Annotated in this window: 53 protein-coding genes (2 of these 53 running past the window's edge); 29 read left to right on the plus strand and 24 right to left on the minus strand. The window is 62.8% G+C overall.

Going from position 1 to position 56,308, the window contains the following annotated elements; all coding sequences use genetic code 11:
• Together FEM01_RS17365 and FEM01_RS17370 are read right to left on the minus strand one after the other, a co-directional pair.
• On the minus strand, window positions 1-546 hold the 5' portion of the coding sequence (locus tag FEM01_RS17365) for a phosphate ABC transporter substrate-binding protein PstS (RefSeq protein WP_138220714.1). 453 nt of this gene lie to the left of the window's left edge; the window shows 546 of its 999 coding nt (coding positions 1-546); the start codon lies at window positions 544-546; its stop codon lies beyond the left edge, outside the window.
• Between the two features lie 278 nt (window positions 547-824).
• The gene (locus FEM01_RS17370; protein ID WP_138220715.1) at window positions 825-2,114 is read right to left on the minus strand and encodes an MFS transporter; all 1,290 of its coding nucleotides are present in this window, start codon (window positions 2,112-2,114) and stop codon (window positions 825-827) included.
• Between the two features lie 348 nt (window positions 2,115-2,462).
• On the opposite strand from FEM01_RS17370, the gene FEM01_RS17375 reads away from it, so the two are divergent.
• A complete protein-coding gene (locus tag FEM01_RS17375) occupies window positions 2,463-2,861 on the plus strand; it encodes an acyl-CoA thioesterase (protein WP_003253317.1) in 399 nt (132 codons plus the stop codon).
• Window positions 2,862-2,933: 72 nt separating this feature from the next.
• Window positions 2,934-3,830 (plus strand): D-hexose-6-phosphate mutarotase, encoded by an 897-nt coding sequence (locus tag FEM01_RS17380; RefSeq protein WP_138220716.1) that lies wholly within the window; start codon window positions 2,934-2,936, stop codon window positions 3,828-3,830.
• A 61-nt stretch (window positions 3,831-3,891) separates the two neighbouring features.
• On the opposite strand, the gene FEM01_RS17385 is transcribed toward FEM01_RS17380, so the two are convergent.
• The 4 genes from FEM01_RS17385 to purE all read right to left on the minus strand — a co-directional run bounded on the left by FEM01_RS17385 (window position 3,892) and on the right by purE (window position 6,402).
• On the minus strand, window positions 3,892-4,425 hold the full coding sequence (locus tag FEM01_RS17385; protein WP_171030986.1) for a DUF3299 domain-containing protein: 534 nt from the start codon (window positions 4,423-4,425) through the stop codon (window positions 3,892-3,894).
• Window positions 4,426-4,475: 50 nt separating this feature from the next.
• Window positions 4,476-4,721, minus strand: coding sequence for a GlsB/YeaQ/YmgE family stress response membrane protein (locus FEM01_RS17390; protein ID WP_138220718.1), 246 nt, complete (start codon window positions 4,719-4,721; stop codon window positions 4,476-4,478).
• Between the two features lie 96 nt (window positions 4,722-4,817).
• Window positions 4,818-5,900, minus strand: a complete 1,083-nt coding sequence (locus FEM01_RS17395) for a 5-(carboxyamino)imidazole ribonucleotide synthase (RefSeq protein WP_138220719.1) — start codon at window positions 5,898-5,900, stop codon at window positions 4,818-4,820.
• A 10-nt stretch (window positions 5,901-5,910) separates the two neighbouring features.
• Complete coding sequence (gene purE, locus FEM01_RS17400) at window positions 5,911-6,402, minus strand: 5-(carboxyamino)imidazole ribonucleotide mutase (protein WP_038411454.1); 492 nt, start codon at window positions 6,400-6,402, stop codon at window positions 5,911-5,913.
• A 267-nt stretch (window positions 6,403-6,669) separates the two neighbouring features.
• On the opposite strand from purE, the gene FEM01_RS17405 reads away from it, so the two are divergent.
• Window positions 6,670-7,296, plus strand: a complete 627-nt coding sequence (locus tag FEM01_RS17405) for a hypothetical protein (protein WP_138220720.1) — start codon at window positions 6,670-6,672, stop codon at window positions 7,294-7,296.
• On the opposite strand, the gene FEM01_RS17410 is transcribed toward FEM01_RS17405, so the two are convergent.
• Window positions 7,288-8,205 (minus strand): LysR substrate-binding domain-containing protein, encoded by a 918-nt coding sequence (locus FEM01_RS17410; protein ID WP_138220721.1) that lies wholly within the window; start codon window positions 8,203-8,205, stop codon window positions 7,288-7,290. The two genes, FEM01_RS17405 and FEM01_RS17410, sit on opposite strands and share 9 nt — an antisense overlap.
• Before the next feature lie 182 nt (window positions 8,206-8,387).
• On the opposite strand from FEM01_RS17410, the gene aspA reads away from it, so the two are divergent.
• From aspA to FEM01_RS17430, 4 genes are all read left to right on the plus strand, one after another.
• Window positions 8,388-9,812, plus strand: coding sequence for an aspartate ammonia-lyase (aspA, locus tag FEM01_RS17415; RefSeq protein ID WP_138220722.1), 1,425 nt, complete (start codon window positions 8,388-8,390; stop codon window positions 9,810-9,812).
• A gap of 164 nt (window positions 9,813-9,976) precedes the next feature.
• Window positions 9,977-10,969, plus strand: coding sequence for an AraC family transcriptional regulator (locus tag FEM01_RS17420; RefSeq protein ID WP_138220723.1), 993 nt, complete (start codon window positions 9,977-9,979; stop codon window positions 10,967-10,969).
• Window positions 10,970-11,104: 135 nt separating this feature from the next.
• Complete coding sequence (locus FEM01_RS17425) at window positions 11,105-12,145, plus strand: histone deacetylase family protein (RefSeq protein ID WP_138220724.1); 1,041 nt, start codon at window positions 11,105-11,107, stop codon at window positions 12,143-12,145.
• A gap of 2 nt (window positions 12,146-12,147) precedes the next feature.
• Window positions 12,148-13,251: an extracellular solute-binding protein gene (locus tag FEM01_RS17430; protein WP_138220725.1), complete on the plus strand. Its 1,104-nt coding sequence runs from the start codon at window positions 12,148-12,150 to the stop codon at window positions 13,249-13,251.
• 54 nt (window positions 13,252-13,305) lie between these two features.
• Here the strand turns inward: FEM01_RS17430 and FEM01_RS17435 are convergent, their stop codons facing one another.
• On the minus strand, window positions 13,306-14,838 hold the full coding sequence (locus tag FEM01_RS17435; RefSeq protein WP_138220726.1) for a PLP-dependent aminotransferase family protein: 1,533 nt from the start codon (window positions 14,836-14,838) through the stop codon (window positions 13,306-13,308).
• Window positions 14,839-14,928: 90 nt separating this feature from the next.
• Here FEM01_RS17435 and FEM01_RS17440 point away from each other — a divergent pair, with 90 nt between their 5' ends.
• Genes FEM01_RS17440 through FEM01_RS17450 form a run of 3 tightly spaced genes read left to right on the plus strand, consistent with a single transcriptional unit; the run spans window position 14,929 to window position 16,699 of the window.
• Window positions 14,929-15,558: an FMN-binding negative transcriptional regulator gene (locus tag FEM01_RS17440; RefSeq protein ID WP_138220727.1), complete on the plus strand. Its 630-nt coding sequence runs from the start codon at window positions 14,929-14,931 to the stop codon at window positions 15,556-15,558.
• Window positions 15,559-15,570: 12 nt separating this feature from the next.
• The gene (locus tag FEM01_RS17445) at window positions 15,571-16,017 is read left to right on the plus strand and encodes a GNAT family N-acetyltransferase (RefSeq protein WP_138220728.1); all 447 of its coding nucleotides are present in this window, start codon (window positions 15,571-15,573) and stop codon (window positions 16,015-16,017) included.
• Between the two features lie 7 nt (window positions 16,018-16,024).
• Window positions 16,025-16,699, plus strand: a complete 675-nt coding sequence (locus FEM01_RS17450; RefSeq protein ID WP_138220729.1) for a GNAT family N-acetyltransferase — start codon at window positions 16,025-16,027, stop codon at window positions 16,697-16,699.
• 92 nt (window positions 16,700-16,791) lie between these two features.
• Here FEM01_RS17450 and oadA read toward each other — a convergent pair whose 3' ends face one another.
• Both oadA and FEM01_RS17460 read right to left on the minus strand, forming a co-directional pair.
• Window positions 16,792-18,600 carry a sodium-extruding oxaloacetate decarboxylase subunit alpha gene (gene oadA / locus FEM01_RS17455; RefSeq protein ID WP_138220730.1) on the minus strand — a complete coding sequence of 603 codons (1,809 nt, stop codon included), beginning with the start codon at window positions 18,598-18,600 and terminating at the stop codon, window positions 16,792-16,794.
• 98 nt (window positions 18,601-18,698) lie between these two features.
• Entirely contained in the window at window positions 18,699-20,114 is a 1,416-nt protein-coding gene (locus FEM01_RS17460) for an acetyl-CoA carboxylase biotin carboxylase subunit (protein ID WP_138220731.1), read from the minus strand.
• Window positions 20,115-20,303: 189 nt separating this feature from the next.
• Here FEM01_RS17460 and FEM01_RS17465 point away from each other — a divergent pair, with 189 nt between their 5' ends.
• Window positions 20,304-21,266, plus strand: coding sequence for a LysR family transcriptional regulator (locus FEM01_RS17465; protein WP_138220732.1), 963 nt, complete (start codon window positions 20,304-20,306; stop codon window positions 21,264-21,266).
• On the opposite strand, the gene FEM01_RS17470 is transcribed toward FEM01_RS17465, so the two are convergent.
• On the minus strand, window positions 21,208-21,429 hold the full coding sequence (locus FEM01_RS17470; RefSeq protein ID WP_138220733.1) for a PA3496 family putative envelope integrity protein: 222 nt from the start codon (window positions 21,427-21,429) through the stop codon (window positions 21,208-21,210). The two genes, FEM01_RS17465 and FEM01_RS17470, sit on opposite strands and share 59 nt — an antisense overlap.
• Before the next feature lie 179 nt (window positions 21,430-21,608).
• Window positions 21,609-22,475: a transcriptional regulator HexR gene (hexR, locus tag FEM01_RS17475; protein WP_138220734.1), complete on the minus strand. Its 867-nt coding sequence runs from the start codon at window positions 22,473-22,475 to the stop codon at window positions 21,609-21,611.
• Window positions 22,476-22,578: 103 nt separating this feature from the next.
• Here hexR and zwf point away from each other — a divergent pair, with 103 nt between their 5' ends.
• Window positions 22,579-24,021, plus strand: coding sequence for a glucose-6-phosphate dehydrogenase (gene zwf, locus FEM01_RS17480; protein ID WP_138220735.1), 1,443 nt, complete (start codon window positions 22,579-22,581; stop codon window positions 24,019-24,021).
• Between the two features lie 5 nt (window positions 24,022-24,026).
• Here the strand turns inward: zwf and FEM01_RS17485 are convergent, their stop codons facing one another.
• Complete coding sequence (locus FEM01_RS17485; RefSeq protein WP_240791768.1) at window positions 24,027-26,900, minus strand: putative bifunctional diguanylate cyclase/phosphodiesterase; 2,874 nt, start codon at window positions 26,898-26,900, stop codon at window positions 24,027-24,029.
• Window positions 26,901-27,140: 240 nt separating this feature from the next.
• Here FEM01_RS17485 and uvrD point away from each other — a divergent pair, with 240 nt between their 5' ends.
• The 3 genes from uvrD (at window position 27,141) to FEM01_RS17500 (ending at window position 30,871) form a co-directional block, all read left to right on the plus strand.
• Window positions 27,141-29,324 carry a DNA helicase II gene (uvrD, locus tag FEM01_RS17490; protein ID WP_138220737.1) on the plus strand — a complete coding sequence of 728 codons (2,184 nt, stop codon included), beginning with the start codon at window positions 27,141-27,143 and terminating at the stop codon, window positions 29,322-29,324.
• Window positions 29,325-29,497: 173 nt separating this feature from the next.
• Entirely contained in the window at window positions 29,498-30,349 is an 852-nt protein-coding gene (locus tag FEM01_RS17495) for a Tim44 domain-containing protein (protein WP_138220738.1), read from the plus strand.
• A 114-nt stretch (window positions 30,350-30,463) separates the two neighbouring features.
• Entirely contained in the window at window positions 30,464-30,871 is a 408-nt protein-coding gene (locus FEM01_RS17500; RefSeq protein WP_138220739.1) for an SMI1/KNR4 family protein, read from the plus strand.
• Window positions 30,872-31,010: 139 nt separating this feature from the next.
• On the opposite strand, the gene FEM01_RS17505 is transcribed toward FEM01_RS17500, so the two are convergent.
• Entirely contained in the window at window positions 31,011-32,771 is a 1,761-nt protein-coding gene (locus FEM01_RS17505; RefSeq protein WP_138220740.1) for a cation:proton antiporter, read from the minus strand.
• A gap of 324 nt (window positions 32,772-33,095) precedes the next feature.
• Between FEM01_RS17505 and FEM01_RS17510 the strand changes: the two genes are divergently transcribed.
• Complete coding sequence (locus FEM01_RS17510; protein ID WP_138220741.1) at window positions 33,096-33,581, plus strand: acyl-CoA thioesterase; 486 nt, start codon at window positions 33,096-33,098, stop codon at window positions 33,579-33,581.
• A 299-nt stretch (window positions 33,582-33,880) separates the two neighbouring features.
• On the opposite strand, the gene pdxY is transcribed toward FEM01_RS17510, so the two are convergent.
• Window positions 33,881-34,753, minus strand: coding sequence for a pyridoxal kinase PdxY (pdxY, locus tag FEM01_RS17520; protein WP_138220742.1), 873 nt, complete (start codon window positions 34,751-34,753; stop codon window positions 33,881-33,883).
• Between the two features lie 119 nt (window positions 34,754-34,872).
• Between pdxY and FEM01_RS17525 the strand changes: the two genes are divergently transcribed.
• Window positions 34,873-35,265: a DUF3301 domain-containing protein gene (locus FEM01_RS17525; RefSeq protein WP_138220743.1), complete on the plus strand. Its 393-nt coding sequence runs from the start codon at window positions 34,873-34,875 to the stop codon at window positions 35,263-35,265.
• Here the strand turns inward: FEM01_RS17525 and FEM01_RS17530 are convergent, their stop codons facing one another.
• From FEM01_RS17530 to zigA, 3 genes are all read right to left on the minus strand, one after another.
• A complete protein-coding gene (locus tag FEM01_RS17530) occupies window positions 35,266-36,240 on the minus strand; it encodes a CobW family GTP-binding protein (protein ID WP_138220744.1) in 975 nt (324 codons plus the stop codon). It lies immediately after the preceding gene.
• A gap of 83 nt (window positions 36,241-36,323) precedes the next feature.
• A complete protein-coding gene (locus tag FEM01_RS17535) occupies window positions 36,324-36,917 on the minus strand; it encodes a DUF1826 domain-containing protein (RefSeq protein ID WP_416780980.1) in 594 nt (197 codons plus the stop codon).
• A 35-nt stretch (window positions 36,918-36,952) separates the two neighbouring features.
• Window positions 36,953-38,161 carry a zinc metallochaperone GTPase ZigA gene (zigA, locus tag FEM01_RS17540; protein WP_138220746.1) on the minus strand — a complete coding sequence of 403 codons (1,209 nt, stop codon included), beginning with the start codon at window positions 38,159-38,161 and terminating at the stop codon, window positions 36,953-36,955.
• A 114-nt stretch (window positions 38,162-38,275) separates the two neighbouring features.
• On the opposite strand from zigA, the gene FEM01_RS17545 reads away from it, so the two are divergent.
• The gene (locus FEM01_RS17545; protein WP_138220747.1) at window positions 38,276-38,650 is read left to right on the plus strand and encodes a glutamine synthetase; all 375 of its coding nucleotides are present in this window, start codon (window positions 38,276-38,278) and stop codon (window positions 38,648-38,650) included.
• 23 nt (window positions 38,651-38,673) lie between these two features.
• Entirely contained in the window at window positions 38,674-39,555 is an 882-nt protein-coding gene (gene folE2, locus FEM01_RS17550) for a GTP cyclohydrolase FolE2 (protein WP_138220748.1), read from the plus strand.
• Here the strand turns inward: folE2 and FEM01_RS17555 are convergent, their stop codons facing one another.
• Window positions 39,556-40,083 (minus strand): DUF3617 domain-containing protein, encoded by a 528-nt coding sequence (locus FEM01_RS17555; RefSeq protein ID WP_138220749.1) that lies wholly within the window; start codon window positions 40,081-40,083, stop codon window positions 39,556-39,558.
• A 130-nt stretch (window positions 40,084-40,213) separates the two neighbouring features.
• On the opposite strand from FEM01_RS17555, the gene cls reads away from it, so the two are divergent.
• Entirely contained in the window at window positions 40,214-41,653 is a 1,440-nt protein-coding gene (cls, locus tag FEM01_RS17560) for a cardiolipin synthase (protein WP_138220750.1), read from the plus strand.
• Between the two features lie 43 nt (window positions 41,654-41,696).
• Here cls and cfaB read toward each other — a convergent pair whose 3' ends face one another.
• The 4 genes from cfaB to hcnA form a co-directional block, all read right to left on the minus strand.
• The gene (gene cfaB, locus FEM01_RS17565) at window positions 41,697-42,881 is read right to left on the minus strand and encodes a C17 cyclopropane fatty acid synthase CfaB (RefSeq protein WP_138220751.1); all 1,185 of its coding nucleotides are present in this window, start codon (window positions 42,879-42,881) and stop codon (window positions 41,697-41,699) included.
• A 334-nt stretch (window positions 42,882-43,215) separates the two neighbouring features.
• A complete protein-coding gene (gene hcnC / locus FEM01_RS17570; RefSeq protein ID WP_138220752.1) occupies window positions 43,216-44,448 on the minus strand; it encodes a cyanide-forming glycine dehydrogenase subunit HcnC in 1,233 nt (410 codons plus the stop codon).
• Window positions 44,449-44,450: 2 nt separating this feature from the next.
• Complete coding sequence (gene hcnB, locus FEM01_RS17575) at window positions 44,451-45,845, minus strand: cyanide-forming glycine dehydrogenase subunit HcnB (RefSeq protein ID WP_138220753.1); 1,395 nt, start codon at window positions 45,843-45,845, stop codon at window positions 44,451-44,453.
• On the minus strand, window positions 45,842-46,156 hold the full coding sequence (hcnA, locus tag FEM01_RS17580) for a cyanide-forming glycine dehydrogenase subunit HcnA (protein WP_138220754.1): 315 nt from the start codon (window positions 46,154-46,156) through the stop codon (window positions 45,842-45,844). Before hcnA ends, hcnB begins: the two co-directional genes overlap by 4 nt.
• 418 nt (window positions 46,157-46,574) lie before the next feature.
• Here hcnA and FEM01_RS17585 point away from each other — a divergent pair, with 418 nt between their 5' ends.
• From FEM01_RS17585 to FEM01_RS17620, 8 genes are all read left to right on the plus strand, one after another.
• The gene (locus tag FEM01_RS17585; RefSeq protein ID WP_138220755.1) at window positions 46,575-47,819 is read left to right on the plus strand and encodes an OprD family porin; all 1,245 of its coding nucleotides are present in this window, start codon (window positions 46,575-46,577) and stop codon (window positions 47,817-47,819) included.
• Window positions 47,820-47,974: 155 nt separating this feature from the next.
• Entirely contained in the window at window positions 47,975-48,781 is an 807-nt protein-coding gene (locus FEM01_RS17590) for an NAD-dependent epimerase/dehydratase family protein (RefSeq protein WP_138220756.1), read from the plus strand.
• Between the two features lie 21 nt (window positions 48,782-48,802).
• Window positions 48,803-49,684 carry a glucurono-1,5-lactonase gene (locus FEM01_RS17595; protein WP_138220757.1) on the plus strand — a complete coding sequence of 294 codons (882 nt, stop codon included), beginning with the start codon at window positions 48,803-48,805 and terminating at the stop codon, window positions 49,682-49,684.
• A gap of 61 nt (window positions 49,685-49,745) precedes the next feature.
• Window positions 49,746-50,717, plus strand: coding sequence for a TRAP transporter substrate-binding protein (locus tag FEM01_RS17600; protein WP_138220758.1), 972 nt, complete (start codon window positions 49,746-49,748; stop codon window positions 50,715-50,717).
• Window positions 50,718-50,782: 65 nt separating this feature from the next.
• Window positions 50,783-51,310: a TRAP transporter small permease gene (locus FEM01_RS17605; RefSeq protein ID WP_138220759.1), complete on the plus strand. Its 528-nt coding sequence runs from the start codon at window positions 50,783-50,785 to the stop codon at window positions 51,308-51,310.
• Window positions 51,311-52,591: a TRAP transporter large permease gene (locus FEM01_RS17610; RefSeq protein WP_138220760.1), complete on the plus strand. Its 1,281-nt coding sequence runs from the start codon at window positions 51,311-51,313 to the stop codon at window positions 52,589-52,591.
• 85 nt (window positions 52,592-52,676) lie between these two features.
• Entirely contained in the window at window positions 52,677-53,600 is a 924-nt protein-coding gene (locus FEM01_RS17615; protein ID WP_138220761.1) for an EamA family transporter, read from the plus strand.
• A gap of 24 nt (window positions 53,601-53,624) precedes the next feature.
• Window positions 53,625-54,488 carry an aldose 1-epimerase gene (locus FEM01_RS17620; RefSeq protein ID WP_138220762.1) on the plus strand — a complete coding sequence of 288 codons (864 nt, stop codon included), beginning with the start codon at window positions 53,625-53,627 and terminating at the stop codon, window positions 54,486-54,488.
• 52 nt (window positions 54,489-54,540) lie between these two features.
• On the opposite strand, the gene FEM01_RS17625 is transcribed toward FEM01_RS17620, so the two are convergent.
• A complete protein-coding gene (locus FEM01_RS17625) occupies window positions 54,541-55,836 on the minus strand; it encodes an MFS transporter (RefSeq protein ID WP_138220763.1) in 1,296 nt (431 codons plus the stop codon).
• Window positions 55,837-56,209: 373 nt separating this feature from the next.
• Here FEM01_RS17625 and FEM01_RS17630 point away from each other — a divergent pair, with 373 nt between their 5' ends.
• On the plus strand, window positions 56,210-56,308 hold the 5' end (the start) of the coding sequence (locus FEM01_RS17630) for a methyl-accepting chemotaxis protein (RefSeq protein WP_138220764.1). It continues 1,521 nt past the right edge of the window; only the first 99 of its 1,620 coding nucleotides appear in the window; its start codon is at window positions 56,210-56,212; the stop codon falls past the right edge of the window.

Below are 56,308 nucleotides of genomic sequence, written 5' to 3' on the forward strand. Positions count from 1 at the left end.
GTTACGGCCAAACAGCTGGATTGGCTTGTTTGCCAGGTCGCCCTTCACGCCGACATCACCCCAGGTCTTGACGTCAGCCTTGCCACCGCACAGGCGGGTGGAGGAGAAGATGGCGTCAACCTGAGCCATGGTCAGGCCTTTGATCGGGTTGTCCTTGTGCACGAAGACTGCCAGGGCATCGACGGCCACCGGGATGGCGGTCGGCTTGTAGCCGTACTTCTGCTCGAAGGCCTGCAGCTCGACGTCCTTCATCTTGCGGCTCATCGGGCCCAGGTTGGCGGTGCCTTCGGTCAGGGCGGGTGGCGCGGTGGACGAGCCAGCAGCCTGAATCTGGATGTTTACGTTCGGATATTCCTTCTTGTAGGCCTCAGCCCACAGAGTCATCAGGTTCGCGAGGGTGTCGGAACCGACGCTGGAGAGGTTGCCCGATACGCCAGTGGTCTTGGTGTAGGTCGGGATGGCAGGGTCGACAGCGGCGACCGCATTGGCGGCAGCGACGCCAGCGGCGGCAAAGGTCAGGGCCGCCATCAAACGCTTCAGTTTCATGCCTTGCTCCTAGCAGGAATATCGTAGGGGTTGTGATGGATCGGGCCCAAGTATCTGCAGGCCGCATGAACACCATATGACTTCAATGTGACAATTGGATGAAAGGCCATCACCGATGATCGGGGATGGCCTTTGCGGCATGTTTCAGGCGGGTGTGGCGTGCTGAACATCAGGGAAATCAGAGCGGGCCGAGTCGGTCAGAAAATGAAAAGCCGCCGCAGGCAGAACCGGCGGCGGCTGGAAGATGAAGGTCGCGGGGCAAGCCCGCGTCTATGTCGCTAGCGCTTCTTGGCGAGCAGGTAGCAGCCGATCAACAGCCCCACCGCACACAAGCACGCCACGTAATACGCCGGAGCCATCGGGCTGACCTTGAGCAGGCCGGTGACCACCATCGGGGTCAGGCCGCCGAAGATCGCGTAGGCCAGGTTGTAGGAGAACGACAGGCCGCTGAAACGCACCACCGGCGGGAAGGCCTTGACCATCACATACGGCACTGCGCCGATCACCCCAACGCACAAGCCGGTGATGGCGTACAGCGGGAACAGCAGGTCCGGGCGAGTCGGCAGGCTGTGGTAGAAGGCCCAGGAGCTGGCCAGCAGCATCAGGCTGCCGATCACGAATACCCGGCCTGCGCCGAAGCGGTCGGCCAGGCTGCCGGCGCCGATGCAGCCCACGCTCAGCAGCACGATCGCCAGGCTGTTGGCCTTGAGCGAGTCGGTGGGGCTGATGTGGTAGAGGCTCTGCAGCAGCGCCGGGGTCATCAGGATGACCACCACGATGCCGGCCGACAGCAGCCAGGTCAGCAGCATCGACAGGATCACCGCACCACGGTGATCACGCAGCACCGCGCGCAGCGGCAGCTCTTCGGCCAACGCCTTGCGCTCCTGCATTTCGGCGAACACCGGGGTTTCGTGCAGCCAGCGGCGCAGGTACACCGAAAACAGGCCGAAGATACCGCCCATCAGGAACGGAATACGCCAGGCGTAATCGGCGACTTGTTCGGGGGTGTACAGCGTATTGATCAGCGTGGCCACCAGCGAGCCGAGCAGGATGCCCGAGGTCAGGCCAGCAGTCAGGGTGCCGCAGGCATAGCCGGTGTTGCGCGCCGGCACGTGCTCGGAGACGAACACCCAGGCGCCTGGCACCTCACCGCCAATCGCCGCGCCCTGGATCACACGCATCAGCAGCAGCAGGACCGGCGCCCACAGGCCGATTTGCGCATACGTCGGCAGCAAGCCCATCACCAGGGTCGGCAGGGCCATCATGAAAATGCTCAGGGTGAACATTTTCTTGCGTCCGAGCAGGTCGCCGAAGTGGGCCATGACGATACCGCCCAAGGGGCGCGCCAGGTAGCCAGCGGCGAAGATGCCGAAGGTCTGCATCAGGCGCAGCCATTCGGGCATATCGGCGGGGAAGAACAGCTTGCCCACCACGGTGGCGAAGAACACGAAGATGATGAAGTCGTAGAACTCCAGCGCACCACCCAGGGCGGACAGTGAAAGGGTCTTGTAGTCACGGCGGGTCAGCGGCCGGGGCGGCTGCTCGATACTGCTCGGCACGGAGGTCATCGACGTTCTCTTGTTGGTCTACAGGCCGCTTGGCGCGCGGCTTCTGGAATATAGGAGGCGCTGAAGATAACAAATTGCCCAGCACTGCCGATAGCCATACCAAATCCGTACGGATATTCATGAATGCGCGGTCGTCGCTGGCTGTGAGGGTCTATATACTGACCGCTCGTAGGAAACGGTTGCTTTTATTGCGGGAGGTTGTGCGAAAACGTAAGACAGTTACTGTCAGACTGTTTCGCAGAGTCTCCCTTTGGCCGCCCAAACCGTTGTCAGTGTCCGGCTGACGGGTTTTCACGGCGTCCACCATTGCGCCACCAACGAAGCGTCACGGGTCAGAGGCCCCTCGGCATGATTGAGCTCGAACAAGAAGATCCTATCCCGCAGGGCGACCTGGCCTTGCAGATCACCGCGCTGCCGCGCGAAACCAACGGCTTTGGCGACATCTTCGGCGGTTGGCTGGTCGCCCAGATGGACCTGGCAGGTACCGCCATGGCCAGCCGTGTCGCTGGCGGACGCGTGGCCACCGTGGCCATCGACCGCATGGCCTTCCTGGTGCCGGTGGCCGTGGGCGCACAGCTGTCGTTCTACACCCAGACCCTGGAGATTGGCCGCAGCTCGATCCAGATGATGGTAGAAGTGTGGAGCGACGATCCGCTGTCCAGCGAATGGCGCAAGGTGACCGAAGCGGTATTCGTATTCGTTGCCATCGACGGCAGCGGCCGCACCCGCTCGGTGCCTCGTCGCTGAGCCAGGCGAGCGGTAAACTCATTGCACGTCATCGGGTCCAACGGCCCACAGGCATTCAATGAGACGAGCGCAATGGCTAACTTCAAGGTCGAATCCGAGCAACATGGCGAACTCAACTGCTGGCGCATCAGCAGCGCGCACGCCGAACTCCTGATCGCCCAGCAGGGCGCGCAGATCCTCAGCTATCAGCGGGTGGGCGAGCCACCGCTGTTATGGCTGAGCGACCAGGCCATCTTCCGCCAGGGCACCTCGGTACGTGCCGGTGTACCGGTGTGCTGGCCCTGGTTTGGCAATCTGCAGCGCAACCCGCAAAGCGTACAGGCCATGTACCACGCCGAGCAGGCGCCAGCCCATGGCCTTGCGCGTAACCGTGACTGGCAGTTGCTGAGGGCCGAGGAACAGGACGCGAAGCTGCACATCGAATTCGCCTTGCCCAGCGCGCAGGGAGATCTGCCGGGCTGGCCGCACAACGTCGAGCTGAAGCTCACGATCGTGCTGGGTGACGAACTTGCGCTGAGCCTAACCAGCCACAACCTCGGCCAGCAGCCAGTCACCATCAGCCAGGCTCTGCACAGCTACTTTGCGGTGAGCGACGTACGCCAGGCGCAGGTCGAGGGGGTCGAAGGCCTCGGGTACATCGAAACCCTGGCCGACTGGGAACAGCGCCAGCAATCAGGCGCACTGACGTTCAGCGGCGAAACCGACCGCATCTACCGGGCCACCCCGCAGCGCCTGAGCATCATCGACCCACACTGGAACCGGCGCATCACCCTGACCAGCAGCGGCTCACGCTCGGCGGTGATCTGGAACCCTTGGACCGAACGCGCCAAGGCGTTGCCGGACATGGCCGACGATGGCTGGCAGCGCATGCTGTGCATCGAGACCGCGAATGTGTGGGACGACGTGGTGGAACTCAAACCTGGGGCAAGCCATACCCTGGGGCTCAGCATCGGTTGTGAAACCCTCTGAATCTTGCCTCGTGGTAGCGGCCTGTGCGTGGGCTTGCCCGCGAACAGGCCGGTACGGGCGGTCAAAGATCGGCGTCTTCAACAACCCTCACCTGCCCCGCATCCAGCGCATAGGCCGCATCGGCCAGGTCATTGCTGACTTTCTCGATCTTCAGCGTGCCGGTGACCCACAGCGGCGTGTAGATATCGTCAAGCTTCAGTCCCTTCGGATAGCGCACCAGCACCAATTGGTTCGGCGGCGGCGGCGGCACGTGGATACAGGCCCCCGGATACGGTACGAGGAAGAACAGCGTGCTGTTGCCCTTGGCATCGTTTTCCAGCGGCACAGGGTAGCCACCCAGGCGAATCTGCTTGCCATTCATGGCCGCCACGGTCTTGGTCGAATACATCACCGCAGGCAAGCCCTTGGCCTGCTTCATCCCGCCTTTTGCGGTGAAGGTACCCATGGCTTCCGGGGAGTTGTGGTCGATTTCGGGCATTTGCTCGAGGGCTTTCTGGTCCGACTTGGGCATCAGTTCCAGCCAGTCGGTTTCAGGCAGTTCGGCGTGGGCCAGGGTGCTGGCGAACAACAGTGGGATCAGAAATAACGCGCGCATGGCAGTGCTCGGCAACTCGCAATTGAATTGCCGGGCATTCTAGCCTGTGTTCAGTTCTTCTTGATGAAGCCGTAGATCACCAGCAACACGATGGCGCCTACCAAGGCCCCGAAAAAGCCTGCTGCCTGTCCGGCCTGGTAGATACCCAGCGCTTGCCCGCCATAGGTGGCGACCAGGGAGCCAGCGATGCCGAGGAGGATGGTCATGATCCAGCCCATGCTGTCGTCGCCTGGTTTGAGGAAGCGCGCCAGCAGGCCGACGATCAAGCCGATGAAGATGGTTCCAATGATGCCCATGGCTATCCCTCTGAAGTGAAGATGGAACACGCCAAAGCCTAGACAGCGCTCTGGCGTGTTGCCATTTCAGAGGGGCAAAGCCCGCCGGAAGTTCGATCAGCCGGCGATCAACGCCTCTACGTCAACGATCTTGGCCTTCAGCGTGGCCATGTCCTGACAGCGCAGGGTGGCATGCCCGACCTTGCGCCCGGCCTTGAAGGCCTTGCCGTAGTGGTGCAGGTGGCAGCCCTCGATGGCCACGACCTTGTCCACTGCCGGCACTTCGCCGATGAAGTTGAGCATGGCGCTCTCGCCGACCTTGGCCGTCGAGCCCAGCGGCAGGCCGGCGACGGCACGCAGATGGTTCTCGAACTGGCTGCACTCGGCACCTTCGATGGTCCAGTGCCCGGAATTGTGCACACGCGGTGCAATCTCGTTGGCCTTCAGGCCACCGTCCACCTCGAAAAACTCGAACGCCATCACGCCGACATAGTCCAGCTTCTGCAGCACGCGACCGACGTAGTCTTCGGCCAGGCCTTGCAGCGGGTGCGCGTCACTGGCCACCGACAGGCGCAGGATGCCGCTGTCGTGGGTGTTATGGACCAGCGGGTAGAAGCGGGTTTCGCCATCGCGGGCGCGCACGGCCACCAGCGAGACCTCGCCGGTGAACGGCACGAAGCCTTCCAGCAAGCACGGCACGCTACCCAGTTCGGCGAAGGTGCCGACCACGTCTTCAGGCGTGCGCAGTACTTTCTGGCCCTTGCCGTCGTAGCCCAGGGTACGGGTCTTGAGGACGGCCGGCAGACCGATGCTGGCTACTGCGGCGTCTAGGTCGGCCTGGGAAAGGATGTCGGCGAACGCCGGCGTCGGAATGCCCAGGTCACGGAACATGCTCTTTTCGAACAGGCGGTCGCGGGCAATGCGCAGGGCTTCGGCGCTCGGGTAGACCGGCACGAACTGCGAGAGGAAGGCGACCGTTTCTGCCGGCACGCTCTCGAACTCGAAGGTGACCAGGTCGACTTCGTCGGCCAACTGACGCAGGTGATCCTGGTCGCCGTAGTCGGCGCGCAGGTGCTCGCCCAGCGGTGCGGCGCAGGCATCCGGGGCCGGGTCGAGGAAGGCGAAGTTCATGCCCAGCGGGGTGCCCGCCAAGGCCAGCATGCGGCCCAGCTGGCCACCACCGATTACACCGATCTTCATGTCGTGAGCCTCAAGCCTGGCGCGGATCTGGGTTGTCCAGCACGGTGTCGGTCTGCTCCGTGCGGAACTGCTTGAGCGCCGCGTGGAACTGTGGATGCTTGGCTCCCAGGATGCTGGCCGACAGCAGCGCGGCATTGACCGCACCCGCACGGCCAATGGCCAGGGTAGCCACCGGCACGCCAGCGGGCATCTGCACGATAGACAGCAGCGAATCGACACCCGACAGCATGGACGATTGCACCGGTACGCCCAGCACCGGCAGGTGGGTCTTGGCGGCGCACATGCCTGGCAGGTGGGCAGCGCCACCGGCACCGGCGATGATCACCTCGATGCCACGGCCTTCGGCCTCCTCGGCGTACTGGAACAGCAGGTCCGGGGTGCGGTGAGCGGAAACCACCTTCACTTCGTAAGGGATGCCGAGTTTTTCCAGCATATCGGCGGTGTGGCTAAGGGTGGACCAATCGGACTTGGAGCCCATGATCACGCCAACCAGTGCACTCATCGTCGAGCCTCTCTTGCAAGCGCCTTCTGGCGCGCTAAAAGCAACAAGCCACGCAGGTGGGCCAGCGTGGCTTGTCATACGGATTCTGAATCGGCCAGGTCGACCGAAGGCGGGGGATTGTAGCGTATTTGCAACGACGTCGCCCACCCCTGCAAGCACAGGTCAGATCAAAGGGCAAGCTGTCTCGCGGGACAAGTTTTCCGACTGCCGGGCACCAGGCCTGCGCATGAATATCGAGCCTCCCTGTTCCTGCCCTGTGGAGGCACCATGAAAAAAAACTACCTGCTCTCGATCCTGTTCGGTTTGTCGCTGTGCCTGCAACTGCCTAGCGCCAGTGCCGCCCGTTCGCTGGTGGTGACCGTCTACCTGCACGATGACCTCAGTGACATAGCCGATGCTCAACTGCACCACGATTATTTCCAGCATTGGCTGGATGAAATGCATACGTTTACCAAACATCCAGTCGAGCTGATCTTTCGGCGCAACGTACCCGGAATCACCGATATTGCCTACCACGGCCTTCCATCGACCGAGATTCTTCAAGCATTCACCCGCGAGATCGGCGACTTGATCTCGAATCGGATCTTCTCGTTCATGGACAAGCACTTGCTGATGACGCGCGACAGTTACGATCACAGCGGCCTGAACTACAAGGCAGGTCTGGCCTACATGAAAGGAACCACTGCAATAGCCTCGATAGCCACCTACTCGGCCCCTGCTCACGAAATAGGCCATATGCTCTCAGCCACTCATGAGGACGCGGAGCTGAAGTTCAACGGGTGGATCTGCGAAACCTACACCCATCCGCGTATCCCGGCGCGTTCCCACTGTTATCGGTATAGCGATCAGAATCGCGCCAACATCAGCGAATACCTCAAATACAACTCACACTGAAGGCTCCCCAAACGAACCGGCCGATTCGAGCTTGCGCCACAACGCGCGGACGTTGGCTTTGCGCACCAGCGCGCAGCGATACAAGCGAATTTCCAGTGGCACATGCCACTGGCTGGGACCGCAGATCACCAATTCGCCGCGCTCCAGCTCGCCGCGCATCGACAGCCTTGGCACCCAGGCGATACCCATGCCTTCCAGCGCCATGCTCTTGAGACTGTCGGCCATGGCCGTTTCATACACCGTGGTATAGCGCAGGTTGCGCTGGCGCAGCAGCAGATTGACCGAACGGCCAAGGAAGGCCCCTGCACTGTACGCTAGCAGCGGCACACTGCCCTCGCCTTCGAGGTCGAACAGCGGCTTGCCGTCGGCGTCCACCGCGCATACCGGCAACATCTCGGTGTTTCCCATGTGCAGCGACGGGAAGATCTCGGCGTCCATCTGCAAGGCCGCATCAGGGTCGTAGAAGGCCAGCATCAAGTCGCAGCCCCCTTCGCGCAACGCGTGCACGGCATCCCCGACGTTAGTCGCCACCAGGCGCGTGGCAATGTTCAAACCCTCGTTGCGCAACTGCGCCACCCAACGGGGGAAAAAGCCCGACGCCAGCGAATGCGCGGCAGCCACCTGGATGACCTCGCCTTGACCACCTTCAAGATGATGCAAATGGCGGAGAATTTCGCTCAACTGGTCGACAACGGTACGCGCAGTGACCAAAAAAAGCTGCCCAGCCTCGGTCAGCTCGATGGGCGTGCGGGACCGATTCACCAGGGTCAGCCCCAAGGCTGCCTCCAGGCTGCGGATACGTCTGCTGAAAGCCGGCTGGGTGACGAAACGGCGCTCGGCGGCCTGGGAAAAACTGCGGGTGGAGGCCAGGGCACTGAAGTCCTCCAGCCATTTGCTTTCGAGGTTCATCGATTACTCCGCAACGCGTGCACCAAAATGGAACACGCTCGTTTATCAATTGACGTCACATCAAACCGTATGCCGTTTGTGCATAGGTTAGCGTGCAACAGCATTGGCCGCAAAATCGGCTTCAGGCCTAGGATTGGCGCCATTCCGGCATGTGCCGGGCCAAAATCGAGATGATATCTATCATGTCCTCCGCTGCATCGTTCCGCGTCGAAAAAGACCTGCTTGGCACCCTCGAAGTCCCTGCCGATGCCTACTACGGCATCCAGACCCTGCGCGCTGCCAACAACTTCCACCTCTCCGGTGTGCCGCTGTCGCACTACCCCAAGCTGGTCGTGGCCCTGGCCATGGTCAAGCAGGCTGCTGCCGACGCCAACCGTGAGCTGGGCCACCTGAGCGATGCCAAGCACGCTGCCATCAGCGCCGCCTGTGCCCGACTGATCAAGGGCGACTTCCATGACCAGTTCGTGGTGGACATGATCCAAGGGGGTGCCGGCACCTCCACCAACATGAACGCGAACGAAGTCATCGCCAACGTCGCGCTTGAGGTCATGGGTCACCAGAAGGGTGAATACCAGCACCTGCACCCGAACAACGACGTGAACATGGCGCAGTCGACCAACGACGCCTACCCGACCGCGATCCGTCTGGGTCTGCTGCTGGGCCACGACGCCCTGCTGGCCAGCCTCGACAGCCTGATCCAGGCCTTCGCCGCCAAAGGTAAGGAGTTCGACCACGTCCTGAAGATGGGCCGCACCCAGCTGCAGGACGCCGTACCGATGACCCTGGGCCAGGAATTCCGTGCCTTCGCCACGACCATGACCGAAGACCTGCAGCGCCTGCGCTCGCTGGCCCCGGAACTGCTGACCGAAATCAACCTGGGCGGCACCGCAATCGGCACCGGCATCAACGCCGACCCTGGCTACCAGACCCTTGCCGTGCAACGCCTGGCTGCCATCAGCGGCCAGCCGCTGGTGCCTGCCGCCGACCTGATCGAAGCCACCTCCGACATGGGCGCCTTCGTGCTGTTCTCCGGCATGCTCAAGCGCACTGCGGTCAAGCTGTCGAAGATCTGCAACGACTTGCGCCTGCTGTCCAGCGGCCCACGTACCGGCATCAACGAGATCAACCTGCCAGCACGCCAGCCAGGCAGCTCGATCATGCCAGGCAAGGTCAACCCGGTGATCCCGGAGGCCGTCAACCAAGTGGCCTTCGCCATCATGGGCAACGACCTGGCCCTGACCGTCGCCGCCGAAGGTGGCCAACTGCAGCTGAACGTGATGGAGCCGCTGATCGCCTACAAGATCTTCGACTCGATCCGCCTGCTCCAGCGCGCCATGGACATGCTGCGCGAGCACTGCATCGTCGGCATCACTGCCAACGAACAGCGCTGCCGTGAACTGGTCGAGCACTCGATCGGCCTGGTCACCGCCCTGAACCCGTACATCGGCTACGAAAACGCCACCCGTATCGCCCGCGTCGCCCTGGAAACCGGTCGCGGCGTGCTGGAACTGGTGCGCGAGGAACAGCTGCTGGACGAAGCGATGCTCAACGACATCCTGCGCCCGGAAAACATGATCGCTCCACGTCTGGTTCCGCTGAAGGCGTAACCCGATAGCTGCACACCGTCTCACCAGGTCGAGGGACTAGACACCTCTCAACCTTTCAAGGGCCCGAGCGCACGCTGCGGGCCCTTTTTTTATGGTCGCGCGCGCCTCACGTCCCGGCACACAACTTGCTCCATAATGTCCCTCAGCCCAACGGGATACCGAGCATGCTGCACAGCCACCTGACCACACTCAATGCCGTTTCGCTGATCCTCAAGGTGTTCGAGGAGGACGGCGTGACGCCGCAACAGATGCTCGCCGGCAGCGGCATTGGTGCGGCGGACCTCGGCCACGCCGACGCCCGTATCACCACCCAGCAAGAGTTGCAGGTGTGCGCCAATGCCGTGGCACGCCGCGAGGACATCGGCCTGGAGTTAGGCCGACGCATGCACGTGTCGTGCTACGGGATGCTCGGTTACGCACTGCTCTCCAGTGCCACTTTGGGTGACGCCCTGCGCCTGGCGCTGCAATTTCCGGCACTGTTGGGAACCGTCTTCCAACTGCGTCTGGTCGATGATGGCCAGCGTATCTGGCTCAGCGCCAGCGAACACTACGATGCACCAGGACTGGCGGCATTCAACGCCGAGTTTTGCCTGACCTCGCTCAAGGTGATCTGCGACGACCTGCTCGGCCGCCCACTGCCCCTGCTGGCGGCCCGCTTCGAACATGCACGCCCCAGTTACCACACGCTCTATGCCAGTGCATTCCAGTGCCCGCTGGGGTTCGAGGCACGTGACAACGCCTTCGCCTTCGAACGCCGCTGGCTGGACACGCCGTTACCGCTGGCCGACCCGATCACCCACAAGGCAATGGGCGAACGCTGCCGTCGCCTGAACCTTGAGTTCACCGGGCGCCAGGCTTGGCTGGGGCGTATTCGCCAACGCTTGCAACAGCAGTTGGACGCAGCGCCGGGGCTGGAGGGGCTGGCGCGGCAGATGAACTGTTCCTCGCGTACCTTACGCCGACACTTGCAGGCACTGGGCAGCAGTTATCAACAGTTGCTGGACGAATTGCGCTTCGAGCGGGCCAAGCAATTGCTGGCCGAAGACCAAATGCCGATCTACCAGATTGCCGAGACCCTGGGGTTCAGCGAAACCGCCAGTTTCAGGCATGCGTTTCAGCGCTGGAGCGGTGTCGCTCCTAGTCATTTCCGGGGTTGATCGGCACTTGCCGGCAACTAGGCCGGCGAGGATGACTTGGCCACATCGATCCCCTTTTGGCCGTTTGGACCGTCCCCCGGTTTGCCGCCCGCCCAGCAGAATTGGCTTCACGCCAGCCCTACTGGAGAACAACAAATGCTGACGATCTATTCCGATGACCATCGCCTGCACCACGGCCGCTGCGAGCTGATCGACGGCCAGTTGATGCCATGCTTCGAAATGCCCTCGCGCGCCGACCATGTACTTGAGCAAGTGAAGCGACGCAACCTCGGTGCGGTCCAGGGACCGACCGATTTCGGCCGTGCGCCGATCCAGCGCATCCACAGCGCCGACTACCTGAATTTCTTCGAAGGCGCCTGGGCCCGCTGGGCCTCCCTGGGCCACGATGGCGACCTGCTGCCGTTCACCTGGCCGGCCCGCACCCTGCGCCACATCAAGCCCACCGGCCTGCACGGCGAGCTGGGCTACTACAGCTTCGATGCCGGCGCCCCGATCACTGCCGGTACCTGGCAAGCGGCCTACAGCGCAGCGCAAGTGGCCCTCACCGCCCAGGCCGCGATCCAGCAAGGCGCCCATGCGGCGTTCGCCCTGTGCCGCCCCCCAGGGCACCACGCGGGCGCCGAAGTGATGGGAGGCTATTGCTACCTGAACAACGCCGCCATCGCGGCCCAGGCATTCCTCGACCAAGGCCGGCGCAAGGTGGCCATTCTGGATGTCGACTACCACCACGGCAACGGCACCCAGGACATCTTCTACACGCGCAACGATGTGTTCTTCGCCTCGATCCACGGCGACCCGCAGGACGAATTCCCGTTCTTCCTGGGTTACGCCGACGAAACCGGCGAAGGCCAGGGCGAAGGCTGCAACATCAACTACCCGCTGCCCGCTGGCAGCGACTGGGCGGCCTGGAGCGCGGCCCTGGAGGACGCCTGCCAACGCATCGCCGACTACGACGCCGAGGTACTGGTGGTGTCGCTGGGGGTCGACACGTTCAAGGACGATCCAATCTCGCAGTTCAAGCTGGACAGCCCAGACTATCTACAAATGGGCCAGCGCATCGCCCAACTCGGCAAGCCAACCTTGTTCGTGATGGAGGGCGGCTACGCTGTGGAAGAAATCGGCATCAACGCCGTCAATGTGCTGGAAGGCTTCCAGCGCGCCCTGCCAGGAGCCTGATCATGGTCCGCTTCAAGCGTCTGCTCGCCCCGCTCGTCACCGCCAGCCTACTGGCCGGCGCCCTGCACGCCCATGCCGACCAGCGCACCCTGAGGGTGTACAACTGGTTCGACTACATCACCCCGCAGACCCTCACCGACTTCCAGAAGGACAGTGGGGTGAAGCTGGTGTACGACATCTTTGACACCAACGAGGCACTGGAGGCCAAGCTGCTGACCGGTAACTCCGGCTACGATGTGGTGGTGCCGTCCAACGTGTTCCTGGCCAAGCAGATCGAAGCCGGGGTGTTCCAGCCGCTTGACCGCAGCAAGCTGCCCAACTGGCAGCACCTGGATCCAGCGCTGATGAAGCTGATCGAAGCCAACGACCCAGGCAACAAGTTCGCCGTGCCCTACATGTATGGCACCGTGCTGATCGGTTTCAACCCAGCCAAGGTCAAGGCCGCGCTGGGCGAGGATGCCCCCGTGGACAGCTGGGACCTGATCTTCAAGGAAGAGAACATCGCCAAGCTCAAGCAATGCGGGGTGGCACTGCTCGACTCACCGTCGGAGATCCTGCCGCTGGCGCTGGCATACCTGGGCCTGGACCCTAACAGCGGCAAGCCGGCCGATTACCAGAAGGCCCAGGACCTGTTGCTGAAGATTCGCCCCAACGTCACCTACTTCCACTCCTCCAAGTACATGGCCGACATTGCCAATGGCGATATCTGCGTGGCAGTCGGCTATTCGGGCAGCTTCTCCCAAGCGGCCAACCGCGCACGCGAGGCCAACAATGGCGTGGTGGTGGACATGCGCCTGCCCAAGGAGGGCGCGCCGATCTGGTTCGACATGCTGGCGATTCCGAAGAACGCCACCAACCCCGAGGATGCGCACGCCTTCATCAACTACCTGCTGCGGCCTGAAGTGATCGCCCCGATCAGCGACTTCGTCGGCTACCCGAACCCGAACAAGGACGCCACCGACAAGGTCAGCCCGGCGATCCGTAACAACCCCAACCTGTACCCGACGCCCGAGGCTATGGCCAAGCTGTATACCCTCAAGCCCTTGCCGCGTGATGCCGAGCGTGCGCGAACCCGCGCCTGGACCAAGATCAAGTCCGGGACCTGAGGCGCTTGCTGCGCGGTGGTTCGGGATGCCGGCCACCGCGCGCGGCCAGTTGCATCATCCGTTACGCCAGGCCTTGCGCAATTTCATCAAGGCCTCGGCGATCTCCCCCTCCGGCACTGCCGCAAATCCCAGCACCAGCCCTGCCCGCTCATCCACAGGCACTTCGCTGTCCTCCAGCCAGTAGCTGCTCAGCGGATTGACCTCCACGCCAACCGCTTCGGCGCGCGCCACCAGGTCCTGCTCCCGCGCCAAGTTATCCACAGGCACTTTCACATGCAGCCCTGCCGCCACCTGCGGCATGCTGCCAAGCCCCTCCACCTCCTGCGGCCAGCCAGCCTGCAAGACGTTGCGCCGAGCCAGTGCCGCACGACGCATCCGCCGAATATGCCGCTGAAAGTGGCCCTGAGCCATGAACTGCGCCATCACGCACTGCGTACTCACCTCCGAATGCCTTACCGCCAGCGCCTTGCCACGGGCAAACGCCTGTGCAAGGTGCTGCGGCAGCACCAGGTAACCCAGGCGCAGCGCGGGAAAGGCGATCTTGCCGAATGTGCCGACGTACAGCACACGGCCCTGGCGATCGAGGGCGGCCAGTGGCGCCAATGGCGCGCCGCTGTAGCGGTACTCGCCGTCGTAGTCATCTTCGATGATCCAGCCATCCTGGCGCTCGGCCCAGGCCAGCAGCGCCAAGCGCCGGGCCAGGCTCATGGTCACCCCAGTCGGATATTGATGCGCAGGGGTCACGTAGGCCAGTCGGCAGTCCCTCAAGCCGACAAGCTGCGCGCAATCCATGCCCTCGCCATCCACCGCCACGCCCCTTACTTGCGCCCCCGCCAAGGCAAAGGCGTTGCCAGCGGCGCGATACCCCGGGTTTTCCACAGCCACGCCGTCACCTGGCTGCAACAGCAGCTGTGCACAAAGGCTGATGGCCTGTTGCGCGCCACTGGTGATCACAATTTGTTCAGCCGTGCAGGAAAGGCCACGCGAGCGCCGTAGGTACGTCGCGATCAGTTCGCGCAGTTGCGGCTCTCCGGCGGGGTCGCCATAACCGAGCAGCGAAGGCGCGGGATTTCGCCAGAAACCCGCTTGTAGCTTGGCCCAGGCCTCGAATGGGAACAGGTCGAACGCCGGCACGCCCACCCGAAAAGCCCGTGGCGCACCCGTTCGTGGCAACGGTAGATGGTGTTTATTGAGGCGTTGCAAGGGCTCGCTGGAGGGTGTCGAACTGGATGAATCCTCAGTATCACAAGCCTGAAATGTGGATAACTCTGTTGATAAGCCTAGGGATAACCCTGTGGATACTTGTGTGGATAGTTTCGGCAGCTGGCTCACGTAGGTGCCGTCGCCCACCCGACTTTCGATGTAGCCCTCGGCGTACAACTGGTCATAGGCACGTACCACGCTGTTGCGCGACAACGCCAGGATCGCGGCCAGGTCCCGCGTCGCGGGTAACCGCGTACCGCTGCCCAGGCGCCCGTCCAGTACCCGCGCACGCAACGCCTGGTACAGCTGCTGGCTGAGGCCGCGGCGGCGGTCGAGCACCAGGCCGGTCGGGTCGAAAGGCAGTGCATGGGATCGCTCGGTCATGGCATTGGACCTGTCAAAACAGTCATTAATGGCTCTTACACAGAGCCAATAGCCTGCCTAGGATACCGCTACAGCACAAGGAACAGCGGCATGTACAACAGCAAACCTCATCAGGAACACGATCTGAATCGCCTGCATCAGCACATGCTCGACACCCGCCTGGCAATGCTGGTCAGCCACGGCGAACAGGGTTTGCTGGCAAGCCATCTGCCGGTGCTGGTGGTCACCGACGAAGGCGCATTCGGCACCGTCTACGCACACCTCGCCCGGGCCAATCGTCAGTGGCAGGACCTGGAGCGCGGGGCGCAGGCGCTGTTGGTGTTCCCCGGCGCCGACGCCTACGTCAGCCCCAGCTACTACCCAAGCAAGGCCGACAACCCCAAGGTCGTACCGACCTGGAACTACACCGCCGTGCACGCCTATGGGCCCATCGAGGTGATCCACGCGGCCTCGCCGCTGCTGGACATCGTCAGCCGCCTGACAGAGCGCCATGAGCAGGGCCGCGATCCCCCCTGGCGCGTCGCTGATGCACCCACTGACTACCTCGACGGCATGCTACGCGCCATCGTCGGCATCCGCCTGCCCATCGCGCGCCTGCAAGGCGCGCGCAAGCTCAGCCAGAACCGCTCAGCGCAGGACATCGCTGGCGTGCGTGAAGGCCTGGGCGCAAGCTCCGACTACCTGGACAACCAACTCGCCGCGCAGATGCGCGACCTCTGAAGGAAACCGCCCATGACCCGCGTCACCTTGCGCCCGGTTAGCATCGACGACCACGCCGCCTGGCTGCCCCTTTGGCAGGCCTATCTGCGTTTCTACCAGACCGAACTGGCTGAAGAGGTCAGCGCCACGACCTGGAAACGCCTGCTCGACCCCAGCGAGCCGACCCACTCGACCCTGGCCTGGGTCGATGGCAAGGCGGTGGGCATGGTCAACTTCATCTACCATCGCTCCAACTGGAGCATTGAGCATTCCTGCTACTTGCAGGACCTGTACGTGGACACCGCAGTACGCGGGCTGGGCATCGGTCGCCAATTGATTGAGCAGGTGTACGCCACGGCCAAGGCCGATGGCTGCATCAAGGTGCACTGGCTGACCCACGAAACCAACGCCACCGCCATCGGCCTGTACGAGCAGGTCGCCGAACGGCCGGGCTTCATTCAATTCCGCAAAGGGTTGTAAGCCGATCATGACCGACGTATTGAACTGGAAACCAGCCGCCACGCCCAACGCCGAGCCCCTCGAAGGTCGCTTCATCCGCCTGGAAAAACTCGACCCCGCTCGGCATGCCGACGATCTCTGGCACGTGTTGCAGGGGCCAGGCTCGGACCCAGTGCTGTGGGACTACCTGCCCTATGGCCCATTCCACGAGCGTGCCAGCTTCGACCGTTGGCTACAGGGCAATGCCGCCAGCCGTGACCCGCTGTTCTACAGCGTCATCGACCGCACCAGCGGCCAGGTGCAGGGCATCCTCAGCTACATGTCCATCGTGCCCGAGCAAGGCCGTTTCGAAATTGGCCATATCGCCTTCGGCGCGGCCATGCAGCGCACCGCCAAAGGCACCGAGGCCGTGTACTTGCTGGGCAAGCTCGGTTTCGAACTGGGCAACCGCCGCCTGGAATGGAAATGCAATGACGCCAACGCCCGCTCCAAGCGCGCCGCCGAGCGCTTCGGCTTCGTCTTCGAAGGGGTGTTTCGCCAGCACATGGTCGTCAAGGACCGCAACCGGGATACCGCCTGGTATTCGATCACCGACGCTGAATGGCCAGCGCTGGCGGCAGGCTTCGAGCGCTGGCTGAGCGCGGACAACCAGCGCCCCGAGGGCCAGGCGCAAACATTGGAGGCTTGTCGTAAGTCCAGGTAGGTGCGGCCTTGCCGCTCAAGATGCAGCTTCCTTAAAAAAAGGGGAGCATTCGCTCCCCAGAGGTTAACCGCTTGCAGATGAGGGCTTGCTGTTTAGCCCTCGATCTCGATCAGGATCTCGCCCGGGGTGACCCGGTCGCCCTTGGCCACGTGGATGGCCACGACCTTGCCAGCGATAGCCGCCTGGACTTCGGTCTCCATCTTCATGGCTTCGGTGATCAACACCGCCTGGCCGGCCTTGACCACGTCGCCTTCCTTGACCAGCACATCGACGATGTTGCCCGGCATGCTGGTGCTGACGTGGCCCGGCGCACTGGCCTGCTTGCGCTTGCTGCCGCCGCCGCCAACGAAGTCGTTGAGCGGCTCGAACACCACTTCTTCCGGCATGCCGTCGATCGACAGGTAGAAGTGACGCTTGCCCTCGGCCTTGACGCCTACACCAGTGATGTCGACGCGGTAGGTTTCACCATGTACGTCGATGACGAACTCGGTCGGCACGCCTTCACCGCCGACCGTGGCCGCAGCGCCCGCTTCCGGGATCGGCAGCAGCGCTTCTGGGGTCAGGGTGCCGGCTTCGCGCTCCTCCAGGAACTTACGCCCGATGTCCGGGAACATGGCGAACGTCAGCACATCTTCTTCACTGCGGGCCAGGGCACCGATGTCGGCGCGCAGCTTGGCCATTTCCGGCTTGAGCAGGTCGGCCGGGCGTACGTCGATCACCTCTTCGCTGCCGATGGCCTGGCGGCGCAGCTGCTCGTTGACCACGCCTGGGGCCTTGCCGTAACCACCTTGCAGATACAGCTTCACCTCGTTGGTGATGGTCTTGTAGCGCTCGCCAGCCAGCACGTTGAAGAACGCCTGGGTGCCGACGATCTGCGAGGTCGGCGTCACCAACGGCGGGAAGCCGAGGTCTTCACGCACCCGTGGGATCTCCGCCAGCACTTCGTTCATGCGGTTGAGCGCGCCCTGCTCCTTGAGCTGGTTGGCCAGGTTGGAAATCATCCCGCCCGGCACCTGGTTGACCTGCACGCGGGTATCCACGGCGGTGAACTCGCTCTCGAACTGGTGGTACTTCTTGCGCACGGCATAGAAGTACAGGCCGATCTCTTGCAGCAGTTCAAGGTCCAGGCCGGTATCGAACTCGCTGCCCTTGAGCGCGGCAACCATCGATTCGGTGCCTGGGTGGCTGGTGCCCCAGGCGAAGCTGGAGATGGCGGTGTCGATGTGGTCGGCGCCGTTTTCCACGGCCTTGAGCTGGCACATGGCAGCCAGGCCGGCGGTGTCGTGGGAATGGATGAACACCGGCAGCGATTGCTCGGCCTTCAGCGCCTTGACCAGTTCGCCAGCGGCGAACGGGGTGAGCAGACCGGCCATGTCCTTGATCGCCACCGAATCGCAACCCATGGCTTCCATCTGCTGGGCCTGTTTCACGAAGGCATCGATGGTGTGCACGGGGCTGACGGTGTAGGCGATGGTGCCCTGGGCATGCTTGCCCGCAGCCTTGACTGCTTCGATGGCCACGCGCAGGTTACGCACGTCGTTCATGGCGTCGAAGATGCGGAACACGTCGATGCCGTTGACCGCAGCCTTGGCCACGAAGGCCTTGACCACGTCGTCGCTGTAGTGACGGTAGCCCAGCAGGTTCTGGCCACGCAGGAGCATCTGCAGACGGGTATTAGGCAGCGCCGCACGCAGCTTGCGCAGGCGCTCCCACGGATCTTCCTTGAGGAAGCGCACGCAGGCGTCGAACGTCGCGCCACCCCAGACTTCCAGCGACCAGTAGCCGACTTTGTCGAGCTTGTCGCAAATCGGCAGCATGTCTTCGGTGCGCATACGGGTGGCCAGCAGGGACTGGTGGGCGTCACGCAGGATCGTGTCGGTAACAAAGATTTTCTTGGACATTCTTATCTCCTCGTAGCGGCAAGCTTGAAGCTACAAGCCGCAAGAAAAAGCCGATCCGCTTTTGCTTGCAGCTTGGCGCTTATCGCTTGCAGCTGCATTCAAAGGCCTGCGTGGGCGGCGATGGCGGCGGCGATGGCCAGGGCCAGCTCTTCGGGTTTGCGCTTGATCGAATAGTTGGTCAGTTCAGGGTGGCTTTCGACGAAGCTGGTGTTGAACTGGCCGCTACGGAATTCCGGGTTGCGCAGGATTTCCTGGTAGTACGCGGCGGTGGTCTTCACGCCTTGCACGCGCATGTCGTCCAGGGCCCGCAGGCCACGGTCCATGGCTTCTTCCCAGGACAGCGCCCAGACCACGAGTTTCAGGCACATGGAGTCGTAGAACGGTGGAATGGTGTAGCCGGTATAGATGGCCGTGTCGGTGCGCACGCCCGGACCGCCGGGGGCGTAGTAACGGGTGATCTTGCCGAAGCTGGGCAGGAAGTTGTTCTTCGGGTCCTCGGCGTTGATACGAAACTGCAACGCGAAACCACGGTGCTGAATGTCTTCCTGCTTGACCGACAGCGGCAGGCCCGAGGCGATGCGGATCTGCTCACGGACGATGTCGATACCGGTGATTTCCTCGGTGATGGTGTGCTCCACCTGCACCCGGGTGTTCATTTCCATGAAGTACACCTCGCCATCGGCGAGCAGGAACTCCACGGTACCGGCATTCTCGTAGTCCACCGCCTTGGCCGCACGCACGGCCAGGTCGCCGATGTAGGCACGCTGCTCGGGCGTGAGCTGCGGGCTCGGGGCGATTTCGATGAGTTTCTGGTTGCGGCGCTGGATCGAACAATCGCGCTCGAACAGGTGCACCACGTTGCCAAAGCTGTCACCGAGGATCTGCGCCTCGATGTGCTTGGGATTGACGATACATTTTTCCAGGAACACTTCGGCCGAGCCGAAGGCCTTGGTGGCTTCGGAGATGACGCGAGGGAAATTCTGTTCTAGCTCCTCACGGCTGTTGCAACGGCGGATACCGCGCCCGCCACCGCCAGAGGTGGCCTTGAGCATGACCGGGTAACCAATGCGGTCGCCTTCGCGCAGGGCTTCATGGATATCGGCCACGTTGCCTTCGGTACCGGGTGTCACCGGGACCCCCGCCGCGATCATGGTGCGGCGCGCTTCGGTCTTGTCGCCCATGCGGCGAATCACCTCGGCGGCCGGGCCGATGAACTTGATGCCGCGCTCGGCGCAGATTTCCGCCAGTTCGGCGTTTTCCGACAGGAAACCGTAGCCCGGGTGCAGGGCGTCACAGCCAGTTTCCACAGCGAGGTTCACCAGCTTGCGCGGGTTCAGGTAGCCGGCCAGTGGCTCGGCACCGATGCTGTAGGCCTCGTCGGCGCGCTTGACGTGCAAGGCATGACGGTCGGCGTCGGAATAGATCGCGACAGAGCGAATGCCCATCTCGGCGCAGGCCCGCACGATGCGAACTGCGATTTCACCCCGGTTGGCGATCAGGATTTTTTTTATCACTGGAGTCTTCCCAAAGCCGTAGGAACAGTCGACCCGGTTCTACCGGTCGGCGCGTGACCAGACGCTGCTGGCCAGTCGCACATTCACCCTAGCGCTGACGGAAGATAAACAAAAATCAATATTTGTTAGAGGCTGTATTAGCAAAAGCTTATAGTTAGGTAACAAGGTTTTGCCAATGGCGGGAAAAATATGCGTAAGTCTTTGATGCGTATGACTTTACGTCAGCTTCAGATTTTCAACGAAGTGTGTGATTTGCGCTCCTACAGCCGTGCCGCCGAGGAGATGGCGCTGACGCAACCCGCCGTTAGTCTACAGATCCGCCAGCTCGAAGAACTGGTGGGCCAGCCCCTGTTCGAGTACGTCGGCAAGAAGCTCTACCTGACCGAAGCCGCCGAAGCCTTGCAACGCGCCAGCCGCGACATCTTCGGGCGCCTGGAGAATCTCGACATGCAGCTGTCGGACATGCAGGGCTCACTGCAAGGACAGCTCAAACTGGCGATCGAATCCAGCGCCAAGTACTTCGTGCCACACCTGTTCGCCGCCTTCAAGCAACGCCACCCGGAGGTCAACCTGACCCTCACCGTGGTTAACCGCGCCCAAGCGATACGGCGCCTTTCGGACAACCGTGACGACCTGATCATCATGTCGATGGTGCCTCAAGACATGGGCCTGGAGTTTCTCCCATTTCTGAATAACCCAATCGTTGCGGTGGCACCGCCGAACCATCCGTTGTGCACGCTCGAGCACCTGCGCCTGCAGGACCTGGAGCCTCATACACTGTTGGTTCGCGAACAGGGTTCAGGCACGCGCAAGGCCTGCGAGGAGTTCTTCAAGGACAAGCGCGTGCACTTCACCCAGACCCTCGAAGTCGCCTCCAACGACGCCCAACGCGAATGCGTGGTGGCGGGCCTGGGCATCGCCTTGCTGACGCGCCATGCGGTCAACATGGAACTGGCCACAGGCGTGCTGCGCGAGCTGCCGGTCGAAGAGCTGCCGCTTTACCGCAGCTGGTGCCTGGTGCAGTCCAAGAGCAAGCGGCAATCGCCGGTGGCGTTGGCGTTCCAGGCGTTCATCCGCGGCGAACGTGCGCAGATCAGCGGGCTTGTTGAACGTTTCTCGGGGAAGTTGCCGCCGATACCTGCCACACCGTAATGTCTTGCAGGTCGGGGTAGTCGGCGATCTCGCGCAGCAGCTGGCGCTGGTCGCAGTAGCTTTCGATGGCGCGGCGGAACTCCATACGGCGCTGGTCCTTTTCCTGCTGCTTGCGAGCCTTGGCGTTGGGTTGGTACGAACCGTCTTGTTGATCGCGTGCCATTGCCTGTCTCCCAGATAGGATGTGGGAGTTCAGGATGGCAATGGGGGTTTACGGTTTGACGGTGCAATGGTGACAGAACGGTGAAATTTCGTTCGCCTGGGCCGGCCTCTTAGCGGCACTCCGGCAAGCCCGCGCCCGCGACGATTGCAGGGCCGTTAGGGCAGCGGTTCAGGCCGAAATCAGTCGTCTGTAGCCTTGATCGACTTAGGCGACAAACGCAGGCTGCGCAAGCTGCGCTTGACGCTCTTGAGGTGATTCACCAGGCTCGGACCGCGCGCCATGGCAACGCCCATGGCCAGCACGTCGATCACCACCAGATGGGCAATACGCGAGGTCAGCGGGGTGTAGATTTCGGTGTCTTCATGCACGTCGATGGCCAAGTTGACCGTCGACAGCTCGGCCAGCGGGGTCTGGCTCGGGCACAGGGTAATCAGCGTAGCGCCGCTCTCGCGTACCAGGTTGGCCGAGATCAGCAGGTCCTTCGAACGCCCCGATTGCGAGATGCACACGGCCACGTCACCCGGCTTGAGGGTCACCGCCGACATGGCCTGCATGTGCGGGTCGGAATACGCGGCCGCACTGAGCAGCAGGCGGAAGAACTTGTGCTGGGCATCGGCAGCCACGGCACCGGAAGCGCCAAAGCCGTAGAACTCAACACGCTGCGCCTGGGACATGGCGGTCACCGCCTGCTGCAACGCGAGCGGATCGAGGTGCTCACGCACCTCCATCAGGGTATGCAGGGTCGTATCGAAGATCTTCAGGCTGTAGTCGGCGACCGAGTCGTCTTCATGGATCGCGAACTGACCAAAACTGGCGCCCGCCGCCAGGCTTTGCGCCAGCTTGAGCTTGAGGTCCTGGAAGCCCGAGCACCCAATTGCCCGGCAGAAGCGCACGATGGTCGGCTCGCTAATGCCTACGCTATGCGCCAGATCGGCCATCGAGCTGTGCATGACGGCAGCCGGATCGAGCAGCACGTGGTCGGCCACTTTGAGTTCCGATTTGCGCAGCAGGTGGCGCGATTGGGCGATATGTTGCAACAGATTCACGGGCGGGACTCGGTTATGATCGGCTGGCCGGGATGTAGCTTTCTTGTAGTTATACTACATGCTTGCCAACCCGCCCAGTTAAACGAACGTGGAGAGTGGCGGTTTGACTATTCCTTGCGACATCCTGGTCTTTGGCGGCACGGGCGATCTTGCCCTACACAAACTGCTGCCAGCGCTCTATCACCTGTATCGTGAGGCTCGTCTGCACAACGCCGTGCGGATCATCGCCCTGGCTCGGCGGCCCTTGCCGCGCAACGACTACGTCAAACTCGCCGAACGCCACTGCCGGGCTCAGATCGCGCGCCAGGATTTCGACGAGGACGTCTGGCGGCGCTTTTGCGCGCGGCTCGACTACTTCCCGATGGACGCGATGCAAAGCGCCGACTTCGGTCGCCTGGCACGCTACCTGGGCGAACCTGGAGGGCTGACCCGGATCTACTACCTGGCCACCGCGCCGCAGTTGTTCGTGCCAATCGCCAACCACCTGCGCATCGCCGGCCTGGCCGACGCCGAAGCGCGCATCGTGCTGGAGAAACCCATCGGCCACTCACTGGAATCGGCCACCGCCATCAACCAGGCGATCGGCGCGGTGTTCGAGGAGTCCCAGGTGTTTCGCATCGACCACTACCTGGGCAAGGAAACCGTGCAGAACCTCATGGCCCTGCGCTTTGCCAACGCCCTGCTGGAGCCGGTCTGGCGCAACGGCCAGGTAGACCATGTGCAGATCAGCGTGTGCGAGACGCTCGGCGTGGAAAACCGTGGCGCCTACTACGACCGTGCGGGCGCCACGCGCGACATGTTGCAGAACCACCTGCTGCAACTGCTGTGCTTGGTGGCGATGGAGCCTCCGGCGCAGTTCGAGGCCGAGGCGGTGCGCGACGAAAAAGTGAAGATTCTGCGGGCGCTCAAACCCATCACCGGCCAGGACGTGCAGGACACGACCGTGCGCGGCCAGTACCACGCGGGCAAGATCGGCGGCCAGGAAGTGCCGGCGTACTACTTCGAAAAAGACGTGGACAACGACAGCGACACCGAGACGTTCGTGGCCATGCAGGTGCACATCGACAACTGGCGCTGGGCCGGCGTGCCGTTCTACCTGCGTACCGGCAAGCGCATGGCTCGGCGTTCATCACAGATCGTCATCCAGTTCAAACCAGTGCCCCACGAACTGTTCAATGGCGGCCAGGCCAACCAGTTGATCATCCAGTTACAACCGGACGAACGCATCAGCCTGCGCATGATGACCAAGAGCCCTGGCAAAGGCATGCGCCTGGCTCCGGTGGAGCTGGACCTGAACCTTGCCCAGGCGTTCGCCCAGACCCGTCGTTGGGAGGCCTATGAGCGCCTGCTGCTGGATGTACTGGCGGGCGACTCGACGCTGTTCATGCGCCGCGACGAGGTCGAGGCGGCCTGGGCCTGGATCGACCCGATCCTGCAGGGCTGGGAAGCACATTTCCAGGCCCCGCGCCCCTACCCGGCCGGCAGCAACGGCCCCGAGCAGGCCAACAGCCTACTGGCACGTCATGGCCTGACCTGGCACCCCTAGGCTTTTCAGAGCCAATCGGTGCGCGGGCGGTTGAGCAGCGCCTCGAAGGCACCAGGGTCGACAGGCCGGCTGATGAGGTAGCCTTGCACCTCGTCGCAGCCGTGCTCGCGCAAGAACGCCAGTTGTTCCGGGGTTTCCACACCCTCGGCCACCACTTTGAGTTCCAGGCTCTTGGCCATGGCGATGATCGCCCGGGTGATGGCGGCATCCTGGCTGCCTTCGAGCAAGCCGCGAATGAATGCCTGATCGATCTTCACGTAGTCCACCGGGAAGCGCTTGAGATAGCTCAGTGACGAGTACCCCGTACCGAAATCATCGATGGCGAGCTTCACGCCAAGGGCATGCAACTGCTCGAACGCCGCGATGATGTGCTCAACGCTGTCCAGCAACTGGCTCTCGGTCAGTTCCAATTCCAGCAGGTGCGGCGCCAGCCCTGACTCTTGCAGGACCTGCCGGACCAGACTGACCAATTTACCCTGGCGCAACTGATACACCGACAGGTTGACCGACACCCGAATTTCCATGCCCTGGCGGCGCCATTCACAGGCCTGCGAGCACGCCTGGCGCAGGACGAACTCACCCATCGGTGCGATCAATCCGGTCTCCTCGGCCAGACCGATGAACTCGCCGGGCGGCACCATACCCCACGTCGGATGCTGCCAACGCACCAGAGCCTCGGCGGCGTGCAATTGGCCCGTACGCAGGCACAGCTTGGGTTGGTAGTAGACCAGCAACTGGCGCTCGTCGATGGCCTTGCGCAACTGGTTTTCCAGTTGCAGGCGCTCCAGCGTGCTGGCGCGCAGGCTCTCAGTGTAGAACTGGAAGTTATCCCCCCCCAGATGCTTGGCGTGCTGCTTGGCCATGTCGGCCTGGCCGACCAGTGCGTTGAGATCGAAATTGCCGTCAGCCAACAGACTGATGCCCACCGACGCACTGACCACCAGCTCATGCCCCCCTAGCCGTTGCGGCACACGTAGCTTGTCGAGCAGGCGCGTGGTGACGCGCACCAGGCTGGACAGGTTGGTGTAGCCATCGAACAGGATCGCGAACTCATCGCCCGACAGACGTGCCACCGTGTCAGCCTCGGGCACGGCATTGGCGATGCGCTGGGCCATTTTCTTCAGCAGTTGGTCGGCCAACTCATGGCCGAGGCTTTCATTGAGCAACTTGAAGCGATCCAGGTCGACGTGCAGCAAGGCCAGGCTACGGCCATTCGAACGCATGCGCTGCGCGCCCTCGTGCAGACGCAGGCGGAACAGCGCACGGTTGGCGAGGCCGGTGAGGTCGTCGTAATGGGCCAGGTAGCGCAGCCGCTCCTCCGACTCGCGGCGGGCCGACAGGTCGGTGTAGAAGCCGACAATGCTGGCGATTGCGCCGCGCGCATCGCGCACGCTGTTGAGCTGCAACCATTGCGGGTAAAGCTCGCCGTTCTTGCGCGCTTCCACCAACTCGCCCTGCCAACGCCCCTGCTGCTCCAACGCCTGGTCGATGGCATGGCTGTGGCGCCGCGCGTCGCGGCTGCACGACAGCTCCAGCGCGTTGCGCCCGATCAACTCGGCGCGTACGTACCCGGTCACGTCGCAGAAGGTCTGGTTGACCGCCAACAGCTTGTACTGCGGATCGAGAATCGCGATGCCTTCGCTGGCCGCCTCGAACACCGTCGCCGCCAAGCGTTGCTGCTCCTCCTGCGCCTTGCGCACGGAGATGTCGCAACGGGTGCCAAGCATGCGCAGCACCTTGCCGTCGGCATCACGCTCCACCGCCCGGCCGCGGTCCTCAATCCAGCACCAGTGGCCCTGGGCATGGCGTACCCGGTACTCCACCCGATAATCGTCGGTACGCCCCTTGAGGTGCTCGACCAGGGTCCGGCGTAACACCGGCAGGTCGTCTGGGTGCAAGCGCGGCTTGAGGTCGGCACGTACCGAGCGAACCTGCTCGGCATCCAGGCCGAACAGCGCATGCAGCTGAGTGTGGTGCACCTCGTCGGTGGCCAGGTTCCAGTCCCACAAGCCCAGCTCGCTGGCATCGAGCGCGAGCGCCAGGCGTTGCTCGCTCTTGCTCAGGGCCTGATTGGCCAAGTCCAGTTCATGACTGCGCTGGGCCACGCGCTGTTCAAGGCCTGCCTGGGCCTTGCGCAGTTCCTCTTCCGCCAGGCGACGCTGGCGCACCTCGGCGCTGAGCTGATGGTTGAGGTCCTCGGCGTGACGCTGGGCGGACTGCAGGTGCTCGATCAGCGACTGATTCTGGAAACGCCGCAGCAAGCTGCGCTCGAACAGCCGATTGACCTGCCACGCGACCACCACCAGCGCACCCAGCAGGAACAGGCCCAACCAGCCCCACCCACGCTGCTGGCCAGCATCATAGAAGAACAGGTACGCCACCGGCGGCAGCAGGCAGGGTATGGCAAAGCTGAGAAACGCCGGCAGGCTGACCGCATAGGCGACGCTGGCCGAAAGCGCCGCAGCGCCCAGCAAACCGAACACCCAGGCCTGCTGCACGAAGTTATCCACAGGCACCAGCGCGATCGCCGCACAGGCCAGGGTCAGGCCGCTGAACGCAGAGCCGGCCAGGAACATCCGCCACCAAGTAGGCTGGGCCTGGCGCGCCGGGGCAGCGGCCTCGAACGCCGCCACCTGGATCACCCGCAGCGCCACCAGCGCAAGCAACCAGACCACCCAGACGCTGACCAGCAGGTAGCGCTCAGGGGCCCATAACAGCCAGGCACAGAGCAGGCCGTTGAGCAGCATGAACAGCGTGGGCAGGAGCGATCCTTGGTACAACAGGCGGGTGCGCTCGATCGACAGCTCGGTGGCGAATCGCCGGCGAACGCTCCGTGTCGTCTGCGGCGGTACTCCCACCGCCATGCAATCCTGGGTCATATGGCTGGTTTCTTGTTGTGTTCTTGATATGGCTGACCGCAAATGTGCAGGGAGCATACACAAGCGTCGCGCCGGACCAAACTGCTGTACGTCATGATCTCGAAAATGTCTCGCCCGTCTAAGTGCGACCGCTCAACCACGCGGCCCGCGCTGGCACACCGATGAACGGTCGAGCCGACGCCGGATGATTTACGCAGGGGGCGTTTGCCCCTGCCCCCCGCACGGCCCTAGAATGGCTGGATGCACACAGATGACCTCTCCCTCCTGCTGAACTCCCTCAACGACGCTCAACGCCAGGCCGTAGCGGCCCCGGTGGGGCGCCAACTCGTGCTGGCCGGCGCTGGCTCGGGCAAGACCCGCGTGCTGGTGCACCGTATCGCCTGGCTGATCCAGGTCGAACAGGCCTCGCCGCACTCGATCTTGTCGGTGACCTTCACCAACAAGGCCGCCGCCGAGATGCGCCAGCGTATCGAGCAACTGCTGGGCATCAACCCGGCCGGCATGTGGGTAGGCACGTTCCACGGCCTGGCGCACCGCCTGTTGCGCGCGCACTGGCAGGAAGCGGGGCTGGCGCAGAATTTCCAGATTCTCGACAGCGACGACCAACAGCGCTTGATCAAGCGCGTGATGCGTGAGCTCGGTCTGGATGAGCAGAAATGGCCGGCCCGTCAGGCCCAGTGGTTCATCAACGGGCAGAAGGACGAGGGCCTGCGCCCGCGCCATATCCAAGCCAGTGGCGACCTGTTCCTGAGCACCATGCGCGATGTCTACGCCGCCTACGAGCAGGCCTGCGAGCGCGCCGGGGTGATCGACTTCTCCGAGCTGCTGCTGCGTGCACTCGACCTGTGGCGTGACCAGCCTGGCCTGCTGCAGCACTACCAGCGCCGCTTCCGCCATATTCTGGTGGACGAGTTCCAGGATACCAACGCCGTGCAGTACGCCTGGCTGCGCCTGCTCGGCGCCGGGGGCGACAGCCTCATGGCGGTGGGTGACGACGACCAGTCGATTTACGGCTGGCGCGGGGCGAAGATCGAGAACATCCATCAGTACACCGCCGACTTCCCCGACGCAGAGATGATCCGCCTGGAGCAGAACTACCGCTCCACCGGCGGCATCCTAAAGGCCGCCAACGCCCTGATCGCCAACAACAGTGGCCGCCTGGGCAAGGAGCTGTGGACCGACATGGGCGAAGGCGAGCCGCTGACGCTCTACGCCGCCTACAACGAGCACGACGAAGCGCGCTACGTGGTCGAGACCATCGAAAGCCTGATCAAGCAAGGCAACGCGCGTAACGAAGTAGCCATCCTGTACCGCTCCAACGCCCAGTCGCGGGTGCTCGAAGAGGCCCTGCTGCGCGAGCGCATTCCATACCGCATCTATGGCGGCCAGCGCTTCTTCGAACGTGCCGAAATCAAGAACGCCATGGCCTACCTGCGCCTGCTCGAAGGCCGCGGCAACGACGCAGCGCTCGAACGGGTCATCAACGTGCCGCCTCGTGGCATTGGCGAGAAGACCGTCGAGGCGATCCGCGACCACGCCCGCCACAGCCAGCTATCGATGTGGGAAGCCATGTGCCAGTTGCTCGCTGCCAAGGCCCTCAAGGGCCGTGCCGCCAGCGCGTTGGGCGCGTTCATCGAACTGATCGAGAGCCTCGCGGCGAAAGTCGCGGACATGCCGCTGCACCTGATGACCCAGACGGTCATCGAGCAGTCCGGGCTGATCATCTATCACCAGGAAGAAAAGGGCGAGAAAGGCCAGGCACGCGTAGAAAACCTTGAGGAACTGGTCAGCGCAGCGCGCAACTTCGAGACCACCGACGAGGACGAAGACTTGTCGCCGTTGTCGGCCTTCCTGGGTCATGCCTCGCTCGAAGCCGGCGACACCCAGGCCGACGAACATGAAGACAGCATCCAGCTCATGACCCTGCACAGTGCCAAGGGTCTCGAGTTCCACTATGTATTCCTGGTCGGCATGGAAGAGGGCCTGTTCCCGCACAAGATGAGCCTCGAAGAACCGGGCCGCCTTGAAGAAGAGCGTCGCCTGGCCTACGTCGGCATCACCCGGGCCATGCGCCAGCTGATCATGACCTATGCCGAAACCCGCCGTCTGTATGGCAGCGAGACCTATAACAAGGTGTCGCGCTTCGTGCGCGAGATTCCGCCGGGGCTGGTGCAGGAAGTGCGCCTGTCCAATAGCGTCAGCCGTCCGTTCGGCGGTGCCAAGGCGCCGGCCAGCAATCTGTTCGCCAATGCCAATATTCCGCAGACGGCCTTCAACCTCGGCCAGCGCGTGCAGCATGCTGTGTTCGGCGAAGGCGTGATCCTCAACTTCGAGGGTTCTGGCGCCCAGGCCCGCGTGCAGGTGAACTTCGCCGAAGGCAGCAAGTGGCTGATGCTGGGTTACGCCAAGCTCGAAGCCCTCTGAGGTGCGCCCGCTCCGTTGGAGCGGGCCCGCCGCCTTTGTTGAACCTTCATACAGCCGCTGTCCAACTTTCCGACTGTTAGGCAAAAGCTCGAAACATCTTGTCGCTGGTCATGTCTGCCCCTTCATGTGCACCATGGCGCGCGTGCAATCCACAAAATGGGAACCCCCAACTTATGCAACGTTTTCTTAGCATCGCTCTGGCGCTCTGCGTCAGCCTGACGCTGAGCCTCGACGCCAACGCCGCCAAGCGCTTCGGTGGCGGCAAGAGCTCGGGCTCCGCGCCGATCCACCAAACCCGCCAGGCCGCACCGGCCACGCCAGCTGCCGCCCCGACCGCTCCGGGCCGTGCCCCAGCCGCCGCCAGCGGCGCTTCGCGCTGGTTGGGCCCTCTGGCCGGTATCGCCGCCGGTGGCCTGCTGGCCTCCATGTTCATGGGTGACGGCTTCGAGGGTATGCAGATCCTCGACTTCCTGCTGATGGGCCTGGTTGCCTTCCTGGTGTTCCGCTTCATTGCCGCGCGTCGTCGTCAGCAGCAGCCGCAAGTCGCTGCCGCCGGCCACGCGCCGTATCAGCGTGAAGTGCAGCCTCAGGCCGCACCGCAGTCGATCTTCGGTGGTTCCGCAGCCCCTGCTGCCGCCCCAGTGATCAATGCGCCAGCCTGGTTCAACGAAGCCAGCTTCCTGGCCGCCGCCCGTTCGCACTTCCAGTCGCTGCAGCAGCACTGGGACGCCAACGAGATGGACAAGATCGCCGAATTCGTCACTCCGCAGATGCTTGAGTTCCTCAAGCGCGAGCGTGCCGAGCAAGGCGATGGCTTCCAGTCCACCTACATCGACGACCTTGATGTGCAACTGGAAGGCGTCGAAGATCGCGCCGACAAGACCATCGCCACCCTCACCTTCCGTGGCGTGTCGAAGTCCTCGCGTTTCGACCAAGGCGAAGCGTTCAACGAAAGCTGGCACATGGAACGCGCCCAGGGCGAAAACCAGCCCTGGATGCTGGCCGGTATCCGCCAGAACGGTTAACCGCCGCACGTTGCACACAAAACCCCGGGCCTGTCCCGGGGTTTTTGCTTTTGCCAGAGCGGGCTACTAGGGTATAACGCGCAGCGTTGTCATCAAGGCTAGAGGACGTGAACCGTGGAAGAAGTGATCGAACAACTCCGAGAAGCAAGCGAGCCGGTACCGGTACCGCTCGAACTTCCCGATGAAGATCAACTGGTCGAAATCGAAGAACAGCTGTTCATCAACATTCCTTTCGTATTCAAGGAATACCTGCTCACTGTCAGCGATGTCGTCTATGGCAGCTTGGAGCCGGTGACCGTTACAGACCCACAATCGCATACCTACCTGCCAGACGTGGCCGCCAACGCCTGGGATGCCGGCGTACCGCGCGACCTCATCCCGCTCTGCCAGGACGGCGACGACTACTATTGCGTGGAAGAAGACGGCACCGTGGTGCTGTGGTCCGGCGATGAAGAAATCGTCACCGAGGAGAGCTGGGAATCGGTTTGGCACTGGGCCCGGGACGTCTGGCTGGAAAGCTGAATGAGCATTATCCGCATAAAATAGTAGCCCATGGCCACCAACTGCGTAAAATCGCCAGGCTTTCTGCGCCTGGCGACATCGCTACCGCTCCATCCCCTCGGACGACGATGAAATCTTGCGCAGAAAGCGCTCGTTACGCTCAATGCGAATGATCGCGGTGGTTCTCCAGCGTCTCCAGCAAGGCAATCTGCATGCGTGTATGCACGCGGATGAACCAGCGCCATAGCAGGGCTACCACCCCCGCCGCCACCACCACGATGATCAGCAGCAGCTCGCTGGTCGGCAAGATGCTCGCCGACAGCGCCGCCAGCAGCAGGAAGATCACCAACAGCGACAACAGCGGAATCACCTCGGCGATCACCCGGCGCACACGCTGGGTATGACGCCCGGCCATCTCCGGCTTGACGCCCATTTCCGCCAGCAGCATCGACAGTGCCTTGAGCTTGCGGTACGCCGCGATCAGGAACGGCAGCGACAGCAGCAGCGCCGCGCCCCAGATCAGCGCCTTCTGCTGGCCGACGTCGACCACCCATTCACTCAGCCAAGCCGCGATGCGCCCGGCAAAGTAGCCGCCGCTGAAGAAGATTGCGATCACCAGCGCGAGATTGACCCCCACCTGCAACAGGATGCGCCGGATCATCGCCGCCAGCATGGCACCTTCACCCTGGGGCTGGATGCTGCGCAGCCATTCGCCGTACAACGACAGTACCCGGGACAGACGACTAGGGACGACCTTACCTAGGCGAATCGACAGCGGATCCGCCGCGCGGATCAGGTACGGCGTCAACAAGGTGGTGATGGCCGACACTGCGACGGCAACCGGGTAGAGGAAGTCGCTGGTGACCTGCAAGGTCATGCCCAGCGCCGCGATGATGAACGAAAATTCGCCAATCTGTGAAAGCCCCATGCCGACGCGCAGCGAGGTGCGTCCATCGTTGCCGGCAATGAACGCGCCCATGCCGCACGAGAGCATCTTGCCTAGCACCACGGCCAGGGTGATCACCATGATCGGCCAGGCATACTCGATCAGAATCGCAGGGTCGATCATCAGGCCGATGGCGACGAAGAAAATGGCACTGAACAGGTCGCGAACCGGCTCGATCAAACGTTCGATCTTCAGCAGCTCGCGCGATTCGGCCATGATCGCGCCGATCAGGAAGGCGCCCAGCACCATGCTGTACTCGAGCTTGACCACCAGCAGGCAGAAACCGAAGCACAGCCCCAGCACGGTGATCAGCAGCATCTCGTTGCTTTCGAACTTGGCCACATAGGCCAACAAGCGTGGCACCAGCAGAATACCGATCACCAGCGCGACGATCATGAACAGCGATAGCTTGCCCACGGTGGAGAACACTTCACCCGAACTCACCGTGCCGCTGACGGCGATACCCGACAGCAGCGCGATGATGCCAATGCCGAGGATGTCCTCGACGATCAATACCCCGAAGATCAGCTGGGCGAAGCGCTCGTTCTTCATCTTCAGGTCATTGAGCGCCTTGACGATGATGGTGGTCGAAGAGATCGCCAGGATCGCGCCGAGGAACAGCGAGTCCATGGTGCTCCAGCCGAACCAGCGGCCGATCTCGAAGCCGATCCAGATCATCAGGACGATTTCCAGGAACGCCGCGATGAACGCCGTGGCGCCCACCTTGAACAACTTGCGCAGGCTGAATTCCAGGCCCAGGCAGAACATCAGGAAGATCACGCCCAGTTCGGCGAGGGTCTTGATCGTGTCCTCATCATGGATAAGCCCGAAAGGTGGGGTGTGCGGGCCAATGATGAAGCCAGCGACGATATAGCCCAGCACCACTGGCTGCTTGAGACGATGGAAGAGAATGGTCACCACCCCGGCGACCAGCATGATCACCGCCAGGTCCTGGATGAAGCTGATGGCATGCATGGCGTGAATACTCCTTGTCTCGATGCACGGGCCGACCACTCCTCTGCCAGATCGCTCTGAAACTGGAAGCAGACACATACTGTAGTGATAGGTGGAAAAGCCCACGTTGCATGGGTGCTGTCAGGTTAACATTGCGTCTCGCTGCACATTGCCTGTGCAATATGCGGAAACAGATCGGCAGATCCAGCGCCGCTGGTGGCAAGATCGGCGTGACGACGGCGCGTCAGGCGACGTCCCGTAACAGGATGGGAAACCTCAAAGAGGGGAACAGAAGTGTCAGCAGATACCCGCCCCGTTTCAGCGCAACCTCACCGTGAGCTCACTATGGAACCTGGAAACGCCCAGTTGTCGATGACTGTCCTGATGACCCCGGACATGGCCAACTTCTCTGGCAACGTACATGGCGGCACCCTGCTCAAGTATCTCGATGAAGTTGCCTACGCTTGCGCGAGCCGCTATGCCGGCAGCTACTGCGTGACCCTGTCGGTGGACCAGGTGATCTTCCGCGAGCCCGTGCACGTGGGCGAGCTGGTGACATTCCTGGCCTCGGTCAACTACACCGGCAATACGTCGATGGAAGTAGGCATCAAGGTGGTGACCGAGAATATCCGCGAGCGCTCGGTACGCCATTCCAACAGTTGCTTCTTTACCATGGTCGCGGTGGACGATAACCGCCGCCCGGTGCAGGTCCCTCCCCGCCAGCCCGAAACCGCCGAAGAGAAGCGCCGCTTCCTGCAAGGCCAGCAGCGCCGCCAGATCCGCCAGGAACTGGAGCAGCGCTACCAGAACCTGAAGGCCGATTCGATCTGATCGGCAACACCACTCGTTGGCTTAACACGGTCTTTGTAGGAGTTCACCCAGCCCTGCCGGGCTGCGCTGTCGTGCAGAGAACTGATTTCGCAAGCGCGCCGCGTACCCTGTGGGAGCGGGCTTGCCCGCGAAGCAGGCGACTCGGTGTATGGCACCGGCTTCGCCGGTGTTCGCGGGCAAGCCCGCTCCCACAGGTACCTGCTAAATCAAAAAGTTATGTGTAGTTCTATGAGAGCGGCCTTGCGCCGCGATGGGCTAGGCCCCGGCAAGGCCGCTCCTACAGTGCGCGCCACCTCGGCTCAGAGGTTGATCCGCTGCGCCTCGAAGCGCACCCGCGGATGGGCGATACGGTCCTGGGCCCGCACCGGCTGCAACTCGTAGCTGGCGCAGGCCTGGGTTTCGAGCAGCACCTCATGCACGGCAGCTGCCGTGAACTCGAAGGCCTGCACCCAGTCATCGCCCAGCAGCACGCGGGCCAGGAACAGGCCCGAGGTCAGATCGCCAACGCCCACTGGCTGGCGCGGGAAGGCCAGCAGCGGCCTGCGCAGGTGCCAGCTGCCTTGGGCGCTCACCAGCAACATCTCGAACGCATCCTGCGCACGACCGGGGTAGTTCAGGTGCTTGACCAGCACCACCTTTGGTCCACGGGCCAGTAGGCTGCGGGCCATACCCACGCAGTCCGCCAGCGACTCGGCGCGGCGGCCACAAAAGCTGTCCAGCTCCAGTTGGTTGGGGCAGAGGATATCGGCCTGTGCCACGGCCTCGTAGAGCAGGAAGTCGCTGACCTCGGCCGGAACCACGCAACCCTTCTCGGCATGCCCCATCACCGGATCGCACAGGTACAGCGCCTTGGGGTTGGCGGCCTTGATCCGCGCCACCCCAGCCAGGATCGCCCGGCCCTGCTCGGCACTGCCCAGGTACCCCGACAGCACGGCGTCACAGTTGCCCAACTCGCCGATATTGCAAATGCCTTCCACCAACGCAGGAATTTGCGCTGGGGCGAGCACTTCTCCGGCCCACTGTCCATACTGAGTGTGGTTGGAGAACTGTACGGTGTTGAGCGGCCAGACATTGACCCCCACCCGCTGCATGGGAAACACCGCGGCGCTGTTGCCGGCGTGCCCGAAGACGACGTGGGACTGGATGGCGAGCAGGTGCGGCGTACGTTTCATGCAGGAAGTTTCCGAAACCATGTGAAAAATGTGCGGCCCGCAGTATGAACCCGAATGCCATCTGTACGACAGGCCAGAGACGCAGTTAAGCTGGATCGACCTGTCTGGAGCGAACGCAAATGCTGACCCTGGAAAACCTTTTCGTCCTGATGCTGGTGGCGACCGCAGGCGCCTGGCTGTGGCACAACCATGGGCTGCGCGAAAAGGCCCTGGCGCGGGTCAAGCAACATTGCGCCAAGCTCGACCTGGAACTGCTCGACGACGCGGTGGCGCTCAAGCGCATCGGCTTCGTGCGTGACGCTAACGGCAAGAAACGCCTGGCGCGCATCTACAACTTCGAGTTCACGGTCACCGGCGAGCAGCGCCACCCCGGCACGGTCACCCAGTTCGGGGCACACACCCTGCACATCGAGCTGGCTCCCTACCCGTTCGAGATCAAGACCCCACCACGTACCGACAATGTGATCGAGATGCAGCAGTGGCGCCAGGAACATAACCGCTGGCGCAACTGATCAGCTGTGCAGCCTGCACGCTGCCAGCCCCGCTTGCAGGTCTGCCAAAGGCTGTGGCGCATCGAAGATCAGCTCCAGGCGTGAATCCTTGCGCCATTCGCTCGGCTGCCACTGCACATCGGCACCCGCGAGGGTGTTGAACGACTGCCACCCGCCCGGACTGTGGATAACCCCCTTGGCACGCTGCCACGCCCAGTGATGCAGAAAGCGTTGTAGGTGCGCCAGATCGAAGCGCTGCGTCGGGTGCCAGCGCCAACCGACACTCCAGCCGCCCTCGCCTGCCTGCGCCTGGCAAATTGGCTGGGTGGGGTCTGTCCACAATGCAGCCGGGACGATAGGTGAGTTGTCCACAGGCAGCCTGGAAAGCGCGGCTGTACGCTCGCCGACGGTGGAAAAACCTGGCAGCAGATTCAGCGGCAAAGTACCTTGGGTAGTCCAAAACGCCCGAATGTCCGGCAAGGCCTTGGTTATCAACAGGCGATGCGCGTCGTCCACAGAGTCCGACTTGTTGAATACCAGCAGCGCAGTCATTGCCAATGCCGCTTGCTGAGCCTGCGCCAGACGCTCACCGCGCGCCAGCGCTTGAGCGTCCAGCACCATCAGCAGAGGCTGCACAGCCAACACTCCCGCCCAAGGCGACTGCCCCAGCTGCTGCAACAGTTGAAGCGGATGGCCGAGCCCCGAGGGCTCGATGAACACCCGGTTCGGTCGGGCTTTGCGCAGTAGTCGACCCAAGCCGACCTGAAAGGGCATGCCGTTTACACAACACAGGCAACCACCGGCCACCTCGCCGATGGCGATACCGTCGTCATCGCACGCCAGCAAGGCAGCATCCAGACCAACCTGGCCGAACTCGTTGACCAGCACCGCCCAGCGCTCGCTGGCCGGGCGTTGTGCCAACAGGTGGCGAATCAGGCTGGTCTTGCCGGCGCCCAGGGGCCCGGCGATCACGTGGGTGGGAATGTTCTGCAACATCGTCAGGTGGCACCTTGTAAGAGCGACGGCGTGCCCGCGATAGGAGCATTGAACGCGTCGCGGAGCAAGCCACGGCTGTCCCCTCAGCCCAACCAATCCAAGCTCAACAACAAACGGCGTTGGCCAACAGGGGTCAGCGGGGACCGGTGGATAAGCCCCCGGCCCTCGTTGCCTTGCCACTTCTCACCCTTGAGCAATGCCACCTCGCCAGTCAACAGACGCTGAATGTTATCCACAGGCGGCGGAGCGCTGAGCAGGCGTCGTCGATCGATCATGCCCTCTTCAAGCCATTCGCTCCCCGCACCGCTGTAGGTGGTCAACAATCGCAGCGGCACATGGTCCACGTGAAAACGTGGGCACATGGCGCCGTCCAGCACCCGCAGGCGCAAGCCAATGCGGCGGGCCCCCAGCAGGCAGGTGTACGCCGCCACCAGCCACTCGACGTCGGCGACGAATCCTGCATAGCCATGCAGGTCGGCCGCCTCACGCAGCAAGCCCTCAAGGCGAGGCGGCTGTTGCTCGTCCACATCGATTTCTCGCTCGTCGGCCAGCGCCTGGCCCAGGCTGAGCACCAGCGCAGCGAAATCCTCGACTTGGGCCGGCAACTGCCGCTGCCAGATGGCCAAATTGACGTCGTCGCGCAAAATATCGGTCATCACCTGCGCCGAAGTCGCCATCACCTGGCAGATATCCACAGACTTGGGCGCCAACCTCACGCTGCCATCTCCTCGATCCAGGGACCGAACGGGTCCGCCAAGCCCCGCCAGGCCATCGGACCGAGAGCCATTTCCTCGTCGCTGAGCAAACAGGCTTCCAGCGCTGTGGATAATTTTTCGAAGTCGATGTTCTGCCCGATGAACACCAGCTCCTGCCGGCAATCACCGCTCTCGGCGGACCAGTGCTTGAGGATTTCTACGGTGTCGGCCTCATCCTGTGGCCACTGCTCCCGTGGCACGAACCGCCACCAACGCCCGGCCAGGCCATGGCGCATCATGCCGCCAGCCTGCGACCAACTCCCAGCCTCCTGGTACTTGCTGGCCAGCCAGAAGAATCCCTTGGAGCGCAGCAGCCGACCGTTGCTCCACGGCTTGTGGATAAAGTCGAAGAAGCGCTGCGGATGCAGGGGACGACGGGCCTGCCAGGTGGTAGCGGCAATGCCGTACTCCTCGGTCTCCGGGAGGTGCGTGCCGCGCAACTCCTGAAGCCACCCCGGCGCCTGGGCAGCCTGCTCGAAGTCGAACAGACCGGTGTCGAGGATGCGCGACAAAGCCACCTGACCCATCACCATCGGAACGATCTGCGCTCGAGGGTTGAGGCGACGCAGGATAGCCATGAGTTCTTCACGCTCAGCTTGGCTGATCAAGTCGATCTTGCTCAGCAACAACACATCGGCGAACTCTACCTGCTCGATCAACAAGTCGCTGATCGAACGCTCGTCCTCCTCGCCCAAGGTTTCACCGCGGCTCGCCAAGCTGTCGGCCGCCTGATAATCGTTCAGGAAGTTCAGGCCATCGACCACCGTGACCATCGTGTCCAAGCGCGCCATGTCCGATAGGCTGCGACCTTGCTCGTCACGGAAGGTGAACGTCTCGGCCACCGGCAGCGGCTCGGAAATACCGGTCGATTCGATCAGCAGGTAATCGAAGCGGCCCTCGCGTGCCAAGCGTGCCACCTCTTCCAGCAGGTCTTCGCGCAAGGTGCAGCAGATGCAGCCGTTGCTCATCTCCACCAGCTTCTCTTCAGCGCGGTTCAAACTGACGTTGCGCTGCACCTCGCTGGCATCGATGTTGATTTCGCTCATGTCATTGACGATCACCGCGACGCGCAAGTCGTCGCGGTTACGCAGGACATGGTTGAGCAATGTGCTCTTGCCGGCACCGAGGAAGCCGGAAAGTACGGTGACAGGTAAGCGGTTGGGCATGGCGGACCTCATCGGGCAGGTGCATTCGAAACGATGCGTTGCACAATGTTATAGTATAACAATACACTTTGGCCAAGCCGTTCCCACCGAACGGTTGTCTGGAGAGCGTCATCGATGAAATTGTCCTGTGCCTTGGCACTGCTGGCCGCACTGCCGCTGCCCTTATTCGCCATGCCCCGCACCGACCTGGCGCTGTGCACGCGCAGCGCGACCCTACTCGCCTGCCAGGACCACAAAGGCAATTACTACAGCGTGCGTACCGAAGGCAGCACCTTCTACCTGCGCGGCTACGAGCAGGCCAGCAAGCGCCTGTGGGCACAGACCAACAGCCGCTATGGCGCGTTGACCTTCTTCACCGGCCTGGCCAGCGACGGCGAGGCCTGGGTCGGGTACAGCCGGCGCATCGGCTGGACCACGCTCAACCGTGTATCCAGCTCCAGCGGCCAGCGCTTCGATCTTCATTGCAGCCTCATCGGCGGTTGCCGCTGAAATTACCTTCCAGGATGTATGCCATGACCCACTTCACCCTCCCTGATATCGCCGCACAAAGCAGCGAGCAATCCCTGCCCCTGGATTGGGTGGGGATGTGCGGTATCGCCCTGCCCGTACAGTTCGAAGGACGACACCTGAACGCATACGCCGACGCCGGCGTCAGCCTGGATGAGGGCAGTGCCCGCGGCATTCATATGTCGCGGTTGTACCTGGCACTGGAACGGCTGGAACAGCAAGCCTTGAGCAGGCCGTTGCTACATCAGGTGCTGGAGTGTTTTCTGGCCAGCCACGAAGGCCTTGCAAGACGCGCCTACCTGCGCCTGCGGTTCGCTCACATGCTCAAACGCGCCGCACTGGTCAGCCCGCTGGCCGGCTGGAAGCAGTATCCGGTCAGCCTCGATGCACGCCTGGAACACGAAATGTTCCACGTGGAACTATCCGTAGACATCCCCTACTCCTCCACCTGCCCCTGTTCGGCGGCCCTCGCCCGGCAACTGATTCAGGCGCAATTCGAGCGGGACTTCACGGCCACCACACTGGAGCGGCACCGCGTACACCAATGGCTGGGCAGCAGCACCGGCATCGTCGCCACACCCCACAGCCAGCGCAGCTTGGCCAAGCTACAGGTGCGTCTCGACGCCGATGAGTTTCGGCTCACCGAGCTGATTGACCAGGCTGAAGCTGCTCTCGGCACTGCGGTGCAGACGGCAGTAAAACGCGCGGACGAGCAGGCATTCGCCTTGGCCAACGGCCAAAACCTGATGTTCTGTGAGGATGCGGCGCGGCGCCTGCACCTGGCCTTGCGCCAGGCGGATGGGGTCAGCGGATTCCGGCTGCGCGTGGAGCATGCAGAGAGCCTGCATGCCCACGACGCGGTGGCCACCAGTCAGTGGCGCTGGTAATCAGGTGCGCGGCTTCACGCTACCGCAATCACTGCCCAGCCAGACCGCCCGGGTGTCCATGCTGCCCTGCTGTTGCACACCAGAGGCATTGAAGGTGCCGTTCACCTTGGTCAGGAATTCACGGTCGCTGAGGAAGGTCGCCTGCCCCTGTCCCTGAGCCTTGGGGCAGCTGAACTGGAACTTCCACACATTACCCGTGCGTTCGGTAATCTTCTGAGTGCAGCCGGACTGGGGATCCTGCAGCGGGATGTCATCGGTCTTGACCTGCTCCGGTGTCAGGCACGAGCGCACGCCCTTGCCGGCCACGGTGATGCCTTGCTTGGCCAGCACACCCTCCATCATCGCCCGTTGCTCGGGCGGCAGGTTCTTCAGCTGGCCTAGCATGAACTCCATGTCCGGCAGCGGCTTGCCATCGACCTGCATGTTGCTGGTGGTCAGCTCCCACAAGCCGGGTTGCAACATCTGCGCGTGCACCAACGGGCTACCTAATCCCAGGATCAGGGCAAGCAGTGGCAGACGATTCTTCATGGATCAACGCTCCTCGAAATACCGGCACTGGCCGGACTGTGCCGTTAGACGTCATTTTAGCCCGCGGGTTGCAGCCACCCCCATGAACGTGATCTGTTAGGCAGCAGTACTCTCGGCAAGCAGGATGCGTATGGATTACCACAGCCCCTACTTCTTCGGTTACGTGCTCGGCCTGATCCATCTCATCGGCATCATCGCGGCCTTGCACGCGGTGTTCACCGTGCGTACTGCCCAAGGCGCGATCGCCTGGGCAATGCCACTGTTCTTCATTCCCTATCTGGCGCTGATCCCATATCTGGTCTTCGGCGCCCGTTCGTTCTATGCGTATATCCAGGCGCGACGTCAGGCCAACCAGGAAATGCACGTGGCTATGGCCAGCCTCAACTGGCGGCCTTGGGTCGAGGAGGCCCTGACCGCTCGCGAGTCGGACAGCTATGCGGCGCTGCGCGCGATGCCCAAGCTGGGGCGCATGCCATGCCTGGCCAACAACCAGGTCAAGCTGCTGATCGATGGCAAGGCCACCTTCGAGGCGATCTTCGCCGCCATTGAGCATGCCCACGACACGGTACTGGTGCAGTTTTTCATCATCCATGACGACGTACTTGGCCAGCAGTTACAGCAGCTGTTGCTGCGCAAGGCCGCCGAAGGGGTGCGGGTGTACGTGCTGTACGACCGGGTCGGCAGCCATGCCCTGCCCGCGCGCTACAGCCAGACCCTGCGCGACGGCGGCGTGCAGATCCAGGCGTTCGCCACGCGCCGAGGCTGGTTCAACCGCTTTCAGGTCAACTTCCGCAACCATCGCAAGATCGTGGTGGTAGATGGCCTGACAGGATTTCTGGGTGGGCATAATGTGGGTGACGAGTACTTGGGGGGCCACCCACAGCTATCGCCTTGGCGCGACACGCATGTTCAGATCAGCGGTCCGGTGCTGGCCTGTTTGCAGGAGTCGTTCGCCGAAGACTGGTATTGGGCCACGCGTCAGTTGCCACCGCTGATCCTCCCCGACACATACCCTGAGGATGGCGTCCTCTGCCAGGCCCTGGCCAGCGGCCCGGCCGACCCACAGGAGACCTGCGCGCTGTTCTTCCTCGAAGCCATTCACTCGGCCTCCCACCGGGTATGGATCACCAGTCCCTACTTCATCCCCGACGAGGCGGTTTTCGCCGCCCTGCGCCTGGCAGTGCTACGCGGCGTGGATGTGCGCATCCTGATCCCCTCGCGGCCCGATCATCGCATCGTCTACGCCGCGTCCAGCCTGTTCGCCTTCGAGGCGGTACGTGCGGGAGTGCGGATGTTCAGGTATCAGCCGGGTTTCCTGCACCAGAAAGTGGTACTGGTGGACGACGAAGTCAGCGCCATTGGCAGCGCCAACCTGGATAACCGCTCCTTCCGCCTGAATTTCGAGATCACCCTGCTGACCATCGACCGCGCCTTCGCCGATCAGGTCGAGCAGATGCTGCTGCATGACTTCGAGCACGCCAGGGAGATCAGCGCCGAAGACAGTCGCGACACCCATCGCTTGCAACAACTGGGCATGCGTATCGCGCGGCTGATTTCACCGATCCTGTAAGCCTGCGCCGGCCCCGCGCAGGGGCCCGGCAGCGCCCAGGCGATCAGCGATAAAGGTCCTCACGGGTCCACGGTAGGTCATGCCGACCGTCAGCGAACGGCTTCACCGCGAGGATCTGATGCAGGTTGATCCAGCCCTTGGTAAAGGCATAGGCGCAACCGGCCAGGTACAGTCGCCAGATCCGCAAGGTCTTTTCCGGCACCAATGCAGCAGCGCGCTGCAACTGGTTCTCCAGGTTCTCGCTCCAGTGGTTGAGCGTCTTGGCGTAGTGCAGGCGCAGGCTCTCCACATCCACCACCTCCAGGCCTGTCTCGCAGATGCTCGCGGTGATCATCGACAGATGCGGCAACTCCCCATGGGGGAAGACGTAACGGTCGATGAACTCGCCCGCACCACGGCCCACCGGACGGCCATCGATGTGCTTGGCAGTGATGCCGTGGTTCATCACCAAGCCCCCTTCGCGCACCGCACCGAACAGGCGCTGGCAATACAGTGCCAGGTTGGCATGGCCGACGTGCTCGAACATCCCGACGCTGACGACTTTATCGAAGCGGCCGTCCTGCGGCAGGTCGCGGTAATCGAGGATCTGCAAGTCGACCTTGTTGGCCAATCCTTCGTCCTTCACCCGTTGCCGCGCTAGTTTCAGTTGCTCCTTGCTCAAGGTGATGCCGAACACCTTGGCGCCGTACTCGCGGGCAGCGAAGCGCGAAAGGCCGCCCCAGCCGCAGCCGACATCCAGCAGGTAGTCGCCGTCTTGCAGGCGCAGCTTGCGGCACAGGTGGTCGAACTTGTCCTGTTGGGCTTGGGCCAGGGTATTGTCGGGCGCCTTGAAGTAGGCGCAGGAATAGACCATGTCCGGGTCCAGCCATAGCTGGTAGAACGCATTGGAAAGGTCGTAGTGGTAGGAAATCGCCTCAGCGTCCGTGCGCTTGTCGTGAGCGGTGCGCACCGGCAGTACGTCCTGTTCGTCCTTGAGCAGTGCTTCACTGAGTTCGTCGCAGACGCGAATGACCTCGCCGATATCCCCCTCAAGCTCAAGCTTGCCTTCAACGAACGCCGAGCCAAGCTCGTCCAGGTTAGGGTGCGTGAGCTGGCTGATCAGTTGGGGCTCCTTGACCAGTATGGTGACCTGCGGGCTTGGCCCAAGATCGAACTGATTGCCATCCCATAGCTTCACGCGCAAAGGCAAGTGCAGGCTCTGCAACGCAGGTGGAAGTTGCGCAAGCATTCATGACCCTCCCTTCATTCTGGACAGGACATCGCAGCGTTACTGTTGCGACGCCATCGGATGAGGGTAGTTCATTCGTACGAAGTTTCCGGTCATCACGACCGTGCTGCGCAGGGCCTGGAACGCTTGGCCAGCAGATTGTATGCAGCTTATCCCGCTCGGACTGACCTTGCCCACTGCACTGTCTCACATCCCAGTCGCCACCGGCTCAGAAGCCCTGCACCAGGCGGCGATGGGTGTGGATAGGATGGCGATGCAGATCTGATCCTCTGACGCCGGCCAACATGGGCACGTCGGTGTAAACTGCCGGCGTGCCCGCGTTCTTATTGGCCTTTCACGCCGCCCCGCTGGTGAACCTCGACGCCAGGAACGGCGTGATATCCAGCGGCAACGCCTCATTGTGGATAACTTTGTCCAGCACGACCCCAGTGATCGCCGAGGTCAGAATGCCGGTACGGAAGTGTCCACAGGCATTGAAGTAGCCCGCGACATTATCCACAGGTCCGAGGATCGGCAGCTCGTCCGGCGATCCCGGCCGCAAACCGGCCCAGGTGCGTTTAAGGTTCACCTGCGCCAGCTGAGGCACACAGCGCACGGCACCCTGCACCAACGCACTGATTTCGGGGAAGGTGTTGCTGACATCGAAGCCCTTCTCCTCGGTAGTGCTGCCGATCAGGATTTCACCGTTGTCCTTCTGCGCCATGTAGCAGTCACTGGTGGTGATGCAGCCTTCAAGCAACTTGGGCAGCCGTTCGGTCAGGACGATCTGCCCTTTCACCGGCTTGACCGGAATGCTCTGCCCGGTCGCCCATTCGCTGAGTTGCGCCGCCCAGGCGCCAGCAGCATTGATCAGCGTATCGCAGTGAAACTCGCCCGCCTGCTCGGTGCACACGCCCTGGATACGCCCGCCCTGATGCAGCACGCCACTGACATCAACGTTGGGGTATAGATCGACACCGTTCTGCCGCGCCGCTTCGAGAAACGCATCGCCCAGGCGAAATGGGCTGACCTGGTGATCGCACAGGAACTCCAGAGCGCCATTGGCCCGCAACGTGACAGCAGGTTCCGCCGCGCGCAGGGCCGCCCGGTCGAGCCAGCGCACCTGATCGGCCAGGTGGGGAATTTGCCGCACGATATGCTCGGCGTAGCATTGATCCTCTTCGTCCTGGAGGATGTACTTGAGCCCGGTACGTTCGAACTTGAAGTCCATGCCGTGACGCTCGATCAGTTCGCGATGCAGCTGTGGATACATCGCATTGGACTGCAACGCAAAATCGAAGAAACAGTCCGGCAGGATATGCGGCGTGCTTGCATCGACCACCACCGCTGCACCGTTGGCCTCGCGCTTGCTGAGCGAGGACATCATGCGAAAGAAAATCACCCCGCAGCCAAGCCCCACTGATTCACCAATGGCCCACAATCCGCCCGCCGACGCACGGGTCGCGTTGCCTGGACGCTTGCTGTCGATCAGCGCGATACGCAAATTGCCGCGCTTGGACAGCTGGTAGGCGCAAGAGGCGCCAATTACACCGCCGCCAGCGATGATGATGTCATAGTGTCTGGTCATGTTCAGGCCTCCGTGCCTAGTGCTTCGAATGCCGAGAGCGGGATGGGGTCGACCGGGAAACGCGGGCGCAGCCAGCCTACGTCCTGGCGCCCGGTGGCGCTGCGCAACCGATCGCTGCAATAGCCCACGCACATACGCCCCTGGCAATCGCCCATGCTCACCCGTGTGCGCATTTTCAAGCTAGCCATGTCTTGCACACCCTGCTCCAGCGCCTGGTCGATCTGCTGGCGGGTGACGTGCTCGCAGCGGCAAATCACCGTGTCAGGCTGTGGCAGTTCGAGCTGTGCGGTGCCGCGCGCGGTGTAGCGCTCGACACCCGAGCGAAAGCGCATGATCGCCGCCAGCTTGCCCAGGTAGCGCTCACGCTTGTCGAGGGCCTGCTCGGCATCCAGCGTGCCCCTCTGGTGGAGCATCGATACGGCGGCAATCCGCCCAGTCAGCATGGCGGCCTCGCCGCCACGGATACCGGCCATGTCGCCGGCCAGGTGAATGTTCGGCTGGCTGCTCTGTTGCCAGACCGAACACTCCGGGCGCAGGTATCCCTCTTCGCTGAACCCATGGGCAAGGCCCAGTTGCTGGCTCAGTTGGGTACGCGGTATGAAGCCGTAGCCCACCGCGAGGGTCTGCACCACCTCACGTTGCACGCGGCTCATGTCCGGTTGCCAGTCGGTGCCATACGGCGCCACGCTGACCTCGCGCAGCTCGTTGTAACCGCCTGCGCCGACCACGCCCCAGCCGTAGTGCATGGGGATACCGTTGAGCTTCAGGTAGGCCAGCATGCTCAGGCCGTCGAGGAACAATTGGGGCTTGTTCATCAGTGCCAGGCTTTCACGCGCGATACGATTGAACGCGCAGGCCTCGTACACCCCGGCCACCTTGGCACCAGCGGCGTGAAGCTGACAGGCCACCAGCGCCAGCAAAGGGCCGGTACCAGCAATCAGGGTGCGCCCAAGCGGCTTGACCACACCGCTCTTGACCTGCAGTTGCAGCCCACCGAGCAACATCACGCCCGGCAAGGTCCAGCCGGGGAACGGCACGTTACGTTCATGACAACCGGCCGCCAGCAGCAAGGCGTCGTAGTCGATCGCATGCAGCTGTTCATCGGCATCGAGCACCATCAGCCGCTGTCCGTCCCCCCCGACGACGCGATGGTTCAAGCGCAGCTCGATGTGCTCGGCACTGGCGGCGAAATCCCCGTGCAGTGCGTTCAGGGCCTTGGCATAACGGGTGCCCAGGTAGCCGAGGTCGACCCCGGCGCGCAGCGGGCCGCGATACACCACACCTCCAGGCCGCGAGGCCTCGTCGAGCAGCAAGCTGCCAACACCGTGCTCAGCCAGTTCGATAGCCGCGCCCATGCCGGCAGCGCCGGCACCGACGATCACGGGACGCAGGCTCATGGCTGCACCTCCCCGCAGACGCGATTGACCAGGGTTTCGACCTGCATGCCCGGCTGCACAAGCGTCTGGCAAGCACGCCGCTTCGGTCGACCGTCGATCTGTACCAGGCAGCAGTGGCACACGCCCATACCGCAAAAAGCACCGTTGCGCTGACCGTGGTCATCACGAGCGACCTGCCGCAGGCCGACGGCATTGAGCACACTGAGCACGGTCTCGCCTGCGGCGGCAACTACTGGGTGGCCATTGAGCAGCAGGGTGATACCGGGGCGCTCAAGGGGCTGAATGTCGTGGAAACGCTCCATTTTCTGCATGACGTTCTCATCCTTGGTGATACACGGACTTGGCAAAGTACGGCAAATGTAATGGCGATCCATTGACCTGTGCCGTGATGGCACTCGCGAAACCTCCCCCGACGCACGCGCATCGAACAAGCATTGACAGCCCCGGCAGCGCTTGATAATAATCCCGCACGTTGTACGACAACAGATAACAAAAATAACAACGAGCGCCCCCACCATGTCGACATCCGCCACGCGACACGTCCGTTTCCTGCATCCGCTGCTTTGCCCGGTAAACCTCTACGGTAAGTTGCCGCCCCCCCTGGTCAGCTGACCCCGGCTCCTCAAGCACGTATCGACTGGCCCATTCCGGGCTGGACACCTACCGCCCATAACCTGGCGCCTGCGCGCAACGGGACGGGCTGCCACACCCTCAGGGAGCACAACAATAATGAAAATCGGCCAGACCCTTCCCCTTCCCCTTGCACTGCTCGGCGCCAGCGTCTTCGCTAGCCTGCCTGCCACCAGCCAGGCAGAGGGCTTTGTCGAAGACGCCAAAGCCACGCTCGGGCTGCGCAACTTCTACATCAACCGTAACTTCACCAACCCCAGCAACCCGCAGAGCAAGGCCGAGGAATGGACCCAAAGCTTCATCCTCGACGCCCGCTCCGGGTTCACCCAAGGACCGGTCGGCTTCGGCGTGGATGTGCTGGGCCTGTGGTCGGTGAAACTCGACGGTGGTGGCGGCACCTATGGCACCGGGCTTCTCCCACGCCATGACGATGGCCGCCCAGCCGATGACTACGGACGCCTGGCAGTAGCGGGCAAGGCGCGGATCTCCAAGACTGAACTGAAGATCGGTGAGTGGATGCCGGTGCTGCCAATTCTGCGCTCGGATGATGGCCGCTCACTGCCGCAGACCTTCCGCGGCGGGCAGATAACCTCCAACGAATTCGCCGGCCTGACCCTGTACGGCGGGCAGTTCCGTGGTAACAGCCCACGCAACGACGCCAGCATGGAAGACATGAGCTACGGCGGCGCGCTGTCTGATCGCTTCAACTTCGTCGGCGGCGAATACACCTTCAACCAGAAGCGCACCCTGATCGGCTTGTGGAATGCCGAACTCAAGGACGTCTACCAGCAGCAATACGTGCAGTTGAGCCACAGCCAGCCGCTGGGCGCCTGGACCTTGGGCGCGAACCTCGGTTATTTCCACGGCGACGACGACGGCGCAGCACGCGCAGGACAACTGGACAACAAGACCTGGTCGGGCATGTTCTCGGCCAAGTACGCCGGGCATACCTTCTGGGTTGGCCTGCAACGGGTAGATGGCAACACCTGGATGCGGGTCAATGGCACCAGTGGCGGCACCCTGGCCAACGACAGCTATAACTCCAGCTTCGACAACGCCGAGGAACGTTCATGGCAGCTGCGCCATGACTTCAACTTCGTCACCGTCGGGGTGCCGGGGCTGACGCTGATGAACCGCTACATCAGCGGCGACAACGTGCACACCGGCGCGGTAACCGACGGCAAGGAATGGGTGCGCGAGACCGAACTGGCCTACGTGATCCAGAGCGGGGCGTTCAAGGACTTGAGCGTGAAATGGCGCAACTCGTCGATTCGTCGCGATTACAGCAACAACGAGTTCGACGAGAACCGACTGATTTTCAACTACCCGCTGTCGTTGCTGTAACTGGCGTTTGGCCAAGCGGGCGCGGAAAAGCCGCGGCCCGCTTGGCAGACGAGACACAGCAGCCTGGCCCGAATGCAGCATTGACAACGCCTGAAAGCGCTGCCGATAATCTTAGTCATACGACAACTTACAACAACAAACAATACGAGCCCGCCATGACCACCACTCCCCTCAAGCGCCTGCTGCTCACCGGAGCCGCAGGCGGCCTGGGCAAGGTCCTTCGCGAACGCCTGCAAGGCTACGCCGACGTCCTGCGCCTTTCCGACATCAGCCCCATGGAGCCCGCCCGCGGCCCGCACGAAGAAGTCGTGACCTGCGACCTCGCCGACAAGGCGGCCGTACATGCTCTGGTCGAAGGCGTGGACGCCATCATCCACTTTGGCGGGGTCTCCACCGAACACGCCTTCGAGACCATCCTCGGCCCCAACATCTGCGGGGTATTCCATGTCTACGAGGCCGCGCGCCAGCATGGGGTCAAGCGCATCATCTTCGCCAGCTCCAACCACACCATCGGCTTCTACCGCCAGGACGAGCGCATCGACGCGCACTCGCCACGCCGCCCGGACAGCTACTACGGCCTTTCCAAGTGCTACGGCGAGGACATGGCCAGCTTCTACTTCGACCGCTACGGCATCGAGACCGTGAGCATCCGCATCGGCTCGTCGTTCCCGCAGCCACAGAACCCTCGCATGCTCTGCACCTGGCTGAGCTATGACGACCTGGTGCAACTGATCGAGCGCGGACTGTTCACCCCCAACGTCGGCCACACCATCGTCTACGGCGCCTCCAACAACCGTACGGTGTGGTGGGACAACCGTTACGCCGAACATTTGGGCTATGCGCCCAAGGACACCTCCGAGGTGTTCCGCGCCGCCGTCCAAGCCCAGCCAGCGCCCGCCGCCGACGACCCGAGCATGGTCTACCAGGGCGGCGCCTTCGTCGCGGCCGGCCCCTTCAACTGATCGACCCCAGAGGGGCTGCCCATGACGTGCGAACTGATCCTCGACGCCCGCAACGGCACCGGCGAGAGCCCGGTGTGGCACGCCGGCGAACAGGCCCTGTACTGGGTCGACATTCCCGCCCGCCAGCTGCACCGCTGGCGCCCGGCAGACGGCGCACATCAGGTGTGGCAAGGCGACGAAATGCTCGCCTGCATTGCCCGCGGCCCGCAGGGCTGGATTGCCGGCATGCAGAGCGGCATCTTCGAACTGCACGCGCAGGCCGACGGGCGCCTCGCCCAGACGCCGTTGGCCAGCGTCGAACATGCCCAGCCCGGCATGCGTTTCAACGACGGGCGCTGTGACCGCCAAGGCCGTTTCTGGGCTGGCACCATGCAAATGGACATGCAGCAGGGCGCCAGCGTCGGCGCCTTGTACCGCTATGACGGCGAACATCGACTGCATGTGCAGCACGGCGGGATGATCGTGCCCAATGGCCTGGCCTTCAGCCCAGACGGCAGGCGCATGTACCTGTCCGACTCGCACCCGGACGTGCAGCAGATCTGGGCGTTCGATTACGACACCGACAGCGCCACCCCCTACAACCAGCAGTTGTTCGTCGACATGCGCGACTACCCCGGCCGCCCGGATGGCGCTGCCATCGACCAGGATGGCTGCTACTGGATCTGCGGCAACGACGCTGGGTTGATCCACCGGTTCACCCCACAGGGGCGCCTCGACCGCTCGCTTGAAGTGCCGGTGAAAAAACCGGCCATGTGCGCCTTCGGTGGCGCCGACCTCGACACCCTGTACGTCACCTCTATCCGCCCTGCGAACACCGATCTCGGCGACCAGCCGCTGGCGGGCGGGGTATTTGCCCTCAATCCTGGCACCAAGGGCCTGGAGGAGCCTGCCTGGCAAGGCTGAACGCTGCGGCCCACACACTTGCACGACCGAAACCAGATAATAAAAACCACGGAGTTTCACCATGACCTTCAAACGCAAGCTGCTTCTTGCCGTACTCCCCCTGACCTTCAGCCTGGCCATGCCGGCCTCGGCGCTGGACATCAAATTCGCCGAGATCCACCCCGCTGGCTATCCCACCGTGGTCGCCGAACAAAACATGGGCAAGAAGCTCGAGCAGGCCACCAATGGCGATATCACCTTCAAGATGTTCGCAGGTGGCGTACTCGGCTCGGAAAAGGAAGTGATCGAACAAGCGCAGATCGGCGCCGTGCAAATGACCCGCGTCAGCCTGGGTATCGTCGGCCCGGTGGTACCGGATGTGAACGTGTTCAACATGCCGTTCGTGTTCCGCGACCACGCCCACATGCGCAAGGTCATCGACGGCGAGATCGGCCAGGAAATCCTCGACAAAATCACCGACTCCCCATTCAACCTGGTGGCCCTGGCCTGGATGGATGGCGGCTCGCGCAGCCTCTACACGAAAAAACCCGTGCGCAGCCTGGAAGACCTCAAGGGCATGAAGATCCGCGTGCAGGGTAACCCGCTGTTCATCGACATGATGAACGCCATGGGCGGCAACGGTATCGCCATGGACACCGGCGAGATCTTCAGCGCCTTGCAGACCGGGGTGATCGACGGCGCCGAGAACAACCCACCGACCCTGCTCGAACACAACCACTACCAGAGCGCCAAGTACTTCACCCTGACCAACCACCTGATCCTGCCGGAGCCGGTGGTGATGTCCAAGACCACCTGGAACAAACTCACCCCCGACCAGCAGGCGCTGGTGAAAAAGGTCGCCCGCGAGGCGCAGATGGAAGAGCGCGTGCTGTGGGACGCCAAGTCCGCAGCCAGTGAAGAAAAGCTCAAGGCCGCCGGCGTCGAGTTCATCAGTGTCGACACCAAGCCGTTCTACGACGCCACCGCCCCGGTACGCGAGAAGTACGGCGCGCAGTACGCCGACCTGATGAAGCGTATCGACGCCGTACAGTAACTTCGCCCCTTCCCAGACGACCCTGGCAGTGCGGCGAACGCCGCACTGCCGTTTAGGTGACGCCTATGAAATCGCTTCTCCTCAGCGTGAACGACACGCTTTACCGCTGCTGCATCTGGATCGCAGGCCTGTCGATCCTGAGCATGGCGCTGATCATTCCCTGGGGCATCTTCGCCCGCTACGTCCTGGGTACCGGCTCCAGCTGGCCAGAGCCGGTGGCCATCCTGTTGATGGTGGTGTTCACCTTCATCGGGGCCGCCGCCAGCTACCGCGCTGGCGCACACATGGCAGTGACGATGATCACCGACCGCCTGCCACCACTACAGCGCCGGCTGGGCTCGGTGCTGGTGCAAGTGCTGATGGTACTGGTCTGCGTGTTCATGACCTGGTACGGCACGCAGCTGTGCATCACCACCTGGAACCAGTCGCTGGCCTCACTGCCGGGCGTGCGAGTGGGCATGACCTACGCGCCGATTCCACTGGGCGGCCTGCTGACCTTGGTGTTCGTGCTGGAAAGGCTCCTGCTGGGCGATCAGAGCGAACGCAAAGTGATGCGTTTCGACCAACTCGAAGAACGCGAAGGAACGGCATAAATGGACGCAGTCATTCTGTTGGGCAGCTTCATCGCGTTGATTCTGGTGGGCATGCCGGTGGCCTATGCCCTGGGCCTGTCCGCGTTGATCGGCGCCTGGTACATCGACATCCCGTTGCAGGCGATGATGATCCAAGTGGCCAGCGGGGTTAACAAATTCTCGCTGCTGGCCATCCCGTTCTTCGTGCTGGCCGGCGCGATCATGGCCGAGGGCGGTATGTCGCGTCGGCTGGTGGCCTTCGCCGGGGTACTGGTGGGGTTCGTGCGTGGTGGGCTGTCGCTGGTCAACATCATGGCCTCGACGTTCTTTGGGGCCATCTCCGGCTCATCGGTGGCCGACACGGCCTCGGTGGGGTCGGTGCTGATCCCGGAAATGGAACGCAAGGGCTACCCGCGCGAGTTCTCCACGGCGGTAACCGTCAGCGGTTCGGTGCAGGCGCTGCTGACCCCACCCAGCCACAACTCGGTGCTGTACTCGCTGGCTGCTGGCGGTACGGTGTCGATCGCTTCGCTGTTCATGGCCGGGGTGATGCCTGGGCTACTGCTCAGCGCGGTGATGATGGGCCTGTGCCTGATCTTCGCCAAGAAACGCAACTACCCCAAGGGCGAGGTGATCCCACTGCGCCAAGCGTTGAAAATCGCGGGTGAAGCGCTGTGGGGCCTGATGGCCATGGTGATCATCCTTGGCGGTATTCTTTCCGGGGTGTTCACCGCGACCGAATCGGCAGCCGTGGCAGTGGTGTGGTCGTTCTTCGTGACCATGTTCATCTACCGCGACTACAAGTGGCGCGACCTGCCCAAGCTGATGCACCGCACGGTACGTACCATCTCCATCGTGATGATCCTGATCGGCTTTGCCGCAAGCTTCGGCTACGTGATGACGCTGATGCAGATCCCCTCGAAGATCACCACGGCGTTCCTGACCCTGTCGGACAACCGCTACGTGATCCTCATGTGCATCAACTTCATGTTGCTGCTGCTGGGCACGGTGATGGACATGGCGCCGCTGATCCTGATTCTCACCCCGATCCTGCTGCCGGTGATCACCGGCATCGGCGTGGACCCGGTGCACTTCGGCATGATCATGCTGGTGAACCTGGGTATCGGGCTGATCACTCCGCCAGTAGGCGCGGTGCTGTTCGTCGGCTCAGCCATCGGCAAGGTGAGCATCGAATCGACGGTCAAGGCGCTGCTGCCGTTCTACCTGGCACTGTTCCTGGTGCTGATGGCGGTGACCTACATCCCAGCCATCTCGCTGTGGCTGCCTAGCGTCGTCCTGTAATCCCGTACGCCCGGTAGGCGCGGCCTCGCTCGCGCCTACGGGGCGGCGGAGCACTGGCGAGCTTTTCTGCGAATGGACCCTGCACATGGCTGTGACCGCTTCTGCCCCACCACTATTGCCCCGCAAGCTGGCCATCGCGCTGTTGGCACTGCTGGCCTGCTCGTTCGCCGCCAACCACATCGCCGCACGCATCGCTTTCGATGACGGTACCGGCGTGTTGCTGGCAATCCTCTGCCGCTCGGGCATCACTTTCCTGGTCCTGGCCTGCCTGCTGATGTGGCAGCGCCAGGCGCTGGGCCTGCCGCGTGGCACACGGCGCTGGCAACTGCTACTGGGCCTGCTGATCGCCACCCAGAGCCTGTGCCTGTATTCGGCAGTGGCACGCATTCCGGTGGCCCTGGCGCTGCTGGTGGGCAATACCTTCCCGATGCTGCTGGCGCTGCTCACTTGGGCCCTGGGTGGTGCGCGTCCCACTGGCCGCACCGTGCTATTCATGGGCCTGATCCTCTGCGGCCTAGTGCTGGCGCTGGATGTGCCGGCACGTCTGGCCGACGGCGCTGAGGCCAACCCGCACTGGGCGCTGGGCGTGAGCCTGGCCTTTGGCGCGGCCTGTGCGTTCGCCTGCGGCCTGTGGATAACCGACCACAAACTGGCCGAGGTGCGCGGCCCGGTGCGCAGCTTGCTGACCTTGCTGATCGTGTTCACCAGCATGCTGGTGGCCGGCGCCAGCGGCGTGATGCCTGCGGGCTTATCACCTCCGACCAACCCTGCCGGCTGGGCGGCCCTGGCCAGCCTGGTGGTGCTGTACGGCGTGGCCTTCACGTTGCTGTTCGTCTGCGTGCCACGGCTGAACATGGCGCAGAACGCACCGGTGATGAACGTCGAACCCATCGCCACCTTGCTACTGGGCTGGGCGTTGCTCGACCAGCAGCTGGGTAGCCTGCAACTGATCGGCGGCGCCGTGGTGGTGTGCGGCATCGTGCTGCTGACCTACCGCCGAGCCAACTGACCCCTGTGTGACAAGGAGCCTTCGATGGCCGTGCCCCTGCTGCACCTGCAAGACCGCCTGACCCGCTTGAGTCTGGCCCCCGACATAGGCGCCAGCCTGGTCAACTGGACGGCGAAGCGCACAGGGCAGGCCCTGCTGCGCCACAGCGATGCCGCAGCGCTGGCTGCCGGCACCCCACGCCGCCTGGGCTGCTACCCCTTGGTGCCTTGGTCCAACCGCATCGGCGAAGGGGGCTTTGCTCGCCCCGATGGCTGGCAGGCCCTGCCCCGCAACACCGAGCACGACCCCTATCCGATCCACGGTAGCGCCTGGCAGCAGGCCTGGCACGTCGAGCACCACAGCGAGCAACGCGCGCGGCTGACTCTCGAAACCCAGGTGCCGTTCGCCTACCGGGCGACGCTGGAGGTGACGCTGCATGAGGGCTGCCTGAACCTGGCGCTAGAGGTGACCGCGCTGGGCGAGGTAGCGAATTGGTTTGGCCTGGGGCTGCACCCCTACTTCCCGCGCCACGCCCAGACCCGCTTGCAAGCGGCGGCGCAGCATGTATGGCTGGCTGAGCAGGATCAGTTGCCGTCGCGCCAGGCTTCGCTGCCCGATGACTGGCAGTTCGAGCCCATGGGCCCGTTACCTGCCAGAACAGTCGATCATGGCTTCGGGGGCTGGCCAGGACACTGCATCATCGAACAACCGGGCTATCGCCTGCGTTGCAGCGCCAGCGGCACCGAGCACTTTCTGCTGTTCTGCCCAGAGGGCAAGGATTTCTTCTGCTTCGAGCCGGTCAGCCACCCGGTCAATGCCCATCACTTGCCAGGGCGGCCAGGCTTGCGGCTGTTGCAGCCAGGGCAAGACATGAGCTTGGGGTTCAACGTGCAGTACCAGCCTGAGTGAACACGGTGCCTGTGCGGCCCATCGCGGGGTGTTCCACGATGGGCCGCAGCGATTATGCCAACGCCTCAGCGCTCACCGGCACAGCCGGCTTGGCCGGTTCGGCCAACACCTCGCGCGCCACCTTCCACACCAGCAACGCGGCGATCACGTCGAACACTGCCAGCACCACGAACAGCGGGCTGTAGCCGATTTGCGTGACCAGCACGCCGAACACCAGGGTGAACACCGCCGCCCCCAGGTAGCCGCACATCCCACCCATGCCGGTGGCGGTGGCCACCTGGTCCTTGCTGAAGGAGTCCGACGTGATCGAATACAGTGCTCCAGACAGCGTCTGGTGAGCGAAGCCACCGATGCACAGCAGAAGAATGGCAGTGTAGGGGCTTTCCACCAGGCCGATGCAGGCCGGCCCGATCATGCAGCTGGCACCGAACACCAGCACCATCTTGCGCGAGGTGAACAGCGAGACCTTGAAGTAACGATGGAACAGCGGGCTGAGGTAGCCGCCCAGCACGCAGCCGATATCGGCCGCCAGGAACGGCAACCAGGCGAACATCGCCACTTCCTTGATGTTCATGTGTCGCTCGGTCATCAGGTACAGCGGAATCCAGGCGTTGAAGGTCTGCCAGGCCGGCTCCGACAGGATGCGTGCCGAGGCGATGGCGTAGAAGTTGCGGGTCTTGAAAATCCGCTTCCAGGCGCCCTTCTCACGGGCTTCTTGTTTGAAGTGCGCTTCCTGGCCAGACAGGATGTAGTCGCGCTCCTCGTTGCTCAAGCGCTTCTGGTCCCGCGGGTGCTTGTAAAGCAGCATCCACAGCAGGGTCCAAACGATGCCAGAAACGCCCACCAGCACGAATGCCAACTGCCAGCCACTGTGCAGGATCGCCCACACCACCAGCGGTGGCGCCAGCAATGCACCGAGGGAAGAACCGATGTTGAACCAACCAATGGCCACCGAGCGCTCCTTGGCCGGGAACCATTCGGTGGTCGCCTTGACCCCGGCCGGCAACCCGGCCGCCTCGGTCATGCCCAGCAACCCACGCATGAATGCCATGCTCTGCCAGCCCGAGGCCAACGCCGCGCCCGCACAGGCCACCGACCATGCCAGGGCGAACACGGCAAAACCCAGCTTGGTGCCGATGAAGTCGATGAACCAGCCGGCGATCGGCTGCATCAACGCGTAGCAAACCTGCCAGGCGGCGACGATCTTGGCGTATTGCTCGGTACTGATGGAAAGGTCGCTCATCAAGGTGGGCGCGGCCACCGACAGCGTGTTGCGGGCGAGGTAGTTGACGACGAGTCCAGCCGTGACAAGGCTGACCATCCACCAACGGATGCCTTTGATCTTCATGGTTCACCTGGCTTTTGTTTTTAGAGGTGTGGTGATTTGGCTCAAGGACCGGCAGGGTCAATTGAGACAAATTGTTTCAACAAGGAGAGTAACAAGTGATAGGTCGTCGTACAACATAATCTTGTTCGCGACGCTACGGCCTGAAAATCGGATAAATCCACATTGGTTGTACGATCACATCATCCCGTACAGGTCGATTAACCGGTGATGGGTGATCGCCTTGGCTTAAGCCCGCATAAACGGTTGTGGGCACAGCTCGACGTCTTGACGCCCATCAGGCCCTTGCTGAAAAGCCACGACGGCATCTCATTTTTTTGTGGGCCGAGCCGATAGCTTTCCAAGTGCTGAACCGCCCATCCTCTGGAGACCGCCCGTGAATGTAAGAAACCTCAACTTGGCGCCCCGAGCTGCGCTTTTTTTCTCGCTGATCGTAGCGCTCGTGGTTGTGCTGGGTATTTTCGCAGTGGTCCAG

Origin of the sequence: Pseudomonas mosselii (genome assembly GCF_005796105.1) — a bacterium.
GTDB lineage: Bacteria > Pseudomonadota > Gammaproteobacteria > Pseudomonadales > Pseudomonadaceae > Aquipseudomonas > Aquipseudomonas mosselii_C.

Excerpts from the sequence above, each read along its gene's own strand:
- FEM01_RS17370 (WP_138220715.1), bottom strand. The coding sequence starts at position 2,114 with ATGACCTCCGTGCCGAGCAGTATCGAGCAGCCGCCCCGGCCGCTGACC.
- FEM01_RS17375 (WP_003253317.1), top strand. The coding sequence starts at position 2,463 with ATGATTGAGCTCGAACAAGAAGATCCTATCCCGCAGGGCGACCTGGCC.
- FEM01_RS17380 (WP_138220716.1), top strand. The coding sequence starts at position 2,934 with ATGGCTAACTTCAAGGTCGAATCCGAGCAACATGGCGAACTCAACTGC.
- FEM01_RS17385 (WP_171030986.1), bottom strand. The coding sequence starts at position 4,425 with ATGCGCGCGTTATTTCTGATCCCACTGTTGTTCGCCAGCACCCTGGCC.
- FEM01_RS17390 (WP_138220718.1), bottom strand. The coding sequence starts at position 4,721 with ATGGGCATCATTGGAACCATCTTCATCGGCTTGATCGTCGGCCTGCTG.
- FEM01_RS17395 (WP_138220719.1), bottom strand. The coding sequence starts at position 5,900 with ATGAAGATCGGTGTAATCGGTGGTGGCCAGCTGGGCCGCATGCTGGCC.
- purE (WP_038411454.1), bottom strand. The coding sequence starts at position 6,402 with ATGAGTGCACTGGTTGGCGTGATCATGGGCTCCAAGTCCGATTGGTCC.
- FEM01_RS17405 (WP_138220720.1), top strand. The coding sequence starts at position 6,670 with ATGAAAAAAAACTACCTGCTCTCGATCCTGTTCGGTTTGTCGCTGTGC.
- FEM01_RS17410 (WP_138220721.1), bottom strand. The coding sequence starts at position 8,205 with ATGAACCTCGAAAGCAAATGGCTGGAGGACTTCAGTGCCCTGGCCTCC.
- aspA (WP_138220722.1), top strand. The coding sequence starts at position 8,388 with ATGTCCTCCGCTGCATCGTTCCGCGTCGAAAAAGACCTGCTTGGCACC.
- FEM01_RS17420 (WP_138220723.1), top strand. The coding sequence starts at position 9,977 with ATGCTGCACAGCCACCTGACCACACTCAATGCCGTTTCGCTGATCCTC.
- FEM01_RS17425 (WP_138220724.1), top strand. The coding sequence starts at position 11,105 with ATGCTGACGATCTATTCCGATGACCATCGCCTGCACCACGGCCGCTGC.
- FEM01_RS17430 (WP_138220725.1), top strand. The coding sequence starts at position 12,148 with ATGGTCCGCTTCAAGCGTCTGCTCGCCCCGCTCGTCACCGCCAGCCTA.
- FEM01_RS17435 (WP_138220726.1), bottom strand. The coding sequence starts at position 14,838 with ATGACCGAGCGATCCCATGCACTGCCTTTCGACCCGACCGGCCTGGTG.
- FEM01_RS17440 (WP_138220727.1), top strand. The coding sequence starts at position 14,929 with ATGTACAACAGCAAACCTCATCAGGAACACGATCTGAATCGCCTGCAT.
- FEM01_RS17445 (WP_138220728.1), top strand. The coding sequence starts at position 15,571 with ATGACCCGCGTCACCTTGCGCCCGGTTAGCATCGACGACCACGCCGCC.
- FEM01_RS17450 (WP_138220729.1), top strand. The coding sequence starts at position 16,025 with ATGACCGACGTATTGAACTGGAAACCAGCCGCCACGCCCAACGCCGAG.
- oadA (WP_138220730.1), bottom strand. The coding sequence starts at position 18,600 with ATGTCCAAGAAAATCTTTGTTACCGACACGATCCTGCGTGACGCCCAC.
- FEM01_RS17465 (WP_138220732.1), top strand. The coding sequence starts at position 20,304 with ATGCGTAAGTCTTTGATGCGTATGACTTTACGTCAGCTTCAGATTTTC.
- FEM01_RS17470 (WP_138220733.1), bottom strand. The coding sequence starts at position 21,429 with ATGGCACGCGATCAACAAGACGGTTCGTACCAACCCAACGCCAAGGCT.
- FEM01_RS17485 (WP_240791768.1), bottom strand. The coding sequence starts at position 26,900 with ATGACCCAGGATTGCATGGCGGTGGGAGTACCGCCGCAGACGACACGG.
- uvrD (WP_138220737.1), top strand. The coding sequence starts at position 27,141 with ATGCACACAGATGACCTCTCCCTCCTGCTGAACTCCCTCAACGACGCT.
- FEM01_RS17495 (WP_138220738.1), top strand. The coding sequence starts at position 29,498 with ATGCAACGTTTTCTTAGCATCGCTCTGGCGCTCTGCGTCAGCCTGACG.
- FEM01_RS17505 (WP_138220740.1), bottom strand. The coding sequence starts at position 32,771 with ATGCATGCCATCAGCTTCATCCAGGACCTGGCGGTGATCATGCTGGTC.
- FEM01_RS17510 (WP_138220741.1), top strand. The coding sequence starts at position 33,096 with ATGGAACCTGGAAACGCCCAGTTGTCGATGACTGTCCTGATGACCCCG.
- pdxY (WP_138220742.1), bottom strand. The coding sequence starts at position 34,753 with ATGAAACGTACGCCGCACCTGCTCGCCATCCAGTCCCACGTCGTCTTC.
- FEM01_RS17525 (WP_138220743.1), top strand. The coding sequence starts at position 34,873 with ATGCTGACCCTGGAAAACCTTTTCGTCCTGATGCTGGTGGCGACCGCA.
- FEM01_RS17530 (WP_138220744.1), bottom strand. The coding sequence starts at position 36,240 with ATGTTGCAGAACATTCCCACCCACGTGATCGCCGGGCCCCTGGGCGCC.
- FEM01_RS17535 (WP_416780980.1), bottom strand. The coding sequence starts at position 36,917 with ATGGCGACTTCGGCGCAGGTGATGACCGATATTTTGCGCGACGACGTC.
- zigA (WP_138220746.1), bottom strand. The coding sequence starts at position 38,161 with ATGCCCAACCGCTTACCTGTCACCGTACTTTCCGGCTTCCTCGGTGCC.
- FEM01_RS17545 (WP_138220747.1), top strand. The coding sequence starts at position 38,276 with ATGAAATTGTCCTGTGCCTTGGCACTGCTGGCCGCACTGCCGCTGCCC.
- folE2 (WP_138220748.1), top strand. The coding sequence starts at position 38,674 with ATGACCCACTTCACCCTCCCTGATATCGCCGCACAAAGCAGCGAGCAA.
- FEM01_RS17555 (WP_138220749.1), bottom strand. The coding sequence starts at position 40,083 with ATGAAGAATCGTCTGCCACTGCTTGCCCTGATCCTGGGATTAGGTAGC.
- cls (WP_138220750.1), top strand. The coding sequence starts at position 40,214 with ATGGATTACCACAGCCCCTACTTCTTCGGTTACGTGCTCGGCCTGATC.
- cfaB (WP_138220751.1), bottom strand. The coding sequence starts at position 42,881 with ATGCTTGCGCAACTTCCACCTGCGTTGCAGAGCCTGCACTTGCCTTTG.
- hcnC (WP_138220752.1), bottom strand. The coding sequence starts at position 44,448 with ATGACCAGACACTATGACATCATCATCGCTGGCGGCGGTGTAATTGGC.
- hcnB (WP_138220753.1), bottom strand. The coding sequence starts at position 45,845 with ATGAGCCTGCGTCCCGTGATCGTCGGTGCCGGCGCTGCCGGCATGGGC.
- hcnA (WP_138220754.1), bottom strand. The coding sequence starts at position 46,156 with ATGCAGAAAATGGAGCGTTTCCACGACATTCAGCCCCTTGAGCGCCCC.
- FEM01_RS17585 (WP_138220755.1), top strand. The coding sequence starts at position 46,575 with ATGAAAATCGGCCAGACCCTTCCCCTTCCCCTTGCACTGCTCGGCGCC.
- FEM01_RS17590 (WP_138220756.1), top strand. The coding sequence starts at position 47,975 with ATGACCACCACTCCCCTCAAGCGCCTGCTGCTCACCGGAGCCGCAGGC.
- FEM01_RS17595 (WP_138220757.1), top strand. The coding sequence starts at position 48,803 with ATGACGTGCGAACTGATCCTCGACGCCCGCAACGGCACCGGCGAGAGC.
- FEM01_RS17600 (WP_138220758.1), top strand. The coding sequence starts at position 49,746 with ATGACCTTCAAACGCAAGCTGCTTCTTGCCGTACTCCCCCTGACCTTC.
- FEM01_RS17605 (WP_138220759.1), top strand. The coding sequence starts at position 50,783 with ATGAAATCGCTTCTCCTCAGCGTGAACGACACGCTTTACCGCTGCTGC.
- FEM01_RS17610 (WP_138220760.1), top strand. The coding sequence starts at position 51,311 with ATGGACGCAGTCATTCTGTTGGGCAGCTTCATCGCGTTGATTCTGGTG.
- FEM01_RS17615 (WP_138220761.1), top strand. The coding sequence starts at position 52,677 with ATGGCTGTGACCGCTTCTGCCCCACCACTATTGCCCCGCAAGCTGGCC.
- FEM01_RS17620 (WP_138220762.1), top strand. The coding sequence starts at position 53,625 with ATGGCCGTGCCCCTGCTGCACCTGCAAGACCGCCTGACCCGCTTGAGT.
- FEM01_RS17625 (WP_138220763.1), bottom strand. The coding sequence starts at position 55,836 with ATGAAGATCAAAGGCATCCGTTGGTGGATGGTCAGCCTTGTCACGGCT.